We start from the raw sequence: 41,647 nt of genomic DNA, 5'->3' as shown, positions 1-41,647 counted from the left end.
GCCAATGGAACATCCTTGGAGAAATGATGACTTTCTTGGCTTTCTAGCAAGACAAAAGCATCGTACAAACGGTGCTAATGTTTAACTTTTTTTAGGACATTTTCAAAATTGCTTGACAGTTTTATTCATCAATAAATTTAACTTCCACCTGATATGAATCACCTACTAAATTAAGAACTTCTTTAATGACATTTGAAGCATCACTTTGTGTTGCATCCTTTTTCAAAATTGTTATTTTGACAGTCTGATTATCAATTTCTACATAACTTTCCTGATAACCAAGTTCCCCTAATTGTGTGACAATTGATTTTTCTTTTTCAGTCACATTTTTTGTTTCACTTATAGTTTCTAGTGCTTCATTAATAGATTCAGAAGTGCTTGATTCTTTTGCAATAATTTCATTGTTTTTAGTAATAATATCTTCTCTTTTTTTATCAAGCTGATTCTGTAATTGTTCAATAGTAGAAATATCATTTTGAACAACTTCATTTTGTGAGGTTGGTGGTAACATGATGTAATAAATTGATAACACAAGAATAAGACTAAATAAAGTTAAAAATGTAAAAGCCTGTTTATTCATATTCATTCTCCTTTTTTCTATATACTATATGATAAAACAGACTTAATTATGAAAAAAAGAGCTTACGCTCTTCCTTGATATTTACCATCAACTGTATTAACAATAACAACTTCACCTTCATTAATAAATAAAGGAACTTTAATTTGATATCCAGTTTCGATAGTTGCATTTTTTGTTGCTCCAGTTGCTGTATCACCTTTTACAGCTGGTTCAGTTTCAGTAATTTTAAAAGCAACATTAATTGGTAATTGAATTCCTAAAACTTCACTTTCATAACTTGTTATTTCTACTTCGTCTGAAGGTTTTAAGAAATTCTTTTCCCATTCAAGACGACTAGCAGGAATTTCAATTTGTTCATAAGTTTCATTATCCATGAAAACAAAGCTATCTCCTGAATCATATAAATATTGCATTTTTCTTTTTTCAATCATTGCTAAATCAACTTTTGCAGTAGGATTATAAGAAACTTCAGTAATAGCACTTGTTCTCATATTTTTTCTTTTTACCATATATTTTCCTGATAATCTACCTTGTTTATTTTGATCATTAGAAATACATAAAAAAAGATCATTATTTTCTGTATATGCATTTCCTGGTTTTAATTCTTTAATGTTGACTGCCATAAAAAATATCTCTCCTTTGCTATATGTCTTCTAGATTATAGCAAATTTCAATAATATTGTAAAATAAAAAAGTGCATTGTACTATTGCTTTAGAAAAAAAGAATAAAGATAAAATCTATTGCAAGTAAAATATAGGTCATAACTTTTAGATTGCGTTTCTTTTTTTCATCTATCATTGCCTTATTACAATAACATGTTAATAAAAAACAAATAATCAAAATACCAAAAACAATATAATAAATCATAAAATAGAACCTCCTATACATATTCAAATTTTAAAATGGCTCCTGTATCCACTTCTACCCACACTAAAAAAGAATACTGCATCTGTTTTGTTTGAACAAATGTTGTGACTTCATAATAATTCCCTAAATCATCTACGGTTGATATCACTTCATTATCATTAAAACTGTAATCATCACTTAGTAAAATATCATTTTGAACAGTATCGCTATAATATTTTACCAAGAAAATTTCTAAATTTTTTTGTTTCAATAACAAAGAAATAGAATGGAGCTGGCTGGCAGATTGAAGAATATAAAAACTCGTTATAGATAATGCTAATGTTAAAAGCATAAAAACAATTAATACTATTTGAAGAATAGATCCCCTTCTATTCATTAGTAACGATTTCATCTTGTCCTTCCTCTTTTTCAGAAGTAAACGCATATGTCAATAGAAAAGAGTAACGTTGACGATCTCTTGTTAAATGGATATATATCAAATCATTTTCAATAGAAAAAGAAACATCATCAACATGAAATAATAATATTTCAAATCCTGGCGTTTTTACTAATCTATTGTTATCAAGAATAAGCGAGTTCTCTTCTCCATCAAAATCTAAATAGCGAAATACCTCTCCAACTTCTATGTATGATGTTCCAATGGTATATTGACTGCATTGTTTGGCTGCAATATAAATATCTTCATTATTTGCAGTATGATGAGTATAAGCGTATTGTATAAGATTAAATAAACCAGTTAAAGTGAAAATAATCATCAGTGTTATTGAAAGAGATAATAATACTTCAATTAAAGTAAAACCATCTCGATGATACTGACGTAATCTTGTGAATATGTGAAATCACCTTCTTCTTTTAACAATAATTGATAATCTTGATGTATCTTTACTTCCTTTTTGTATAATATTGAAAATAAACTTATAAAGAGAATAAAAACTGAAATAAAAATTTCAAAAGCAAACAAGCTTTCAATTAATGTAGTTCCTTTTCTATTGAACATAAAAACTACCACTTCCAATCTGATAAACAAGTGTATAAACTTGACTCCCACAATAATATGTGAGTGTCTTTGCTCCTTGAATATTTCCATTTTCATTAAATGTCAGCTGATGTGATTCAAATGAATCATTTGAATCAAGAGTAAAAGTTTGTGAGGATTCTTCCCATTCGTATTGAATAAAATCAGATGCAAAAGTCACTGTCACTTGCGTTTTTAGATTCATAGCTGTCAATTTCGCCTGATATAAAAAACGTGTTATTTCTTCAATCTTTGTATGATCGTTTTTGACTGGTAAATGTATGCGCCACGACAAACAAAATAACATACACATAATCATGAGAACAAATAATGTTTCAATCATAGTAAATCCTGATTTATCGTACATAGGCTTGCCCATTTTTGATAGATATTTTTTTTCCATTTGGACAGACACCTTGCTTTTCTGTTAAATATGGATCAGAGCCACTTGTTAAATCAGAAATCTTGGTTGGTAATTTACCATTTTCAATTTCATATAACAAAATTTGTGAATTGACAACCTCAATTTGAGCTTCACACCCTTTATTTTTAACAACAGTATTTTTAGATGTTACATTAGGAATAACAAGAAGTAGAATAACTAAAATAACACTAATACAGAAGATCATTTCAATTAAAGTAAACCCTTTTTTATTAAACATATTTACTTTCCTTTCTATTATATATTTGATATGGAATTCATCATAGGAATAATAATGGCTATATAAATTGTAATGACAAACAAAGCCACAAAGCCATAAATCATAGGAATCAGATATTTTAAAAAACGTTCTATACAATAATCTAAATATTCATATGTAACCTGAATATAATAAGATAATGAATGTCTTTGTTGTGGATTTTTCATATACATCTGAAAAAAAGATATAAATAAATCATCAAAATATTCAAAGTCTTCCAATATTTCTTCTAAGTTCTCACCTCCATACAATCGATTATTTATCTCATACAAAATAATTTTTAAATCACTATCCGTCATCTGTTCATTTAAAATGCTTATAACACTGGTACTGTCAATATCTTCACTTAATAATTCATGAAAGTATAATGCAAATTTGAGTGAAAAATATTTTTGCAAAATCAGCTTAAATATCGGCCATTTGAGATACATTTCAATAATTCTATATAATTTATGCTTTAACGCATAAATCAGCCTTAAAACAAGATATAACGCTATAAAAACAGCACCAATAATAAAACTTGGTATAAAATAAAAAAAGCCAAATAAAATCTCTATAAGAAATGATTTTTCGATTTGGAAAGAACTAAAAAGCTGATTGACATTCGGTAACAGCATAAACACAACAAATAGTGAAAAAAGAAATAAAAAAGTCACCAAGATAGAAGGGTATGTTAACTTTGATTTCAGTTTATTTTGATATTCTTCTTTCATTATGCAAATATCTAGGCTTTTCTTAATTGCTTCTGATAAACAATTTTTATTTTGAAAAAAACGAAAATATTCGCAGAACAAATGTGGTAAAGAAGAATTCAATAAAATGTTTTCTATTGATTCACCGTGATTTAACTGCTCCAACATTTCATCAATAACATGATAATGAATCATTTGCTGACATAAACGTAAAGCTTCTTCAATACTATAACCTGCTTCCAATAAACCATACAGATTTTTTAATAACAAATAATCTTTATTCATAGACAAGTTCCTCTTCAAATAATTCAGATGGGAATCCCATTTCAATGAATTGATGAGCTGCTTTATGAAAAGAAAGATAAGAAAACTCCTGATGATTTAGATATTTGTCTATATCCTCTTTTTTCATGAGTTCAGATATGACAAATGCCTTTTTATTTGCCACGTCATATTTCATACGCTGTGAAATAATGCCTACAACAACATCAAGTATATCGGTTTTGTGAATACCCAAATTCATAAAGCGTTTAATAGAAAGTGGTGCATTACTAGCATGGATAGTTGTTAAAACAAGATGTCCAGTTAAAGCACAAGTCAAAGCAATTCTTGCTGTTTCTTCATCTCTAATTTCACCAATCATAATAACATCTGGATCATGTCTAAGGATTTGTCTAAGCGTATCATAATATGTAATACCAATCTTTTCATTCAACTCAATCTGTAAACAACCATCCAAATGAATTTCAATAGGATCTTCTATTGTAATGATGTTTTTTTGAGAGTCATTAAGAATTTGTTTTAAAACAGTATATAAAGTTGTTGATTTTCCTGAACCTGTAGCTCCACTTATAAAAAAGAGTCCATGACTTTGTTTCGATAACCAATAAAGATAATCTTGTATTTCTTTTTGATATGTAAGTTCTTGAATCGAACGTAATTCATGATTGTTTAAAATTCTTATGACAATACTTTCAAATTCTAATGACGGTAAATAAGAAACTCTTAAGAAATATTTTTTCTGATTCATTTTTAAAGAAATATTTCCAGTTTGTGGCATCAAACGATAATTCGTATGAATCAATGATTTATATTTAATAAAATTCATTAATTTATACCCTTTTTCATTTTCTAAAACATCATACAGTTTTAACTCACCAAAAATACGAAATTGAATTCTCAAATCTTTTTTTAATAACATATGAATATCCGTAGCTTTTTGATTCAATGCACGATAAATCATTTTTTCAAATAGTTCATCCATAATAACCCTCCTATTATATATATACGCATTATTTTTTCATTTTTCTTTTTTTCAACAAAAAAAGATCATAAATTTTTATGATCTTAAAAATGGATTATGCTTTTGTTCATAATTTAATGAGCTTTCTTCTCCATGCCCAGGGAGTAAACGTGCATCAAACTGTAAAGATTTAATTTTTTCTAAACTTTCTTTAGTAGTAAGATGAGATGATGTGGGGAAATCATAACGACCAATCGAACCAGCAAACAGAACATCACCACTAAATAAAGCATTTTCTTGAGGAACATAAATCATACTGCTTCCATAACAGTGTCCTTCTAACAATAGCCACTGAACTGTCATCCCTATAATATTCATTGTAGAAGTTGCTTCCAAAAGAGGAGCTCTTAAAGTAAACGATTCTCCCATCATTGCAGATAGATTATATTGAGGATTTCTTATGATTTCAAATGATTCTTTTTGTGCATATACTGGACATTGAAATCTTTCATATAAATAATCAACAGCGCCAATATGATCAAAATGTCCATGTGTCAATAATATAGCTTTTAATTCTAACTCTTTTTCTTCTAAAAATTTAGCAACTTTTTGTCCTTGAGCACCTGGATCAATAATAAAACATTCATGATTATCATTATATATAACATAACAATTTGTTTGCATTGTTCCTAATATTAATTTTTTTATCATTATCTTCGTTCCTTTCAAAATAAAGAAAAAAAGCCAAAAAGGCTTATTTTTTTTCTTTATGAGTTGTTTTTTTATTACATCTAGGACAGTATTTTTTGACTTCCATTCTTTCTGGATGATTTCTTTTATTTTTTGTATTAATGTAGTTTTCTTCACCACATTCAGTACATTTTAAAATGATGTTTTCTCTCATTTTTACACCTCCATCACGACTTTGCCATACTATAATAGCATAAACAATTCAAAATTACCATAAATTTTTCACTTTTTATCCATATTTTTCAAAATACTTTTCAAATGCATATTTTGATAGAGTCGTACATGTCCCTCCACCAGCATCAGGTAATGCTTCAGCAATACAAGCAACAGCTATTTCTGGATTATCATAAGGAGCATATCCAATAAAGGCTCGATTGGCCCATACGTCACTTGTTCCTTCATAAACTTTCTGTCCAGTCCCAGTTTTTCCTGCTGCTTCATAATCTCCATTGACACCACTCGCTAGTCCTGACACACAACCCATTCTAAATCCAGTATGAATTGTATCAAAAGCTAATTTATAACTTGAGACATCATCGAGTACTTTTACCTGATGTTGTAAAAGTGATATCTTTGTACCATCGTCATCTTCTGTAAAAGATTCCATAAAAAGATGTGGTTGGACTCTTTTACCACCATTGGCAATTGAGGAAACATATTGTGCCATTTGAATTGGTGTATAAGTATCATATTGTCCAATTGCAAAGTCAAGAAAGTTACCAGCTTGTCGTTGTGTAACACGACCACGATAGCCTAAGGCTTCACTAGGTAAATCTATACCTGTCTTTACACCTAATCCTAATTCTCCTACATCAAGTCTCATCTGATCAAATGCTGAATCCCTAATAGACAAAGGCTCTCCATATTCATAAGTTCCTCCACCTAATAAGGTTGCAACATAAAACATATAAATATTCGAAGATTGTGACAATGCTTCTGCAGCATTTAAACGTCCTAATCCACCTGTATCCCATGAAAACTTGGTCGGTGTACCAGCTATTTTAAAACCACTACTTGTATCATCAAATTCCGTGTATTGATTAATCACACCATGTTTAATACCTGCATATATTGTTCCACCTTTAAATGCCGAACCTATTTCAAATGCGTTTTGAACAGCGCCACCAGCCAATTCATAAATATCTCCCTTTTCATCTCTTTGATAACCACACATTGCATAAATGGCTCCTGTATTAGGATCAATCATAACAAGATAAATGTTATTAGCATATCTATATATTGAACTCGTATGTGCCTTCATTTGTTTTTCAATTTCATCAGTAATCGCCGATTGTAAATCCCAATCAATAGTCAAACGAATATTATCACCTTTTGTCCCGCTTGATACAGTTTCTACAACAGGATTTCCATCACTATCATAAGCCAAGGAATAAGTTGCTGGAGTTCCAGCCAAAATATTTTCATATTGCATTTCTAAACCACTTTTTCCTACACGTGAATCATTGTTATAATCCTGAGCTAATAATATATCTTTTGTACTTGCAGGCAATCCTTCTTTTTTCGATGTTACTCTTCCTAAAACAGATTTAAATTCTGTACCGTATGTATTTTCTCTTGACCAGTCATTTGTTACTTTAACACCACGTAAAATATCAGAATTTTCACCAATGAGACTTGCTTCTTTAACTGTTAAACCTTCTAATAAAACAACTGATCCACTTGTACAGTTTTGAATTTTTGAATAAATCATATAATACTTAATATCATCATCAGATAAATTGTCTTTTAACATCTGACTTGTAATACGACTTAATTGTAATTGATAAATTTCATCACTTGAATATGTCGATCTTTCTTCGCTAGTGATTAAATCATTAATTAAATCATCTTTAGTATCCTTGCATTTTAAAATCAAATAATCTTTTTTATCTCTTTCAGTTACACTTTTAATATCAACATTTACATTTTTGACTAAAAAATTTGCAATGATTTTGATATCATCTTGCGTAATACTTTGTACGGCATAATAAGTCGCACAATTGATATTTTTATTGTAAGAAAGTCTTTTATAATTTCGATCATAAATATTACCACGGAATGTATCAGCAGTAAAAAGACTCGTATTATATTGTTTAAGTTTTGTTGAATAATATTCCTGTTGAGAAATTTGAGTAATAAACAAACGTATCAACAAGACAACACCAACAGCACCAATAACTCCCATTAAAATTTTAAATCTTCTTGAGATGACATTATCGGTTTGATTTTTAATTTGGGTTTCAATTTCTTTTTGCCCTTCAAATCGAATGGGATTTTTTTTGAATAAATTCAATTTTAATGCACCTCCTCGACTTATTATATTATATACAATCTAGAAAGTAAATCAACCCATAAGAAAAAGAGAATTTCACAAATTCTCTTAATCATCATCAACAGAAAGAATAGCCATAAAAGCTTCTTGAGGAATTTCTACACTTCCTACTGCTTTCATTCGTTTTTTACCTTCTTTTTGTTTTTCTAAAAGTTTTTTCTTACGTGAAATATCCCCACCATAACATTTTGCTAAAACGTTTTTACGCATAGCTTTGATATTTGTTCTCGCAATAACTTTACCCTGTATTGCAGCTTGAATAGGAACTTCAAACATCTGTTTTGGGATAATCTCTTTTAATTTCTCACAAATAATACGACCACGATTATAAGCAAAATCTTTATGAACAATTGTTGATAAAGCATCTACAACATCACCATTCAATAAAATATCCATACGTGTTAATCGACTTTCTTTATAACCATCTAATTCATAATCAAAAGAAGCGTATCCTTTTGTACATGATTTTAATTTATCAAAAAAGTCATAGACAATCTCACTTAATGGAATCAGGTAAACAACATTTCTTCTCAAGTCATCAATATATTCAATATCCTGATATTCACCACGTTTAGATTGGCATAGTTCCATAATTGGACCTACATATTCATTAGGTGTCATAATTGAAGCCTTAACAAATGGTTCTTCAATATGATCGATTCTTTGTGGTCCAGGCAATGCAGCAGGATTGTCAATTTCAATCATAGAACCATCTGTTAAATAACAATGATAAATAACGGATGGCGCCGTAGCTATTAATTCAAGATCAAATTCTCTTTCAAGACGTTCTTCAATAACATCCATATGTAAAAGGCCTAAAAATCCACAACGGAATCCAAATCCTAAAGCCTGTGACGTTTCCGGTTCAAAAACAAGTGATGAATCACTTAATTTCATTTTTTCTAATGCTTCTCTTAAATCTTTATATTTTGCATTATCAACAGGATACAAACCACAGTAAACCATTGGATTTAATTGACGATATCCTGGTAACTGAACATTTGAAGGTTGTTCTAAAGTTGTAATTGTATCACCGACATGAACGTCACTAATGGATTTAATCGAAGCAGCAATCCATCCAACTTCCCCTGTTACAAGTTCTTCTTTTTTAACCTCTTTTGGTGTTCTGACCCCTACTTCCAACACTTCATAAACAGCTCCAGTAGCCATAAAACGAATATGATCTCCAACTTTTATTTTTCCTTCTTTGACACAAACAAAAACAATAACACCTCGATAACTGTCATAATAAGAATCAAAAATCAAAGCCTGTGTAGGATGAGAAATATCACCACGTGGTGCAGGAACATTCAAAACAATATCTTCCAAAACATCTTCGATATTTAATCCAGTTTTGGCTGAAATCAAAGGTGCTTCATCAGCTGGTAAACCTATAATATCTTCAATTTCATGAATAACACGCTGTGGGTCTGCACTTGGTAAATCAATTTTATTAATAACAGGTAAAATTTCTAAATCATTATCTAATGCTAAAAAGACATTGGCTAATGTCTGCGCTTCAACACCTTGAGCAGCATCAACAACCAATACAGCTCCCTCGCATGCAGCTAAAGAGCGTGAAACTTCATATGTAAAGTCTACATGACCGGGTGTATCTATTAAATGCAAAAGATATGTTTCGCCATTTTTGGCTTTATAAGTCAATTGAACAGCATTTAATTTAATAGTAATACCTCTTTCTCTTTCCAAGTCCATACTATCAAGTAACTGTTCCTTCATATCACGATCACTCACTGCCCCAGTAAGTTGTAAAATTCTATCAGCAAGAGTCGATTTTCCATGATCAATATGGGCGATAATAGAAAAATTTCTAATATGTGACTGATCAATACTCATCTTTATCTCCCCTTTCTATTCTTATCTATTTTACACAATTCTATCTTAAAAGAAAACAAAAAAATAGTCAAATGACTATTTTTTCATAAAATACTTATCCAAAAATTCAACATGTTCAACTTTGACTTCCATGATCGTTGTAGATAAATGATCAGGCGATTCAAATGTTTTAGACTGAAGCCTTCCTTTAATTCCTAAAAAACTTCCTGCTTCGCAACAATCCATAACTTCTTGAGCTATGCCTTTCCAAAGAACACAACTAATATAATCATGATCTCTAATCCCTAAATTATTACGATAAGGTCTTTCTACATCTAAGATTAAAGTTGCTAATTTAACACCAGTCGGTGTTTCTTTGAATTTTGGATTTTCAGCAAGTCTCCCTATTAAAATAATTTCATTAAACATTTTTATATTTTACCTCCTCATCTATGAGTATATAGGAAAATATAAAAAGTACCAAAAATGGTTATTTTTATCCTTTTTATAACTTTTCTTTATATTTTGGAAGCTCAAAAAGCATAAAAATGATAAAAAAATGGAGAAATCATACAAAAATATGAGCCAATTTATTAAAATGAGTCATGCCTATAAAAGAAAAAAGTAAAGAAAATCTTTACTTTTCAAGCAAAACAAATGCAATTGCATATTTATTTTCATGTGAAATAGAAATATGAGCATGAGAATCATGTAAATAAGGCGCACCACTTTCATCATTTAAAATTTCAATATCATGAAAAGCCATTGCTCCAATACCAACATGACAAGCTTTCATATAAGCTTCTTTACCAGCAAAACGTCCTCCTAAAAATTCTAATTGTCTTTTAGGAGAATTCATTTTTGTAAATATCTGATACTCTTTTGGCGATAAAATATGTTTAACAAAATTGAGATTATGAATATCTAAACGTTCAAGATCAATAATATCAACACCTATTCCCTTCATTAATCTTTAAACTTTTTTTCATAAAGACTCATCAATTCATCTAAACTCATAGAATCATCAATTTCATCAATGAAAGAATCCTCATCTTTGTTTTGGAAATCTAGCTTAAATTCACCAGTTCTCTCTTCAATAATTTTTAATTGATCTTGTTCTTCTTCAACAATATTTGCTATATTTCTTAAATTCTGTTCAACACTTGGTTCTTCCACTTCAACCTTTTTTGGTTTTTTTGTCTTTTCTTCTTCCACATTTTCAAATGGACCGTAAAACGGACTAATAATGGGAATTAATTCATCTGATTCCTTTTTGACTTTCTTAACCTTAGGTTTTGCCACCTTTTTAACTTCTGGTTTTTTTGTCTCTTTTAAACCTGTCATTGGAGATATAATCTCACTCATACGATAAGTAGATTCTGCAGGCGCACTTTTTTTAACTTCTTTTTTCTTTGGCTCTTCTTTTTTGATATCTTTCTTTGTTTCAACCTCATCATTATAAATAAGAGGAGTACTAAATTTTTCTTTACGTCTTTGTTCTAAAACAGGATCAACTTTTTCAAATAATTCTTCTTCCTCTTCTTTTTTAAAAAACTTTTTAAACATTTTGCTTTCCTCCTTACAACATTATTTCTATTTCTCATTTTCTAATCAATCTGATCAATAAACTCCTGAATCTGCTGTTGTGTTTTTCTTAATTTATTGACATATCTTCCAACTTCTTTACCATCACGATAAGCGACGAAAGATGGAATACCCATAATCTCTAAATCAATACACAAATCAACCATTTCATCACGATCTATATAATAGAAAGTCCACTCTGGATTTTGTGCTACTAAATCATCAATAAATGTTTTTAAAAAATGACAATCTGGACACCATGTTGTTGAAAATACTAACATAGCATTTCCTTTAATTGCATTTTCAAATGCTTGTAAATCACTAATCTTTATTAAATTATCCATTTTTATTAACTCCTTTAAATGTTGTTTTGACTTGATATATTGGACCAAATGGAGAAAACTTTCTCTCATATTCTGTTTGAATATTATCCTCATATCCTTCACTATGATGCAAGTCTAAGCATACATCTTCAAAATGTAATCCATAGTTTTGAAATGACACCAAAGAATATTCAAACAATAAACGGTTATCTGTTTTTAAAATCAATTCACCATTATCAATAAGAATATTTTGATATACATCTAAAAATGCAGGTGATGTTAAACGTCTTTTTGTATGTCTTTTCTTAGGCCAAGGATCACTAAAATTTAAATGTATACGATTCACTTCATGTTTACCAAAAACTTCTGTTAAAAGAATGGCATCTTCTTTTAATAATTTTAAATTTGATGGTATTTTTTCTAATTGATCTATTTTTTTTATAGCTCCGACCATAACACTTGGAAATTTTTCAATTCCAATATAGTTGATATTTGGATAACGTAAAGCATTTTCAATAATAAAATCACCCTTACCCATTCCAATTTCAATATATATAGGATTTGAATTTCCAAATAACTCATTCCATTTTCCACGATATTGTTTACCATCTAAAATCACAATATCATCATGTGCAGCTAAAATATCATTAGCTTTAGGATTATTTCTTAAACGCATATAAGCCTCCTATATTTTTTTATTGTAACACAGTTTCACTCTTTAATCTATCTAATTCTTCATCAGTTAAAGGACGATAAGCTCCTAATTCAAGATTTTCATCTAAGTTTAAATTTTTCATACGTATTCTTTTTAAATAAAGAACTTCTTTACCAACAGCATGAAACATTTTCTTAACCTGATGGAATTTTCCTTCATAGATTTCTACTTCAATCTCACTATGATTTTGTGTTGTTGATAAAATTTTTAAATGTGCACTTTGACATTGATATTCATTATCAATAACAACACCAGATAAAAAGGTTTGAACATCATCATCTGTTACAACACCTTGAATTTTTGCATAATACACTTTAGGGCAATGTTTTTTAGGTGATAACAGCTGATGAGCAAGAACACCATCATTTGTAATCAATAATAAGCCTTCGGTATCAACATCTAATCTTCCAACAGGAAATAAATCTTGGCGATAATTTTCTTCAATTAAATCAATAACAGTTGGATAAACATTATCTTCAGTGGCACTCACATAGCCAGCAGGTTTATTTAACATATAATAAACATATTCCTGATAATGAATACGTTCATCATCAACATAGACCTTATCTCCTACAGGATCAACATGATGTTTATCTTTTTTAATAACTTCACCATTGACTTTCACATAACCATTTTTGATTAATTGTTTGACTTCTTTACGTGTCCCAAAACCACAATGGGCTAATAATTTATCTAATCTCATGATTGTACCTCAATATATTTTTCTACTTTTTGTGTTTTTTCTTTATCCAAATAATAACAAACATATATTTTTACATCTTGTATCTTTTCAGTTTCTCCAGAAAGCTGAACTCCTTTATAAAAATGTTGACTTTTATCAATATAATCAACTTTCATGTGGCTGATAGAGTCATCAACAATTCCTAAAACCGGACACATCTTTTGATCATCTTCATGAGCATATGCCATAGCCTCGATATAATACATATCAACCTGTGGCTGGTCGATAATAACATCATAACGATAACTATCTTCTAAATCATAAAAAACAACTTGAACATGAAATGGATAATCTGTATCAAATTCCTGATGTGATATTAACTGTTCTTTAATTTGATAATATTCCTGAAATTGTTCATCAGAAGATGATGATTGACATGCCACACAGAACAAAGAAATCAATAAACATAATAATATTTTTTTCATATCATCACCGCTTCTATTATAACAAATTTATAATCAGATAGCTATATGAAATCATCATGCTCATAATGAAAAAAGGTATCATTATGACTAGCATAACAATACCTTATTTTCAATACAACATTGAAAATTTATTTTCCACGACATTCAAATGTATCACAAGCAGTTTCTGCATTTTTCTTTGCTTCAACGCAGTGACAATTACCGACATGAATACAGTTTGCTTCACAACATCCATCACAATAATATTTACAACTATCTACGCTACATTTAACATCCTTAGCCATAGTTTCACCTCCATATATTATTATGGCTTGATGGACTATGAATATACAATCAAACAACTAAAACTGTATTCAAGATTTCCATGACATGATGTTAAAGCAACCTGATATTGCATATCCTGAATTTGCGGATTTTCTTTTTGAATAAATTCATTAAGTGCATCTTCTAAATCCAATTCATGTGTTTTTTCTATGATTTTAATTTTCATATATCTATTATAACATCATGACTATATTCAATTTGTCAACTATTGACGTATTTCAATAGCAAATTGGCAACTGAATTCTTGTTGTGGTTCTAATGAAATGATACCTTCTTTATCTTTAAATTCGCCATCAAAGTCGATATAATCTCCATGTCCATTCCATGGTTCTATAGCTAATAATCCACCGACATGTTTACTTGCCCAAATTCCAAGATGTGGATAATTTTTCATATGGAAATAAATAGCTTTTTGATGATTAATTGATTTTAATGCAACATAACTTGATTGAAAATCTTTAAATACAATAGCATCATTATCCAATAATGCCTGTCTTACAAAGAAACGTTTTTCATGATCAAAAAATGGTTTTGTTGTACGTGACATAGCACGATGAGCAACATCAATGACTTTCTGATCAAGAGTTTCTTCTTTTTCAAATTCAACATAGTAATCATTGCTTGATTCATTTTCCATAAACGGACATGCAAATGCTGGATGTCCACCAATCTGGAAATAAATTGTTTTTTGATCAGTATTTTTGACAACACATTGACATTCCAATGTATTCCCTTTTAAAGTATAAATGACTTTCAAATTAAATAAATATGGATATTGTTTTAAAATATCTTCATTTGGAGTTAATTCAAACTCAACGCAAGTATCAGATAATTGATGTGTCATATATTCATTATGTCTAGAAAAACCATGTTGTGTCATATGATATGTTTGTCCATCTATACGACATTCATCATTATGCAAAGCACCTACAATTGGGAAAAGTATTGGTGCACTACTTGCCCATAATGATGGATCTCTACGCCACATATAGTTTATTTGATCATGCTGTCCGATAATTTTAATAATTTCAGCACCTTTTGCATTTAATTCAACTTCTAATTCACTATTTTTTAAAATCACCATATTCTATACCTACCTATTTCAATTGTCCCTTAATCATTGTTTGTTGAATTTGAATGTTGTCATCAAAGAAAATAATATCTGCATAATTTCCCACTTTAATTTCTCCTAATAATGGTTCATTTAAACTCTGAGCAGGATTATAACTTGCTAAATTGACAGCTTCATTTAATGTTAATTCAAGATGTTCATAAGCATTTTTAACAGCCACATTCATTGAAACAATACTTCCTGCTAATGTTCCATCAATCAATCTTGCTTCTCCGTCTTTTACATAAACATCTTGATTTCCTAAAAGATATTTTCCGTTTTCCAAACCTGCTGCTTCAAGAGAATCTGTAATTAAAATCAATTTATCTTTACCTTTAGTACGTAATAATGCTTTAGCAGCTGCATAATTGACATGTACGCCATCTAAAATCAATTCTGCATAAACACTATCATTGATCATAACAGCTCCAACAACACCTGGTGCTCTATGTGTTAATGGTGTCATAGCATTATAAGTATGTGTTCCTGAAGTTGCCCCCGCATCAATAGCCGCTTGAGCTTGTTCATAAGTTGCATTTGTATGTCCTAAAGAAACAACTGTATTCTTATCTTTTAAATAAGATATGAGTTCTAATGAGTGTTCTAATTCAGGAGCAATAGAAATTTTTCTGATGATATCCTGATGATCTTGAACAAAAGATAAATAATTATCAACTGTTGGCAAAATCATACATTCTTCTGGTTGTGCTCCTTTATATTTTTTATTAAAGAAAGGTCCTTCTAAGTGTGTACCTAAAACTTGAGCCCCTTCAACTTTATCTTTATTGACAGCAATATTTTCAATAGCTTTAGCAATATCATCAACAGGCATAGTCATTGTTGTTGGTAAAAATGATGTTACTCCTGTTTTTAAAGTTGCTTTAGAGATTGTGTTTAAATCATCAAATGTAGCATACATCGTATCACTACCACCACGACCATGCGTATGTACATCAATGAAACCTGGGCTTACATAAGCACCTTTTGCATCAATAATATCTTCATCTTCTGGTTGACGATCACTAATTTCTGTAATCTTATCATCTTCAATAAATACATTTTTGTTTACAATTTCATCATGTAAAATGATTTTCCCGTTTATAATACATTTTTTCATTTTTTATGTCCTCCTTCTTTTATTATATGCTTATTAACCTTAATCTTCAAACAATATATAAAAAAAGATTTCTAATCATTAGAAATCTTTTTTTGTTGATTTAATTCTTCAATAATACTTTCAATTTTATTACCATATTCAATTGATGTATCTATAACAAACTGTAGCTCAGGACATTTACGAACTGTTAAACGTTTTGCTAAAAGAGTACGAATAAATCCTTTAGAGTGTTGTAAAGCTTCCATTCTTTTTTGAGGATTTTTATTTAAAAAAGAAACATAAACTTTAGCAATTGATAAATCATTTGTTACTTCTACACCAGTAATCGTACAAAAACCTATGGCTGGATCTTTAACTTCCATTTGAATAATATCAGATAATTCTCTTTGAATAATATTATTTAATTTTTCTTTTTTTAATACCATAAAAGATCAGCTCCTATTTTCTTTCGACTTCTTCCATGATGAATCCTTCAATGATATCTCCTTCTTTAATATCATTATAGTTTTCAATTGTCATACCACATTCATACCCAGCCGATACTTCTTTTGCATCGTCTTTAAATCGTTTTAAAGATGCTAATTTTCCTTCATAAATAACAACACCATCACGGATTAAACGAATACCACAATCTCTACGTATATATCCATCTGTTACATATGAACCAGCAATATTTCCAATTTTAGAAACCTTGATAACTTGTCTAATTTCAGCTTGACCAGTTACAACTTCTTCTAATTCAGGAGCAAGCATACCACGCATAGCCGCTTCAATTTCTTCAACCATTTTATAAATAATATTATGAAGTCTGATTTCTACTCCTTCTTCCTCTGCTTTACGTCTTACATTAGCATCAGGACGAACATTAAATCCATAAATAATAGCTTTAGAAGCACTAGCCAATAAAACATCAGATTCACTGATTGCACCAACAGTCGAACGAATAACATTGACACGTACACCATCAATATCAATCTTTTCTAATGAACCCTTAACAGCCTCAGCTGTACCATTGACATCAGCTTTGACAATAATATTTAGATGAGCAACCTGTCCTTCTTTAATTTGGTTGAACAAATCATCTAAGCTCATTGCTGAGCTAACACCACGATCTTGTTCCTGTTTAGCCTTTTGTCTTTCTTCTCCAACATGACGAGCCATCTTTTCAGTTTCAAATGCCATAAACTTATCACCAGCTACAGGCACATCATTCAATCCTGTAATTTCTACTGGAGTTGAAGGACCAGCTTCTTTTAATTCTTTTCCATGATCACCAAGCATTTGACGAACACGTCCAAAGGCAGTTCCTACAACAATTGGATCTCCAGCTCTTAATGTTCCATTTTGTACAAGTAAAGTTGCAACAGGTCCTCTTCCTTTATCCAAACGACCTTCAACAACACTACCATAAGCATAACGTTTTGGATTTGCTTTTAAATCAGCAAGTTCTGCAACAACTGTCAATGTTTCTAATAATTCCTGAATTCCAATTCCTTTTTTTGCAGAAATATTACAGTAAACTGTATCTCCACCCCATTCTTCAGGCATTAAACCTAATTCACTCATTTCACCTTTGATACGTTCAGGATCAGCACCTTCTTTATCAATTTTATTAATAGCGACAACAATAGGTACACCAGCAGCTAAGGCATGGTCAACTGCTTCTTTTGTTTGTGGCATAACGCCATCATCAGCAGCAACAACAATAATAACAATGTCTGTTAATTGCGCTCCACGGGCACGCATTGCAGTAAATGCTTCATGTCCAGGCGTATCCAAGAACGTGATTTTCTTTCCATTCACTTCAACCTGATAAGCACCAATATGTTGAGTAATACCACCAAATTCGCCTTCTGCCACTCTTGATTTTCTAATATAATCAAGTAAAGTTGTCTTACCATGATCAACATGTCCCATAATTGTAACAACTGGTGGACGACCAACTAAATCAGCTTCATCATCAATGATTTCAATATCTTCAAAGTTAATTTCACTGACAATAACCTTTTTCTTTACTTCATAACCATACTCAAGACAAATTAACTCAACTTGTTCATCATTTAATGATGAATTGATTGTTACCATTGTTCCAAGCATAAATAAAACTTTAATAACATTAGCTGGTGTCTGTCCAATCATCTCAGCTAATTCACCAACTGTAATACCATCTTCATATTCAATAATTCCATCTCCCAATTTCTTTTCTTCCTTTTTTTGTGGAATATTAGAAATGAGTTTCTTTTTATGATGGTTTCCCTTTTTCTTTGTTGATGTATTCTTTTTTGCCATAATATCAACCTCCTCATTTTGATTTGATTTTATTTGCAAAACCTTTATCCAATATACCTAACGCAACACGATTGTTTTTCCCAATAGCTTGAGAAAGTTCTTCACTTTGTCCCATAACACAATAATCAATATGATAATAGGTACATTTATCAATATATTTCTTTTTGGTATTATCACTTGCATCTTCTGCAATGATAACAAAATCAACCTTTTTTTGTCGAATTGACTTTAATAACACATCTCCTGTAGCAATTTTTCTAGCACGCATTGCTAATCCCAACAATGAAATCGTACTTTTATCCAACATATTTTTTTAATTCTTCAAAAATCTCATCAGGTATATCTACTTCAAGAGATTTTTTTAAAACTCCTTTTTTTTGAGCTATTTCAATTGCTTCAAGGCTTCTTTTTAAATAAGCACCTCTTCCATTCATCTTTCCTGTTGGATCAACAAATACTTCACCTTCTTTATTTCTCACCACACGAATCAATTCTTTTTTAGGCAATTGTTCTTGTGTTGCTACACACTTTCTTAAAGGTATCTTTCGCACTCAAAATCACCCCTATTTTTCATCATAATATTTGTCAAATTCATCATAATCAATGTCTTCATCATATTTTGGATCATAATCATAATCATCATACTCATCATAGTCATCATAATCATCGAATTCTTCTGATTCTTCTGATTTCTCTGATTCATCATGATCTTCTTGATACATATCACTATCTTCTTCTATTATATCATTTTCTTCGAAATTATCTTGTAATTCTTCATCTGTTTCAGATAATTTATCTTCAAATGATTCTTCAATAACAGGTTCGTCTTCTTTTATCATTTCTGCTTCAAATGATTTTTCAAATTCAGCATCCTCACCATATATAATACCTTCATTTGCAGCTTCACTAACTGACTTGATATCTATTTTCCATCCAGTTAATCGTACTGCTAAACGTGCATTTTGACCTCTTTTTCCAATAGCAAGTGATAACTGATTATCAGGAACTATAACTAAAGCACTGTGTTTTTCTTCATCAATATCGACATGTACAACATCTGATGGTGATAAGGCGTGTGAAATATACACAACTGGATCTTCACTCCATTCAACAATATCAATCATTTCTCCATTTAATTCATTCACAACATTGCGTACACGGCTTCCTTTTGGACCAACACATGCTCCAATAGGATCAATATTTTCATGACTTGTATAAACTGCAATCTTGCTACGATCTCCAGCTTCACGAGATACAGATTTGATTTCAACAGTTCCATCATAAATTTCAGGAACTTCCATTTCAAATAATCTTTTTACTAATCCAGGTTCTGTTCTTGAAACACCAATATGTGTTCCTTTTGTATTACGTTCAACATCACTCACATAAACTTTAATACGTTGCCCTTCATATATCTTTTCACCTGGAATTTGTTGATTTAATGGTAATAAAGCACCTGTTCTACCAATATTAATAATCGCAAAACGTTCTTCCACGCGATCAACAGTTCCATTAATAATATCATCTTTTTTATCAATATATTCGTTATATAATGTTTCTTTTTCAGCTTCACGAATTTTTTGTTTCAACAACTGTTTTGTCTGAATAGCTGCCAAACGTCCAAAAACTTCTGGATCAACTTCAGTGACAACATCATCACCTATTTGATACTTAGGATTAATCATTTGAGCTTCTTCTAAAGACAGTTCATAATCTTCATCATTGACATCATCAACAACATGTTTAATCTCATATAAACGAATCTTTCCATTGATTTCATTAATTTCAACACGAATAATTGACTCAGGACCACCATAGTTCTTTTTATATGATTTTTCTAATGCTTCTTTTAAAGCATCAAGCACAATTTCTTTTTTGATACCTTTTTCACTTTCTAATAAATCAAGTGCCTGAATAAATTTTTTACTAGCCATTTTACATTATCCTCCTTAAAATTTAACAGCTAACCTTATAAAAGCAATATCATTATAATCAATATTGCATTTTTTCTTAATGTTTTTTACCATATACTGTAACTCAATTTGAGTACCTTCAACATTCAGTATTGTCCCATAAACCTCATTCATGCCTTGAGTTGGATTCTTAAACTGGATATATACATACTCTCCAATAGATTGTTGAACTTTTTCAAGTGTTTTTAATGGTTTTTCAGCACCAGGTGAAGATACTTCTAAATAATACTCATCTTCAATCAAATCTTCCTGATCTAACATATCGCTAATAGCTTCACTCACTGCAACACATGTATCCATATCAAGATGACCATTATTTTTCTCAATAAAAATTCTTAAATACCATTCATTTTTTTCTTTGACATATTCAATGTCATCTAAATAAACATCATGATCATTTAATATAGGTTGAATAAGTTGTTTGATTTTTTCTAGCATATAATCCTCCGTTTACAAATATAAACGAGAGGGTTTCCCCTCTCGTAAATCACTGATTACTTTTATAATATAACATAATCAATCACAAAAAACAATGCTTTCATCACCATTTTTATGAGAAATCAAATAATGATAATTGATTCTCTTCAGACATATTTTCAAATGCCCCCAGTTTTGTTAGAAAATCAATTTGATTATTTGTTAATTTTGTACGTTTCATGACATCTTCTTTTGATAAGAATTTATTTTTCTGTCGTGCTTCAACAACACTATCACCAACGGATGTTCCTAAACCGTCAATAGAAACAAATGGTGGTAATAATGCCGAGTCATCATCTGGATCTATAATAAAGTTCTGCGAATCAGATTTTTCCAAAGAAATATTACTAAAATGCATTCCTCTTTCAAACATTTCTAAGGCGATTTCAAAAACAGAAATCAAAGCTTCTTCTTTATTTGAAATTTTGACTCCGTTTTGCTTATCATTTAAAATGCTCTGATATTTCGCATAGACAGCTTCCTTTCCTTGAATCATCGTTTCAATATCATAGGCATCACAACGTGTCGTGAAATAGACAGCATAATATTCTCTAGGATAATATAATTTCCACCAAGCAACACGTACGGCACTTAAAACATACGCAGCAGCATGAGCTTTAGGGAACATGTATTTGATTTTTTTACATGATTCAATATACCATGTTGGTACATCATGCTGACGCATTAGCTCTTCATATTTTTTCTCTGGAAAAACAACCGGTGATTTTCCTTTACGAACGCATTCCATAATATCAAAAGCATCTTTATTAGGTAGACCTTTTTCAATCAAATAAACCATAATATCATCACGACACCCAATAACTTCTTTTAGCGTACATGTTCCTGAACTAATCAGTGTTTCAGCGTTTCCAAGGTAAACATCTGTTCCATGAGATAGCCCTGATAAAATAACCAAATCACTAAATGAAGTTGGATGCGTCTGTTCAAGCATCCCACGTACAAACTTAGTACCAAACTCAGGCAATCCAAGTGCTCCCGTTTTACAATTTAAATAACTCAAATCAATGCCTAATGCTTCTGTCGAATTAAATAAACTCATGACTTTTGGATCATTGGTTGGAATATCCTTAGGATTAACGCCAGTTAAATCTTGCAGCATTCTAATAACGGTTGGATCAACATGTCCTAAAATATCAAATTTTAATACATTATCATGAATGGCATGGAAGTCAAAGTGCGTTGTTTTCCATTCCGCAGATAAATCATCAGCAGGATATTGATATGGTGTAAAATCAAAGACATCCATATTTTCAGGAATAACAATGATTCCTCCTGGATGCTGACCAGTTGTACGTTTTACACCCGTACATCCTTTAGCAATTCTTTCCAGTTCAGCCTGACGCATAGTATTTTCTTTTCCCATTAACTCTGCATAACCTTTTGCATAACCATAAGCTGTTTTTTCAGCTACAGTTGAGATTGTACCGGCACGATAGACATGACTTTCACCAAAAATTTCTTTTGTATAAGCATGAGCCGTTGGCTGATAATCACCTGAGAAGTTCAAATCAATATCCGGTACTTTATCAGCATTAAATCCCAAGAATGTTTCAAATGGAATGTTATGTCCATCACCTTTTAAAGGATGTCCACATTTTGGACATTTTTTATCAGGAAGATCATAACCATTAGCAATATACCCTTCGGGTAAAAACTCATTATATTGACAATGTGGGCAATAATAATGCGGAGGTAAAGGATTAACTTCTGAAATATTAGCCATTGTTGCAACAAATGACGACCCTACTGATCCTCGACTTCCTACAAGATAGCCTGCTTCATTAGATTTTTTAACAAGCTTATGTGCAATATAATAGATAACTCCAAACCCATGTTTAATGATATTATCTAATTCCTTTGTTAAACGCTTTTCAACAATATCAGGTAGGACTTCTCCATATTGTTTATGCGCATTATCAAAACATAATTGACGTAAATTTTCATCAGCATTATCAATATGAGGTGTAAATAATTTATCATGAACAACATGGAAGGAACCATCAATCATATCTGCAATCTTATTTGTATTTTCAATAACATATTCATACTTTTCATCTTCACTTAAATAAGAAAGACTATCCATCATTTCCTGAGTTGTACGTAAATACTCATCAGGTACCCAGGCTGTAGGATTATTACGATCTGTCAATGGATGCAAAGCTCCACCTAATCCAATCTTAGGATTGCATGTAAAAACATCTCGGAAAATTTTATCTTTTTGATCTAAATAATGAACATCACCAGTCGCAACAATCAATTTTCCCATTTCTTTTGCAGTATCTACAATACGACGCAAAATACGAGTGAGATCTTCCATCGTATCAACACGGCCTCTTTCAACAAAATATTGGCATATATCTAATGGAAGAATTTCAATATAATCATAAAAAGACATCGCTTTTTTTAATTCATCAAGACTTCTTGTCATTGCAAGATCAAAAATTTCTGAGTTATAGCACCCACTACCAAATAATAAACCTTCACGATAAAACTCTAAACGTTCTCGTGGAATACGTGATGTTTTTTCAAAATAAGTTGTATTCGCTTCAGAAACAAGTTTAAACATATTTTTTAAACCTGTTTTATCTTTAGCAAGAACACACATGTGTTTAGGACGAACAATCTTATATGCCTGTGGACATTCCATTTTATTCATATCCAATACATTATAATAACCTTGTTGCATCAAATCATGTAACATCATATTAAAAACACCAGCTAAAACTTCAGCATCATAATCAGCACGATGGGCATCATCACCATCATAAGGAATACGATAATGTCTGGCAACATTACCTAAACGATATCCTTTCAAATCTGGTAAAAGCTTCCACGCTAAAGTTAATGAGTCAATAGCTGGATTCTTTAATTTCTGATATCCATATCGTGTTAAGATTTCATTTAAAAATCCAACATCAAAAGTTGCATTATGAGCCACAATAACATCATCACCAAAGAAGTCTAAAATTTTCGGTATAAATTCTTCAATTGAAGGTGCATTTTTAACATCTTCATTTGTAATATGTGTTAAATTGGTAATCTTCTGTGAGATACGTTTATGAGGTTTAATAAGGCTTTGAATACGATCAATTTCCTGTCCATTTTTTATTTTAACTGCACCAAATTCAGTAATATCATCATCCACAACAGATAATCCAGTTGTTTCAAGGTCAAAAGATACAAATGTTAAATCTTTTAATGTTTTGTCTGTTTCATTATAAACAACTGTAAATTCTGGATCAATCATATACATTTCGACCCCATAAATCATTTTGATCTTATGTTTCTGACTTGCTGTTTGTGCCTCTGGAAATGATTGAACATTTCCATGATCAGTAACAGCTATAGCCTGATGTCCCCAATAAGCAGCTCTTTCGATATACTCAGAAATACTGCCTATTCCATCCATTGATGACATCTTTGAATGCACATGTAATTCAACACGTTTTTTTTCAGACTGATCTTGACGTATTTTAGGTGAAGGAATGACTTCTACTTCTCGAGCCACAATAACAGTATCTTTCATATATGTATCATATTCGACATTTCCTTTTACACGTACCCAAACATTACCTTTTTTGACTTTATTCATCTCTTCAACACTGTTGCCACCTTTATTTTCAAAACGTTTAACAACAATACTGTTGGTATAATCAGTCACATATAATGATTGAATTGTTTTTCCTGATTTGACTTTCTTAGATTCTTCTTTAAAAACATAGCCTTGAATCATCACTTCTTTGACCGTGTCATCAATTTCATCAATTGTTAATGAAAAATAATCTTTTTTATATCCTTGATACTTTGGTTTATTTTCTTTTTTTGGAGCTTCACTAACCTGATCAAATGTTTTCATATCAACTTGAACTTCATTTAAAGCATCCATTTCCTCTTGGATGGATTGATATGTTTGATTATTTTGATCAATAAAAGCATGAAAACCAATTTGCATTCCAAATTTATTAAAATACTTATCAAAAATTTTATATAATTTCTCTAGCTGATTGAGTTGAATATCATTAATAACCTCAATTTCAAGAGTATTATTTTCAAAAGATAATAAATCTTCTTTAATAAAATCAATTTGTGGAAAACGATGTTTTAATCCATCAAAAATAAATAGAGCATATTCTTTAACGTCTTGAGAAGTATATGAAGATGCCCAATCAAAAAGAAATTCACATGGATAAGGAAATTCTTTTTTAGCTGCGAATAATAATCTGATTTCTGTTAATGGCACAATATGTGATGCACCAATATAAAATGTATAAGAGTTATCTTTATGTACAATCACACGCTCAATATAAGCATGTTTCAAAGCAGAAACTTCGTTTTCAAGATGAAGCTGCTGTAATAATATAAGCATTTTATCCATCCAATAAACCTCCTATAGCAAAAAGGGATAAAAATCCCTTTTATTGAAATATTCTTAAAACATCTTGATATGTGACAAAAATCATTAATAACATAACCAATCCTAATCCACAAAGCTGCAAAGCAATCTTGATTTTTTCAGGCAATTCTCTTCCAATAACCTTTTCAATTAATGCAAAAATAACCTGACATCCATCCAAACCAGGAATTGGCAATAAGTTAAAGATACCTACATTGACTGAAAGCAAAGCCAATAAATTTAAAATGTAAGTAATCTGCCCAGTTTGTGTGACCTGCGAAGTGACCTGATAAATCCCAACAGGCCCAGAAAGCTGTGTAACTGTTTCACTAAAACGAGTAATCAATTGACCAAGAGCCACAAAAATCGCAACACTCATTTCACCAATAGAAATAAACGTATATTGAATCGCTTCAGCTATATTCATAGAACGTGTTGCCTGATAAATTCCTAATTTATAAGCTTGTGATGACTGATCATATTTTAAAGTTGCCTGTAAATTTTTTGTCTGCCCATCACGATCCACTTTAATTTGAACATGGATTGTAGATGCGGTTGTTTGAAGATTTTTTTGAGTCAGTTGAATATCCCCAAAATTTGATACTAAAATAACTTGTCCTGTTTCATTAATCGTTAATTCTTGAATAGTATCTCCCGTTTCTAATCCTGCCTGTTGAGCAGGAGAATTTTCTATAATTTGACCAACTTGAGCTGTTTGAACAGGTAACTGACCACTCAATGCATTAACACCAAATGTGACAACAACTGCCAATACAAAATTCATAAAGACTCCAGCCAAAAAGATAATCACTTTCTGATATGTTTTAATTCCTTTTAAAGTTCTTTCAAGAGGAATATCTTTGAGTTCTTCTTCATCACTCTGTTCTTCACCAGCCATAGAAACAAAGCCCCCAAAAGGCAAAGCACGAATTTCATATTCCGTTTCCTTACCTTTTTTAGACCATAATTTAGGACCAAATCCTATTGAAAAGTGTGAACAATAGACACCAAAAATTTTAGCAGCAATGAAATGTCCAAATTCATGAATAATAATGATTGAACCTAATATCAATAAAAATACTATGATAGTAATGATTGTCTGCATCTATATTTCTCCTACTCTTTCTTTTACAAAATTTCTTGCCCATTGATCAATTTCAATGAGTTGTTCTAAAGTTGGATGATCAATCCAATGATGCGCACGCATAGCTTCTTCAACATATTTTTCAATATCTAAAAATTCAATTTTTTTCTTTAAAAATAAAGTATTTGCCTGTTCATTTGCACCATTTAAAACACATGGCATTGAACCTCCTCTTCGCCCTGCTTCATAAGCCAAAGCTAATGCATGAAAACGATGAAAATCAGGTTTTTCAAAATGCAAAGTTCCCACTTCACTTAATGATAAACGTTTGCCACCCATTAATGGGAAACGATGCGGATAAGTTAAAGCATATTGAATAGGTAAACGCATGTCCGGTGTTCCAAGCTGTGCAATAACAGCAGTATCCTTATATTCAACCATGGAATGTATAATACTTTCTGGATGAATAAGAACTTCTATATCGTCATAATCAACATCAAAAAGCCATTTGGCTTCCATGACTTCAAGACCTTTATTAAATAAAGTCGCACTATCAATGGTAATCTTTGCACCCATAGACCAGTTTGGATGCTTAAGTGCATCTTCAACACTGACATGTGAAAGTTCAGATCTTGTTTTATCACGAAAACTTCCACCACTTGCTGTTAAAATAATTTTATTAATTTCTCCATGATATTCACCATTGATACATTGAAAAATAGCAGAGTGTTCACTATCTACAGGTAATAACTGTACCCCATATTCTTTTATCAGAGGAATAATCAAATGTCCAGCAACAACAAGTGTTTCTTTATTAGCCAAAGCAATATCTTTATGAGCTTTAATAGCATTCATCGTAGGAAGCAAGCCAGCAAAACCAACAATTGCATTTAAAACAATATCAATTTCACTTAAAGTCGCAATACTTACCAAACCTTCCTGACCACAATAAAAATGAACATCTTTGTATTTTCTTTGAAGATAAAGCATATCTTCTTCATTTTGAACACAAATATACTTAGCATGAATAACTGTCATTGTCTGTTCTAATAAATCAATATTTCGACCAGCACTCATGGCTACAATTTCAAACTCATCACGATGATGTTTCACAACATCAACAGTTTGTTGTCCAATTGAACCGGTTACTCCTAAAACACAAATTTTCTTCATATTAAGCCACCACCATTGTTATAAAATGAATCAAAATACCAAAAACCATTGCATTAAAAAGAATTGAATCAAAACGATCTAAAATCCCACCATGACCAGGTAAAATCTGAGAAAAATCTTTGACTTCAAAAGTTCTTTTCATACTACTAAAAGTTAAATCACCAATTTGACTTGTCATTGTTAATATGAAACACATAATAATCAACCAGATTATGGGCATATCTATTTGAATATATGCACCGTATCCAGCAGAAAGAACAGTTCCTAAAAAGATTCCACCAATCGAACCTTCAATCGTTTTTTTAGGTGAAAGACGAGGATTTAATTTATGCTTTCCAAAACACATCCCTGTAAAATAAGCTCCTGTATCTGTACCAAAAGTAGCCAAAGCAAGAATCAAAATATATTCTAATCCATATGTTAAACGTAGTTGATAAAGCATATGTAATCCCATAGCAATTAAAACACCTGATGTAAAATAATAACACAATCTTAAAAAGTTCATACCTTCATCAAACATACTACATGCCATTAAAATAATCATATATAAAATAATAATTTCACTTGAAATCAGTAATGATTTTTCAAAATATAAAGAATAAAATACAAAGATAGCTACGATTGGATATAAATAAATATGAGCTTTAGGACGATTGCAGATAGAAAGCATTTCAAAAACAGCAATTCCTGCAACAATACCTATTAATGCCTTAAATGGTAAACCTCCCCATATCACACATGGCAAAATAACAATAAGAAGAACGATAGCTGTGATAATACGTGTTTTCATTTTAAAACACCTCCAAATCTTCTTTCTCTACCTTGATATATCGCAATAGCATGATGCAATCTCTCTTCATCAAAATCAGGCCATAATGTCTCATCAAAAACAAATTCAGCATAAGCTAATTGCCAAAGTAAAAAATTTGATAAACGACATTCGCCACTACTTCTCACCATTAAATCAACAGGTGGAAGATCTTTTGTCATAAGATGTCTTTCAAAATAGTCTTCTGTAATATCTTCTAAAGTAATATGACCATTTTTATATTGTTCGCAAATATCTTTTGTTGCTTCAATAATTTCATCACGGCCACCATAAATAAAAGCAAATGTCAAAATCAACCCATGATTTTGTGCTGTTTGTGCAATTGCATCTTTAATGATTTTCTGTGTTTCTATTGGAGCCATTTCTAAATGACCAATATAACGAATTTGAACATCATTATCCATTAATTCCTTCAAATAAAGATTAAAAAATTCTTTAGGTAATTTAAAAATATATTCGACTTCACTGGCATCTCTTTTAAAATTTTCAGTAGAAAAAGCATAAACAGTCATAGCCTTTACACCAAGACGGTTTGCTTCTAAGGCTAAAGTACGAATTGTTTTTGTACCTTCATGATGTCCATATGTACGTGGCATTTTTCTTTTTTTTGCCCAGCGACCATTACCATCCATAATAAAAGCAATATGTTTAGGAATATTGGTCATATCTAAATCATAATCTATTTTTCTTTTTTTCTTAAAAAACATATCGTCACCTCATAATCTTTTTGTATTATAACATAAAAGGATTCAACATGCGAACTCTTATCTTAAAATATTCTACAAAAAAACTCCTACTTTTAAGCAGGAGTCTAAAAAACTAAACTGTCATTAAATCATTTTCTTTTTCTTTTGTTAATTGATCAATCATTTTAACATATTGATCAGTTAATTTTTGAACTTTCTCTTTACCTGATTTAACTTCATCTTCAGATAAATCAGCTTTTTCAACATCATCATTAGCATTTCTACGAATGTTACGTAAAGCCACTTTTGCATCTTCAGCATATTTTTTCGCTTGTTTTACGTATTCTCTTCTTGTTTCTTCAGTTAATGCTGGGACATTGATACGAATAATTTCACCATCATTTTGTGGTGTTAATCCTAAATTAGCTTCATAAATAGCATGTTCAATATCTTTTAAAATATTTTTATCATATGGTTTAACAACAAGTTGACGTCCTTCTACAACTGAAATACCAGCAGTTTGATTTAAAGGTGTCATCTCACCCCAGTAATTCACTTTTACTCTATCAAGCATAGTTGGATTGGCACGACCAGTTCTTACTGATGAAAGTTCGTGTTTAAAAGCTTCAATAGATTTCTCCATTTTTTCTTTAGTTTCTTCTAAAATTAAATCTAGCATGTTTCTTTCCCTCCTTTTGAAATAATTGTACCAATTGATTCACCATTACATGCACGTGCAATATTACCATCTTCTTGCATATTAAATACACAAAGATCGATACCATTGTCTTTACATAATGTAATTGCTGTTTGGTCCATAATATGTAAATCTTCATTTAATACATCTAAATATGTTATATGATCATATTTTTTAGCTTGTGGGTCGATTTTAGGATCAGCTGAATAAACACCATCAACACCATTTTTAGCCATTAAAATAACATCAGCATTCATTTCAGCAGCACGCAAAGCAGCAGTTGTATCAGTTGTAAAGAATGGACTACCAGTTCCTGCTCCAAAAATAACAATACGATTTTTTTCTAAATGACGTACCGCTCTTCTTCTAATATAAGGTTCTGCCACTTCTTTCATATCAATAGCTGATAATAAACGTGTATCCAAACCAATAGCTTCTAATGCATTTTGTAAAGCCATACCATTCATCACAGTTGCTAACATTCCCATATAGTCAGCAGCGGCTCTTTCCATACCCATATCACTACCAGTTTTACCACGCCAAATGTTTCCACCACCACAAACAATAGCAATTTCTACACCTAAATCTTTAGCATCTTTAATTTGTCTTGCAACATCTGCAACAACAACTGGATTAATTCCAAATCCCTGTTCACCAGCTAACGCTTCACCACTTAGCTTTAATAAAACTCTTTTGTACTTCATATGATCTCTCCTCCATTTTACAAGAAAAGGGCACAAAAAGTGTGTCCTTTCTATTTATATAATTATCCTCTCATTTGAGCAGCAACTTCTTCAGCAAAGTTTTCTTCACGTTTTTCCATTCCTTCACCAACTTCAAAACGTACCATTTCTAAAACTTTACCATTACCTAAGTATTGAGCTACTGTTTGATCAGAATCTTTAATGAATGCTTGATCAACTAAGCACATTTCTTTTAAGTTTTTGTTTAAACGTCCTTCAATCATTTTTTCAATAATATTTTCTGGTTTTGGTTTTGCACTCTTAGCATTTTCTTCCATAGCTTGAGCTTTTAAAACAGTTCTTTCATGTTCTAAAATTTCAGCTGGAATAGCTGTTCTATCAATATATTGTGGAGCAATTGCAGCAACTTGCATCGCAACATCTTTAGCTTTCACTTCATCAATACCAGAAGCTTTAACTAAAGCACACATTTTTCCACCCATATGAGAATATGCACCGAAGATTTCATCATCATTTTTAGTCATTACAGTAAATCTTCTTAAACTTAATTTTTCACCAATTTTACCACTTTTTTCAGCAATAACAGTTCCTAAATCTTTACCTTCAACATCTAATTGTAAAGCAGCTTCTACATCTTGAGGTTTTGCATTTACAATTGTTTTTGCTGTTAAAGCTACTAATTCCTGGAATTCAGCATTTTTAGCAACGAAGTCTGTTTCAGAGTTAACTTCAACGATTGCTGCAGCATTTCCATCAACAACAAAAGCAGTTAAACCTTCAGCAGCAATACGATCTGCTTTTTTTGCAGCTTTAGCAATTCCTTTTTCTCTTAACCAGTCAAAAGAAGCTTCTAAATCACCATTACAAGCTTCAAGTGCTTTTTTACAATCCATCATTCCAGCACCAGTTTTTTCACGTAATTCTTTTACTAATTTTGCACTAATAGCCATTTTTTTCTCCTCCATCTTTTTTATAAAAAAAGGAAAGCATAAGCTTCCCCTCTTATTAACTATGCTTCAGTTTTTTCTTCTTTAACTTCAGCTGGTTTGCTTACTTCAGCAGGTTTGTTATTTTTAGGACGTCCAGCATTTTTGTATCTAGGTCCTTTTTGTTTGTTTTCTTCTACAGAAGCAACAGCATCATTCATTGATACTTCTTTATCATCTTCATCTTTTACATAGGCAACTGTTACTGGTTCACCTTTTGCTTCACATACTGCATCTGCCATAGCAGCTACAATTAATTTAACAGCTCTAATAGCATCATCATTAGCAGGGATTACATAATCCACTTCATCAGGATCACAGTTTGTATCAACGATACCAAATACAGGGATACCTAAGATTCTTGCTTCTGCAACTGCGTTATGTTCAACTTTAGGATCTACTACAAATAAAGCATTTGGTAATCTTCTCATTTCTTTAATACCACCTAAGTTCTTTTCTAACTTAGCTTTTTCTTTCATAAGAAGAACTGCTTCTTTTTTAGTGAATAATTCTAAAGTTCCATCTTCTTCCATTTTTTCTAATTCTTTTAATCTTCTAATTCTCTTTTGGATAGTTTTGAAGTTAGTTAATGTTCCACCTAACCAACGAGAATTCACATAGAAACTTCCAGATCTTTCAGCTTCAGTTTGAACAGCTTCTTGAGCTTGTTTTTTAGTTCCTACAAATAAAACTTTTCCACCTTTAGCAACGATATCCATTAAAGCTGCATAAGCTTCATCAATTTTATCAGATGATTTCTTTAAATCAATGATATAAATACCGTTTCTAGCTGTGAAAATGTATGGAGCCATTTTTGGATTCCATCTTTTTGTTTGATGTCCAAAATGAACACCAACTTCTAATAATTTTTTCATTGAAATTACTGCCATTGTAACTTCCTCCCTTTCGTTTTTTTCCTCCATTGTTTCTAACATAAACCACCATGAACAGGCACTCGATTTATGAATTCACAATGTGTGTATTTTCAATACCCGTTGTATAATACCATAACACGTCCAAAAAAACAAGATAATTTCCTATATTTTTCTTTTTTTTATACTTTTTAAAAGCTCTGGTATCATTTCTTTTTCATCTCTCATTTTTTGATCAATAACATAATAATTATGATAACCTCTTCGATATATTATACGATCATGAACAAGAGGTGGTCGTTGATTAGAAAAAGACGGTATCCTTCCATAATATGTCCTTAAATAAATAAAAATAAACCTATAAAAACAACATAGCTGATAAAAAAGATAGCATAAAATGACAACAGTATTCATTTGCAAATAAAACAAGAAAAGCAAACAATATACAAAAATAGATATTTTTAAAGTCAAAAATAAAGACTTTTTTAGATCCATAATACTTTGTAAAAGTAAGCTTAGAAATCTACCACCATCCAAAGGATAGATAGGTAAAAGATTAAAACACAAAACAAACATATTCATTGTTAATAAAAAGTCCTGATAAACACCATGACTTAACATTTGAATTCCTGCATAAATAAACAAATGACTACATGGTCCAGCTAAAACAACACACATTTCTTTCCAGATAGATTGAAAATAAAAATCTTTTAAATACAAATAAGCTCCAAATGGAAGCAATTCTATCTTTTTAATTTGAAAATGAAAATAATATGCCATCAAGAGATGGCATATTTCATGTAAACAAACAATCAATAAAGTTGAAAGATACCATTTCAAATATCCTCCCAGCCATGAAAAAAGAAAATAAACAAGCGTAATTGGGTGGATAGAAAGTTTATGATATAAGCTCTTCAAATGTTGAATAATCAATTTCCTGTTCACCTTGAGTAAAAACAATCATAACCTGATCTTCATATGTTCCCAATATAGTTGATTCTTCAACCTGGTCATACATACTTACAAAAACATCCTGCATATTTCCAAATGTCACTTCTATGTTATTTTCTAAAAGAATCGTTACATATTTTCCTAATAAATTCTGTTCTCCCACATAGATGACACGTCCCTTGCCAAAATTCAATACTTCGTTAGATTGATTCGTATAATAATTATCTTTGATATGTGTATAATTCATCTTTGATGAAACAGTTGCAGTTTCCTCTTGTCCTTGAAAAGACAAAAAATGCTGGTTAATCCATGATGTGACTTTTGAAAACTGCAAATCATTTAATACGTAATCTTTAATATAATCTCCATTAGGACTAACCTTAACATATGCACAAATAGCAATTCCCACAAGTAAAGCAACCATTGCTTTAATCATACCATTATAAATTTTAGAAAAATGACGATCGGTTAAGACAGGATGACGATGCGCCCTTCTCTTCTCCATTCTCCTTCTAATTTCATCAATATCATTCACAAGTTTTCACCTCATTTTAACTTATGAAAGAAAACAAAAAAATATTATCTAAAAAGACGTTCCAGTAGAGGTTTTCTTTTATTTTTTTGAAAAGGAATCTCCTGCCCCTCTAATCGTTTGACAATACGATCAAAACATCGATAAATATTTTCTTTTTTATTCATATAAATAGGCATGCCTTTATTGTTAGCCTCAATCATATCATGTTCTTCATAAACAATTCCAATCAATGGGATTGATAAAATATCGTAGGCTTCTTTAAGTGAAGGACAACGCCCTTTCAAAACATCTGATTCATTATATTTATTAACAAGCATATGTAATTGATCAACACCCTGTTTCAACAATAAGCCTACAACACGATCAGCATCACGTAAAGAAACAGTATCTAGATTGACAACGATAATAGCTTCTTTTGACAAACTACTGGCATATTGAAACCCTTTTTCAATACCAGCAGGACTATCAATCAATATATAATCAAATTCCTGTTTTAACTGTTCTACCATATTGATCATATAATCTAAATTTAAATTTTCAAAAGAAAGTGATTTGCACGCAGGCAATAAATATAAAGATTGCATACGTTTATCTTTAACTAAAATCTGTTGTAAAGAACATTTATTTGAAATAACATCTTTCAAATCAAAAATCACTCTATTTTCTAATCCTAACATGACATCTAAGTTTTTCAAACCAAAATCCGCATCTATTAAACATACTTTTTTATTCATATTAGCTAATGCATAACCCAAATTAATGGTCATACTACTTTTTCCAACACCACCTTTACCCGACGTAATGACTATAGTTCGACACATAATTTTCCTCCTTCGTCAAAATAATCTGGTTATCTTTATAATAAACGCTTGTGAGTGCAGAAGTTGTCAAATCATGTAATGTCTGTTGATTAATTATAATTTGAGCATTTTGAAAATCATGTCCAAATATACGTACATCTTCATTCATTGCGACAATAGTTCCTTTGACTGTATTAAGAAAATAAACATTTTGATAACAATAAACATAACTTCCTGGATTGACGATTCCTAAAAATAATGTTTCATGATCAATGATAATTTCTTCACCATTGTGAAGTTGTTCTTTTCTGATATGGACCTGATGAGGTTGTTGATGATATGTCATACCATCAAATAAAACCTTTTCTTTTTGCATCAGTAAATCCATCAAAGAATGAACTTCATCAATTGCTAAAACTCGACAGCCAAAATCAAAAAAAGCTCTTGGATAGTACCCCTCCTGTTGAAATAGGGGTTGCTCCAAAAGCTGATTCAAATCATCTAAAAACTGCTGAAATGTACAATTCTCATTGACTTTCATAACCAGTATTCCATTAATTCCTTTGACTTCAATATTCATTATTTCACCTCAATTTTCACTTTATTGTAGATCCAATAAATGATAACTGATAAAACAGCATTCAAAAGTAGTGTTGGTAATAATTGCATAACTACAAATGAAACCATTGGATATCTTGTCATATTGGTAATCCACATCAACCAATATACAATACATTCCTGGGCGAATATTGTCAAAACACAAAAAATTGTAGATTCAACAATATTTAATGTGTCTAATTTAAACAAATATGAACGAACAAAGGCGATTAAACAATAAATAAGAATATATATGGCTAAAGAATTTGCATAGACAACAGAATAATAAAGACCACATATGGTTGCAAAGAAATAACGTTCTGCACCGTCTATTGTCCTCACTAATAAAGCAAACATCATTAAACCTAAGTAAGGTGTGATGGTTATTCCGGTTTTAGTGAAATTATAGGGCAAGAAATAATGAATTGTACTATCGACTACAAAACATAAAAAAACGACTAAAAAACATTTGACTAGATAGCTATCTTGGACACGTTTTCTCATTCTTCATTCACCCTTTGAACAACAGCAACATCATTAAGAGCGTCAAAATCCACACTAGGTGTGACATCACAAACAGACTCAGTTGCATCATCACCAGTTGCATAATTTTCTACTGTTCCAACTAAAATACCTTTTGGACTCTTTCCTTTTCCACCTAGACCACTTGTTACAACCTTAGCATCTTTTTCAATTGTTTCAACATCACTTAGCAAAGTAATAGAATATTTATGTGTATTAATATTATAACGATTTAATAATCCATAGTATTCCTCATCACCACTTAAAATCATAACTGGCAATTGTGACTTGGATGTTTCACTTGATAATAAAGTGACTGTTGAAGAAATTTCACTAACACTTGTAATTGTCCCAATCATTCCCTGAGCATTGACTACTGCCATACCTTCCTGTACACCAGAAATTTTCCCTAAATTAATAGTGACCTGATTATTCCAGTTTTGAGCATCTCTAGCAATCACATTTGTATATTTTACCTGATATTCAGTAGGTAGATGATCAATATCCATAATTTCTTTTAAATCATTTAATTCATTTGTTAAAACTTCATTCATTGCACTCTCACGAGCCAAATTGTCTAATTGTTCCTTGAGCTTTGCATTTTCTTCATAAACATCTTTTAAATCATTATATTCTTCAAATAATCCTGTTACATATTGAATAGGCGCTTTAATAATATAATATTCTAAATTTGCAATTGTATCTTTAAAAATAATTTCTATACTTGAAGCAGAACGACTGGTTACAAGTGTTAATACTGAAAATGAAACCAGTACAACTGTTATAATAACGATTCTTCTTTTTTGTTTTGTCCATTTATTACCTTTTCTATACAAAGATACCACCTCTTATCATTCATACATTATAATATCTCAATATAAAAAAAGCAATTCGTAAAAAACAATTTATCAAATTCCTATATTTTCACATCTTTATTCATAAAAAAACAATTGTTTTGCCATAATACTATAAAATTGATTCCATCCAATCACAATATGATCTATGACTTCAATTGACATCATTTGTCCTAATTTTTGAAACTGTTCTGTCATAAGCAAGTCTTCTTCACTAGGCAATGCATCTCCACTTGGATGGTTGTGTATTAAAACAATTTTTGCACTGCTTATAGCGATAGCTTCTTTAAAGACTTCTCTAGGCGTGACAACACTCATATTTAATGAGCCAATAAAAATGGTTTTTTCTTTGATGACTTTATTTTTATTATCTAAACAGAGCAACAGGAAATGTTCTTGCTTTAAAAACATCAACTGGTTATGTACTCTTCCAAAAATATCATAAGGATTGAGTAATGGCTTCTCTATTGATGAAACATCTTTTAATCTTTTAGCAATTTCTATAATACTCAATATTTCAATTGCTTTTGCTTGCTTAATTCCCTTCAAAGCAATCAAATCTGCATAAGTAACCGTCGATAGATTTGCAAAACCTCCAATTTCCGTTAATAGACGTTGTGACAATTGAATCACCGATTCATTTTTATGCCCAGTTCTTAATATCAGTGCCAACAATTCTACATTATTCAATGTTTCAATACCATATGTTAATGCTTTTTCACGTGGATTTTCTTCTAATGGTAATGTCTTAATCATAGATCATCACCTTTCGATAAAGAAACCAATAACATTTCATTTGTGGTAGATGTTGGCACAATATAAGTTTTCATGATTCCTTTTACCTGTGTAGCATGTTTTTCTATATCTTCTTTTTTTTCACTAATCATTGATAATACATAATATTGGTCATTTTTTGTATAGGTATATCCTTCGATTCCCATTTCTTTCAATTCAGCTAATTTTTCATCTTTATTACTTGCTTCCTTATAAATACCAACCTGATATGCATAAAGTGTCTTTTGTCCTAGAGAGCATCCATATGTAAAAATAAACATAAAAGCCAAAGAGCAAACAATTGCAAAAATAACAACTTTCCATTCAAACTTCATTTTAATCACCCTTTCTAATCTATGCTATAACATATAAAAATATGAAAGGCAAATTGCCTTTCATATTACTAATCTCTCCATTCAATACTGATGAGTCTTGGAATTGAAATTCTTCCCTTCTTCGATTTAATAATTTTATACGCTGCAGCACCTAATATCAAATAGAGTAATGCAGTCGCAATTAAACCTCCACCTTGAATTTCACATTGCTGTTGTACGGTTAATTCTTTCATGCTGACCCTTCCTTTCATCAGTAGCCCCTAATTATTATATATACATTTTTTTCAATTTTTTCTTCTTAAAAACGAAAAAAAGTGAAATTTTTCAATTTCACTTTACATCATATTCAATTTATCTTTCATCGCATTATATTTTGATTGGTAATCAGCTAATTTCTTTCTTTCCTGTTCAACTTTTTGAGCAGGTGCTTTTTGAACAAAGTTTGGATTAGAAAGCATAGATTCACAACGTTTAATTTCGTTTTCTAGCTTTTTGATTTCATCTTCCATCTTTTTCTTTTCTGCTTCCAAATCAATATAATCACCTAGTTCAATAATCAAAGCATTACCACCTTTGATCATTTCTGTTGCTACATTTGAAGATGTTTCAACATTATAACCAAAGCAACGCGCATGACAAAGTTTATAAATATATGGTGAAAGATTTTCAAGTAAGCTTTCAAGCTGAGTATCCTGTGTTTGAATAGAATATGCAATTTCAATAGCATTTTTAATGACATATTGAGCTCTTAAATTTCTAATACCTTTAATGATATCAATTAAGTAAACAAATTGATCCTGAATTTGTTCATTATTGAATCTATCATTAATAGTAGGCCATTTCGCAATACAAATAGATTCTTCTATATGTGGAATAGATTGATAAATTTCTTCTGTCACAAAAGGCATAAATGGATGTAATAATCTTACAATTGCATTCAATACATAAACCAATGTATTTTGTGTTGCTTTCTTTTCAATGTCATTATCACTATTTAAATGAACCTTAGACAATTCAATATACCATGAACAGAAATCATCCCAAATAAAATTATAAAGTTCACTACCTACATTAACAAATTCAAATTTATCCATATTTTCATCAACAGAAGCAATCACTTCATTTAAACGATTGAGAATCCATTGATCAGCTAAATTTAAATGATCAAATGATAAATCCTGATATGACATATTTTCATCAATATTCATTAAAACAAATCTAGCAGAATTCCATATTTTATTAATAAAATTCCATGCAGCATCTAATTTTTCAGGAATATATCTTAAATCCATACCAGGTGCAGAATTTGTTGTTAAAAAGAATCTTAATGTATCAGCACCATATTGGTCAATAACATCCATAGGATCAACACCATTACCTAAAGATTTAGACATCTTTCTTCCTTGCTCATCACGAATCAAACCATGAATCAGAACATTTTTAAATGGTCTTTGGCCAGTAAATTCTAATGATTGGAAAATCATACGAGATACCCAGAAAAAGATAATGTCATAACCTGTGACTAATGTGTCAGTTGGGAAATAACGTTGATAGAGTTCACTCTCTTTATTTGGCCAACCCATTGTTGAAAATGGCCATAAAGCACTTGAAAACCATGTATCAAGAACATCTTCATCCTGTTTCCAGTTTTCAATATCTGCAGGTGGATTTTTACCCACATAGATTTCTCCTGTTTCTTTATGATACCATGCAGGAATCTGATGTCCCCACCATAATTGACGTGAAATACACCAATCTTCAATATTTTCCATCCATTGTTTAAATGTTTTTTCAAAACGAGGTGGCACAAAAGAAACCTTAGAATCTTTTAATTGATTCTCTAATGCCGCATTAGCAAGTGGTTTCATCTTGACAAACCATTGTTTTGATAAGTATGGCTCAACAATAGCATGACTACGTTCAGAATGTCCAACCTGATGCATATGTTTTTCAATATGATCAACAACACCTCTTGCTTCAAAATCTTTGACTAAAGCTTCACGGCATTCAAAACGATCCATTCCTTGATATTGACCACATAATTCATTCATTGTACCATCATCATTCATACATTTTGGCATCGCTAAATGATATTTTTTTGCTAAAGCAAAGTCATTAGGATCATGAGCTGGTGTACATTTCATAACAGCTGTTCCAAAACTCATGTCAATGTAGCTGTCTGCCATAATTGGTAAAGATTCACCATTCGCAGGATTAATTGCATGTTTGCCAACCAAATGCTGATATCTTTCATCATCTGGATGAACAAAAATCGCTTGATCGGCAAACATTGTTTCAGGACGTGTTGTCGCAATAATCAATTTTTCACCTGTTTCAACAACTTCATAATTGAAATAATACATATGTCCTTCAATTTCTTTATGGATAACTTCAATATTTGATAAAGCTGTACGTTGAACTGGATCCCAGTTAATAATACGTTCTCCCTGATAAATATAACCTTTTTCATATAGCGTTACAAAAACAGTTTTAACCGCTTCGCTTAATCCTTCATCCAAAGTAAAACGTTCTTTTGTATAATCTAATGATAATCCTAATTTTTCCCATTGGCTACGAATAATAGAAGCATATTCTTCTTTCCATGACCAAGCTTTTTCTAAGAATTTTTCTCTGCCCAAATCATAACGAGAAACACCTTCTTCTCTTAAACGTGCTTCTACTTTTGCTTGTGTTGCAATACCCGCATGATCCATACCAGGCAACCATAATGCATCATAACCTTGCATTCTTTTATAACGAATAATCATATCTTGTAAAGTTGTATCCCAAGCATGACCTAAATGAAGTTTCCCCGTTACATTAGGTGGTGGAATAACAATACTATATGGTTTCTTAGAAGTATCTCCCGCTTCAAAATAGTGATGATCTAACCACGTTTTGTATTTTCCTTCTTCTACACTTTTATGATTATATTTCGTCGCTAATTCTTTTTTCATCGATTTCATCTCCCTCTTTATCTTCGTCAGGAATATCTGTATCATAAAAATCTTCTTTATGATCTAAAACATATTGTGTTAACTTTTCTCCTAGGTTTGTGGTACTGACAAGTGTCACAAATTCATTTGTAAAATCTGAAAAATTATATCTTGAATAATCTCCCATTTCTGGATCATCTTCATCATCTTCTTCATCATTCTCAATAATTTCTGCAAAACGTCTTGCTGCTTTCATTAAATCAGCAATTTCATGTGCACCAACTCTTTCAAAAATATCAACTACCATTGGTACATATGGTTGACTCGCTGGACTTAAAAAGAAACTATGTAAAGATGCATTACGACCTTCTAAAGAAGATGTAATCATATAAATACCATAAACAGTTCTCTCACTTTCATTCATTTTTTCAAAATAATGATCAAAATCATCATTTTCTTTTCTCATACAATGAAACAATGCTGCCGCAGTCACATCTTCTCTTGGACATGTTTCTAAGACTCCAGGTCTTAAATATGAATATCTCTCTTTTTTAGCTTCATATTCCATCGCAGCTTTTTGACGATGTGCCCTATTTTCATTAACTCTTTTTTTAAAGAAAAAACCTAAAAAGCAAAGTGCAAAAATAAATAATCCCCAGACAATATAATTAGCCATTTCTTCTCCTGGTATATTATAATTGACTCATTTATCAGTCATTAAAATATACCTTCTCCTTTCTATCAACTTTATTAATACGTAGTTGATGACGTTTAGGTTTATATGTAAAATTGAAATATGTG

At 30.8% G+C, this 41,647-nt stretch carries 50 protein-coding genes; all 50 read right to left on the bottom strand.

Going from position 1 to position 41,647, the window contains the following annotated elements; translation table 11 throughout:
• Positions 1-121: 121 nt before the first annotated feature.
• The 50 genes from B5G32_RS07365 to B5G32_RS07125 all read right to left on the bottom strand — a co-directional run bounded on the left by B5G32_RS07365 (position 122) and on the right by B5G32_RS07125 (position 41,522).
• A complete protein-coding gene (locus tag B5G32_RS07365) occupies positions 122-580 on the bottom strand; it encodes a SpoIIIAH-like family protein (RefSeq protein ID WP_087244035.1) in 459 nt (152 codons plus the stop codon).
• Positions 581-642: 62 nt separating this feature from the next.
• On the bottom strand, positions 643-1,203 hold the full coding sequence (gene efp / locus B5G32_RS07360; RefSeq protein ID WP_087244036.1) for an elongation factor P: 561 nt from the start codon (positions 1,201-1,203) through the stop codon (positions 643-645).
• 89 nt (positions 1,204-1,292) lie between these two features.
• Positions 1,293-1,448 (bottom strand): hypothetical protein, encoded by a 156-nt coding sequence (locus B5G32_RS13810; protein WP_158093990.1) that lies wholly within the window; start codon positions 1,446-1,448, stop codon positions 1,293-1,295.
• A gap of 13 nt (positions 1,449-1,461) precedes the next feature.
• Positions 1,462-1,839 (bottom strand): hypothetical protein, encoded by a 378-nt coding sequence (locus B5G32_RS07355; protein ID WP_087936287.1) that lies wholly within the window; start codon positions 1,837-1,839, stop codon positions 1,462-1,464.
• Complete coding sequence (locus B5G32_RS07350; protein ID WP_255374755.1) at positions 1,817-2,281, bottom strand: competence type IV pilus minor pilin ComGF; 465 nt, start codon at positions 2,279-2,281, stop codon at positions 1,817-1,819. The genes B5G32_RS07355 and B5G32_RS07350 overlap by 23 nt, the downstream gene beginning before the upstream one ends.
• Before the next feature lie 153 nt (positions 2,282-2,434).
• Positions 2,435-2,866, bottom strand: a complete 432-nt coding sequence (gene comGD / locus B5G32_RS07340) for a competence type IV pilus minor pilin ComGD (RefSeq protein WP_087936285.1) — start codon at positions 2,864-2,866, stop codon at positions 2,435-2,437.
• On the bottom strand, positions 2,820-3,125 hold the full coding sequence (gene comGC / locus B5G32_RS07335; protein WP_087244041.1) for a competence type IV pilus major pilin ComGC: 306 nt from the start codon (positions 3,123-3,125) through the stop codon (positions 2,820-2,822). The genes comGD and comGC overlap by 47 nt, the downstream gene beginning before the upstream one ends.
• A 17-nt stretch (positions 3,126-3,142) precedes the next feature.
• Complete coding sequence (locus tag B5G32_RS07330) at positions 3,143-4,141, bottom strand: type II secretion system F family protein (RefSeq protein ID WP_087936284.1); 999 nt, start codon at positions 4,139-4,141, stop codon at positions 3,143-3,145.
• Positions 4,134-5,120 (bottom strand): ATPase, T2SS/T4P/T4SS family, encoded by a 987-nt coding sequence (locus B5G32_RS07325; protein ID WP_087296590.1) that lies wholly within the window; start codon positions 5,118-5,120, stop codon positions 4,134-4,136. The genes B5G32_RS07330 and B5G32_RS07325 overlap by 8 nt, the downstream gene beginning before the upstream one ends.
• Positions 5,121-5,195: 75 nt before the next feature.
• A complete protein-coding gene (locus tag B5G32_RS07320) occupies positions 5,196-5,810 on the bottom strand; it encodes an MBL fold metallo-hydrolase (protein WP_087936283.1) in 615 nt (204 codons plus the stop codon).
• Positions 5,811-5,853: 43 nt separating this feature from the next.
• A complete protein-coding gene (rpmG, locus tag B5G32_RS07315) occupies positions 5,854-6,003 on the bottom strand; it encodes a 50S ribosomal protein L33 (RefSeq protein ID WP_066443283.1) in 150 nt (49 codons plus the stop codon).
• A gap of 75 nt (positions 6,004-6,078) precedes the next feature.
• The gene (locus B5G32_RS07310) at positions 6,079-8,142 is read right to left on the bottom strand and encodes a peptidoglycan D,D-transpeptidase FtsI family protein (protein ID WP_087936282.1); all 2,064 of its coding nucleotides are present in this window, start codon (positions 8,140-8,142) and stop codon (positions 6,079-6,081) included.
• A gap of 87 nt (positions 8,143-8,229) precedes the next feature.
• The gene (lepA, locus tag B5G32_RS07305; RefSeq protein ID WP_087936281.1) at positions 8,230-10,038 is read right to left on the bottom strand and encodes a translation elongation factor 4; all 1,809 of its coding nucleotides are present in this window, start codon (positions 10,036-10,038) and stop codon (positions 8,230-8,232) included.
• A gap of 75 nt (positions 10,039-10,113) precedes the next feature.
• Positions 10,114-10,446: a single-stranded DNA-binding protein gene (locus tag B5G32_RS07300; RefSeq protein ID WP_087244047.1), complete on the bottom strand. Its 333-nt coding sequence runs from the start codon at positions 10,444-10,446 to the stop codon at positions 10,114-10,116.
• Between the two features lie 208 nt (positions 10,447-10,654).
• On the bottom strand, positions 10,655-10,984 hold the full coding sequence (acpS, locus tag B5G32_RS07295) for a holo-ACP synthase (RefSeq protein ID WP_087296593.1): 330 nt from the start codon (positions 10,982-10,984) through the stop codon (positions 10,655-10,657).
• Positions 10,984-11,583 carry a hypothetical protein gene (locus tag B5G32_RS07290; RefSeq protein ID WP_087936280.1) on the bottom strand — a complete coding sequence of 200 codons (600 nt, stop codon included), beginning with the start codon at positions 11,581-11,583 and terminating at the stop codon, positions 10,984-10,986. Before B5G32_RS07290 ends, acpS begins: the two co-directional genes overlap by 1 nt.
• Positions 11,584-11,624: 41 nt before the next feature.
• A complete protein-coding gene (locus tag B5G32_RS07285) occupies positions 11,625-11,945 on the bottom strand; it encodes a thioredoxin family protein (RefSeq protein WP_224762514.1) in 321 nt (106 codons plus the stop codon).
• A complete protein-coding gene (trmB, locus tag B5G32_RS07280; protein ID WP_087244051.1) occupies positions 11,938-12,600 on the bottom strand; it encodes a tRNA (guanosine(46)-N7)-methyltransferase TrmB in 663 nt (220 codons plus the stop codon). Before trmB ends, B5G32_RS07285 begins: the two co-directional genes overlap by 8 nt.
• 19 nt (positions 12,601-12,619) lie before the next feature.
• Positions 12,620-13,342, bottom strand: a complete 723-nt coding sequence (locus tag B5G32_RS07275) for a pseudouridine synthase (protein ID WP_087296595.1) — start codon at positions 13,340-13,342, stop codon at positions 12,620-12,622.
• Positions 13,339-13,806, bottom strand: coding sequence for a hypothetical protein (locus B5G32_RS07270; RefSeq protein ID WP_087244053.1), 468 nt, complete (start codon positions 13,804-13,806; stop codon positions 13,339-13,341). The genes B5G32_RS07275 and B5G32_RS07270 overlap by 4 nt, the downstream gene beginning before the upstream one ends.
• Positions 13,807-13,934: 128 nt before the next feature.
• Positions 13,935-14,090 (bottom strand): DUF1540 domain-containing protein, encoded by a 156-nt coding sequence (locus B5G32_RS07265; RefSeq protein ID WP_087244054.1) that lies wholly within the window; start codon positions 14,088-14,090, stop codon positions 13,935-13,937.
• A 35-nt stretch (positions 14,091-14,125) separates the two neighbouring features.
• The gene (locus B5G32_RS07260) at positions 14,126-14,296 is read right to left on the bottom strand and encodes a sporulation protein Cse60 (RefSeq protein ID WP_087244055.1); all 171 of its coding nucleotides are present in this window, start codon (positions 14,294-14,296) and stop codon (positions 14,126-14,128) included.
• Positions 14,297-14,335: 39 nt separating this feature from the next.
• Positions 14,336-15,214, bottom strand: coding sequence for an aldose 1-epimerase family protein (locus B5G32_RS07255; protein ID WP_087936279.1), 879 nt, complete (start codon positions 15,212-15,214; stop codon positions 14,336-14,338).
• Between the two features lie 13 nt (positions 15,215-15,227).
• The gene (gene nagA, locus B5G32_RS07250) at positions 15,228-16,358 is read right to left on the bottom strand and encodes an N-acetylglucosamine-6-phosphate deacetylase (RefSeq protein WP_087936278.1); all 1,131 of its coding nucleotides are present in this window, start codon (positions 16,356-16,358) and stop codon (positions 15,228-15,230) included.
• A gap of 71 nt (positions 16,359-16,429) precedes the next feature.
• A complete protein-coding gene (gene rbfA, locus B5G32_RS07245) occupies positions 16,430-16,783 on the bottom strand; it encodes a 30S ribosome-binding factor RbfA (protein ID WP_087244058.1) in 354 nt (117 codons plus the stop codon).
• A 13-nt stretch (positions 16,784-16,796) separates the two neighbouring features.
• On the bottom strand, positions 16,797-18,647 hold the full coding sequence (infB, locus tag B5G32_RS07240) for a translation initiation factor IF-2 (protein WP_087244059.1): 1,851 nt from the start codon (positions 18,645-18,647) through the stop codon (positions 16,797-16,799).
• Between the two features lie 13 nt (positions 18,648-18,660).
• Positions 18,661-18,954 (bottom strand): L7Ae/L30e/S12e/Gadd45 family ribosomal protein, encoded by a 294-nt coding sequence (locus B5G32_RS07235; RefSeq protein WP_087244060.1) that lies wholly within the window; start codon positions 18,952-18,954, stop codon positions 18,661-18,663.
• The gene (gene rnpM / locus B5G32_RS07230) at positions 18,944-19,198 is read right to left on the bottom strand and encodes an RNase P modulator RnpM (RefSeq protein ID WP_087244061.1); all 255 of its coding nucleotides are present in this window, start codon (positions 19,196-19,198) and stop codon (positions 18,944-18,946) included. Before rnpM ends, B5G32_RS07235 begins: the two co-directional genes overlap by 11 nt.
• Before the next feature lie 12 nt (positions 19,199-19,210).
• Positions 19,211-20,581: a transcription termination factor NusA gene (gene nusA / locus B5G32_RS07225; RefSeq protein WP_087936277.1), complete on the bottom strand. Its 1,371-nt coding sequence runs from the start codon at positions 20,579-20,581 to the stop codon at positions 19,211-19,213.
• A 15-nt stretch (positions 20,582-20,596) separates the two neighbouring features.
• Positions 20,597-21,058, bottom strand: coding sequence for a ribosome maturation factor RimP (locus B5G32_RS07220; protein ID WP_087244063.1), 462 nt, complete (start codon positions 21,056-21,058; stop codon positions 20,597-20,599).
• Between the two features lie 112 nt (positions 21,059-21,170).
• Positions 21,171-25,493, bottom strand: a complete 4,323-nt coding sequence (locus tag B5G32_RS07215) for a PolC-type DNA polymerase III (protein WP_087936276.1) — start codon at positions 25,491-25,493, stop codon at positions 21,171-21,173.
• Positions 25,494-25,533: 40 nt separating this feature from the next.
• A complete protein-coding gene (locus tag B5G32_RS07210) occupies positions 25,534-26,616 on the bottom strand; it encodes a M50 family metallopeptidase (RefSeq protein ID WP_087936275.1) in 1,083 nt (360 codons plus the stop codon).
• Positions 26,617-27,768: a 1-deoxy-D-xylulose-5-phosphate reductoisomerase gene (locus B5G32_RS07205; RefSeq protein ID WP_087936274.1), complete on the bottom strand. Its 1,152-nt coding sequence runs from the start codon at positions 27,766-27,768 to the stop codon at positions 26,617-26,619. It lies immediately after the preceding gene.
• A 1-nt stretch (position 27,769) separates the two neighbouring features.
• Positions 27,770-28,558: a phosphatidate cytidylyltransferase gene (locus tag B5G32_RS07200; protein ID WP_087296604.1), complete on the bottom strand. Its 789-nt coding sequence runs from the start codon at positions 28,556-28,558 to the stop codon at positions 27,770-27,772.
• Positions 28,555-29,304: an isoprenyl transferase gene (locus B5G32_RS07195; RefSeq protein WP_087296605.1), complete on the bottom strand. Its 750-nt coding sequence runs from the start codon at positions 29,302-29,304 to the stop codon at positions 28,555-28,557. The genes B5G32_RS07200 and B5G32_RS07195 overlap by 4 nt, the downstream gene beginning before the upstream one ends.
• A gap of 112 nt (positions 29,305-29,416) precedes the next feature.
• Positions 29,417-29,962 carry a ribosome recycling factor gene (frr, locus tag B5G32_RS07190; protein ID WP_087936273.1) on the bottom strand — a complete coding sequence of 182 codons (546 nt, stop codon included), beginning with the start codon at positions 29,960-29,962 and terminating at the stop codon, positions 29,417-29,419.
• Complete coding sequence (gene pyrH, locus B5G32_RS07185) at positions 29,956-30,684, bottom strand: UMP kinase (protein ID WP_087244070.1); 729 nt, start codon at positions 30,682-30,684, stop codon at positions 29,956-29,958. Before pyrH ends, frr begins: the two co-directional genes overlap by 7 nt.
• Before the next feature lie 62 nt (positions 30,685-30,746).
• Positions 30,747-31,634 (bottom strand): translation elongation factor Ts, encoded by an 888-nt coding sequence (gene tsf / locus B5G32_RS07180; protein WP_087244071.1) that lies wholly within the window; start codon positions 31,632-31,634, stop codon positions 30,747-30,749.
• Positions 31,635-31,693: 59 nt separating this feature from the next.
• Entirely contained in the window at positions 31,694-32,560 is an 867-nt protein-coding gene (gene rpsB, locus B5G32_RS07175; protein ID WP_087244093.1) for a 30S ribosomal protein S2, read from the bottom strand.
• Between the two features lie 147 nt (positions 32,561-32,707).
• Positions 32,708-33,382 (bottom strand): site-2 protease family protein, encoded by a 675-nt coding sequence (locus B5G32_RS07170; RefSeq protein ID WP_239386222.1) that lies wholly within the window; start codon positions 33,380-33,382, stop codon positions 32,708-32,710.
• A gap of 58 nt (positions 33,383-33,440) precedes the next feature.
• Positions 33,441-34,028 carry a M23 family metallopeptidase gene (locus B5G32_RS07165; RefSeq protein WP_087936271.1) on the bottom strand — a complete coding sequence of 196 codons (588 nt, stop codon included), beginning with the start codon at positions 34,026-34,028 and terminating at the stop codon, positions 33,441-33,443.
• A gap of 44 nt (positions 34,029-34,072) precedes the next feature.
• Complete coding sequence (minD, locus tag B5G32_RS07160) at positions 34,073-34,849, bottom strand: septum site-determining protein MinD (protein WP_087244074.1); 777 nt, start codon at positions 34,847-34,849, stop codon at positions 34,073-34,075.
• Entirely contained in the window at positions 34,818-35,408 is a 591-nt protein-coding gene (locus B5G32_RS07155) for a hypothetical protein (protein WP_087304209.1), read from the bottom strand. Before B5G32_RS07155 ends, minD begins: the two co-directional genes overlap by 32 nt.
• Positions 35,408-35,929, bottom strand: a complete 522-nt coding sequence (locus tag B5G32_RS07150) for a rod shape-determining protein MreD (RefSeq protein ID WP_087244076.1) — start codon at positions 35,927-35,929, stop codon at positions 35,408-35,410. Before B5G32_RS07150 ends, B5G32_RS07155 begins: the two co-directional genes overlap by 1 nt.
• Entirely contained in the window at positions 35,926-36,792 is an 867-nt protein-coding gene (gene mreC, locus B5G32_RS07145; protein ID WP_239386221.1) for a rod shape-determining protein MreC, read from the bottom strand. Before mreC ends, B5G32_RS07150 begins: the two co-directional genes overlap by 4 nt.
• Before the next feature lie 87 nt (positions 36,793-36,879).
• Positions 36,880-37,557, bottom strand: coding sequence for a RadC family protein (gene radC, locus B5G32_RS07140; RefSeq protein WP_087936270.1), 678 nt, complete (start codon positions 37,555-37,557; stop codon positions 36,880-36,882).
• Positions 37,554-37,910 carry a hypothetical protein gene (locus B5G32_RS07135; protein ID WP_087936269.1) on the bottom strand — a complete coding sequence of 119 codons (357 nt, stop codon included), beginning with the start codon at positions 37,908-37,910 and terminating at the stop codon, positions 37,554-37,556. The genes radC and B5G32_RS07135 overlap by 4 nt, the downstream gene beginning before the upstream one ends.
• A gap of 68 nt (positions 37,911-37,978) precedes the next feature.
• Positions 37,979-38,143: a hypothetical protein gene (locus B5G32_RS13940; RefSeq protein WP_164483487.1), complete on the bottom strand. Its 165-nt coding sequence runs from the start codon at positions 38,141-38,143 to the stop codon at positions 37,979-37,981.
• Between the two features lie 102 nt (positions 38,144-38,245).
• Positions 38,246-40,867 carry a valine--tRNA ligase gene (locus B5G32_RS07130; RefSeq protein ID WP_087296613.1) on the bottom strand — a complete coding sequence of 874 codons (2,622 nt, stop codon included), beginning with the start codon at positions 40,865-40,867 and terminating at the stop codon, positions 38,246-38,248.
• Entirely contained in the window at positions 40,839-41,522 is a 684-nt protein-coding gene (locus B5G32_RS07125; protein WP_087244081.1) for a DMP19 family protein, read from the bottom strand. The genes B5G32_RS07130 and B5G32_RS07125 overlap by 29 nt, the downstream gene beginning before the upstream one ends.
• Positions 41,523-41,647: the final 125 nt, after the last annotated feature.

Origin of the sequence: Massilimicrobiota sp. An80 (assembly GCF_002159255.1) — a bacterium.
Taxonomy (GTDB): domain Bacteria; phylum Bacillota_I; class Bacilli_A; order Erysipelotrichales; family Coprobacillaceae; genus Allocoprobacillus; species Allocoprobacillus merdigallinarum.
This window is presented reverse-complemented; position numbering and strand designations above follow the sequence as displayed.

Excerpts from the sequence above, each read along its gene's own strand:
- B5G32_RS07365 (WP_087244035.1), bottom strand. The coding sequence starts at position 580 with ATGAATAAACAGGCTTTTACATTTTTAACTTTATTTAGTCTTATTCTT.
- efp (WP_087244036.1), bottom strand. The coding sequence starts at position 1,203 with ATGGCAGTCAACATTAAAGAATTAAAACCAGGAAATGCATATACAGAA.
- B5G32_RS13810 (WP_158093990.1), bottom strand. The coding sequence starts at position 1,448 with ATGATTTATTATATTGTTTTTGGTATTTTGATTATTTGTTTTTTATTA.
- B5G32_RS07355 (WP_087936287.1), bottom strand. The coding sequence starts at position 1,839 with ATGAAATCGTTACTAATGAATAGAAGGGGATCTATTCTTCAAATAGTA.
- comGD (WP_087936285.1), bottom strand. The coding sequence starts at position 2,866 with ATGGAAAAAAAATATCTATCAAAAATGGGCAAGCCTATGTACGATAAA.
- comGC (WP_087244041.1), bottom strand. The coding sequence starts at position 3,125 with ATGTTTAATAAAAAAGGGTTTACTTTAATTGAAATGATCTTCTGTATT.
- B5G32_RS07330 (WP_087936284.1), bottom strand. The coding sequence starts at position 4,141 with ATGAATAAAGATTATTTGTTATTAAAAAATCTGTATGGTTTATTGGAA.
- B5G32_RS07325 (WP_087296590.1), bottom strand. The coding sequence starts at position 5,120 with ATGGATGAACTATTTGAAAAAATGATTTATCGTGCATTGAATCAAAAA.
- B5G32_RS07320 (WP_087936283.1), bottom strand. The coding sequence starts at position 5,810 with ATGATAAAAAAATTAATATTAGGAACAATGCAAACAAATTGTTATGTT.
- rpmG (WP_066443283.1), bottom strand. The coding sequence starts at position 6,003 with ATGAGAGAAAACATCATTTTAAAATGTACTGAATGTGGTGAAGAAAAC.
- lepA (WP_087936281.1), bottom strand. The coding sequence starts at position 10,038 with ATGAGTATTGATCAGTCACATATTAGAAATTTTTCTATTATCGCCCAT.
- B5G32_RS07300 (WP_087244047.1), bottom strand. The coding sequence starts at position 10,446 with ATGTTTAATGAAATTATTTTAATAGGGAGACTTGCTGAAAATCCAAAA.
- acpS (WP_087296593.1), bottom strand. The coding sequence starts at position 10,984 with ATGAAGGGAATAGGTGTTGATATTATTGATCTTGAACGTTTAGATATT.
- B5G32_RS07290 (WP_087936280.1), bottom strand. The coding sequence starts at position 11,583 with ATGTTTAAAAAGTTTTTTAAAAAAGAAGAGGAAGAAGAATTATTTGAA.
- B5G32_RS07285 (WP_224762514.1), bottom strand. The coding sequence starts at position 11,945 with ATGGATAATTTAATAAAGATTAGTGATTTACAAGCATTTGAAAATGCA.
- trmB (WP_087244051.1), bottom strand. The coding sequence starts at position 12,600 with ATGCGTTTAAGAAATAATCCTAAAGCTAATGATATTTTAGCTGCACAT.
- B5G32_RS07275 (WP_087296595.1), bottom strand. The coding sequence starts at position 13,342 with ATGAGATTAGATAAATTATTAGCCCATTGTGGTTTTGGGACACGTAAA.
- B5G32_RS07270 (WP_087244053.1), bottom strand. The coding sequence starts at position 13,806 with ATGAAAAAAATATTATTATGTTTATTGATTTCTTTGTTCTGTGTGGCA.
- B5G32_RS07265 (WP_087244054.1), bottom strand. The coding sequence starts at position 14,090 with ATGGCTAAGGATGTTAAATGTAGCGTAGATAGTTGTAAATATTATTGT.
- B5G32_RS07260 (WP_087244055.1), bottom strand. The coding sequence starts at position 14,296 with ATGAAAATTAAAATCATAGAAAAAACACATGAATTGGATTTAGAAGAT.
- B5G32_RS07255 (WP_087936279.1), bottom strand. The coding sequence starts at position 15,214 with ATGGTGATTTTAAAAAATAGTGAATTAGAAGTTGAATTAAATGCAAAA.
- nagA (WP_087936278.1), bottom strand. The coding sequence starts at position 16,358 with ATGAAAAAATGTATTATAAACGGGAAAATCATTTTACATGATGAAATT.
- rbfA (WP_087244058.1), bottom strand. The coding sequence starts at position 16,783 with ATGGTATTAAAAAAAGAAAAATTAAATAATATTATTCAAAGAGAATTA.
- infB (WP_087244059.1), bottom strand. The coding sequence starts at position 18,647 with ATGGCAAAAAAGAATACATCAACAAAGAAAAAGGGAAACCATCATAAA.
- B5G32_RS07235 (WP_087244060.1), bottom strand. The coding sequence starts at position 18,954 with ATGTTGGATAAAAGTACGATTTCATTGTTGGGATTAGCAATGCGTGCT.
- nusA (WP_087936277.1), bottom strand. The coding sequence starts at position 20,581 with ATGGCTAGTAAAAAATTTATTCAGGCACTTGATTTATTAGAAAGTGAA.
- B5G32_RS07220 (WP_087244063.1), bottom strand. The coding sequence starts at position 21,058 with ATGCTAGAAAAAATCAAACAACTTATTCAACCTATATTAAATGATCAT.
- B5G32_RS07215 (WP_087936276.1), bottom strand. The coding sequence starts at position 25,493 with ATGGATAAAATGCTTATATTATTACAGCAGCTTCATCTTGAAAACGAA.
- B5G32_RS07210 (WP_087936275.1), bottom strand. The coding sequence starts at position 26,616 with ATGCAGACAATCATTACTATCATAGTATTTTTATTGATATTAGGTTCA.
- B5G32_RS07205 (WP_087936274.1), bottom strand. The coding sequence starts at position 27,768 with ATGAAGAAAATTTGTGTTTTAGGAGTAACCGGTTCAATTGGACAACAA.
- B5G32_RS07200 (WP_087296604.1), bottom strand. The coding sequence starts at position 28,558 with ATGAAAACACGTATTATCACAGCTATCGTTCTTCTTATTGTTATTTTG.
- B5G32_RS07195 (WP_087296605.1), bottom strand. The coding sequence starts at position 29,304 with ATGTTTTTTAAGAAAAAAAGAAAAATAGATTATGATTTAGATATGACC.
- frr (WP_087936273.1), bottom strand. The coding sequence starts at position 29,962 with ATGCTAGATTTAATTTTAGAAGAAACTAAAGAAAAAATGGAGAAATCT.
- pyrH (WP_087244070.1), bottom strand. The coding sequence starts at position 30,684 with ATGAAGTACAAAAGAGTTTTATTAAAGCTAAGTGGTGAAGCGTTAGCT.
- tsf (WP_087244071.1), bottom strand. The coding sequence starts at position 31,634 with ATGGCTATTAGTGCAAAATTAGTAAAAGAATTACGTGAAAAAACTGGT.
- rpsB (WP_087244093.1), bottom strand. The coding sequence starts at position 32,560 with ATGGCAGTAATTTCAATGAAAAAATTATTAGAAGTTGGTGTTCATTTT.
- minD (WP_087244074.1), bottom strand. The coding sequence starts at position 34,849 with ATGTGTCGAACTATAGTCATTACGTCGGGTAAAGGTGGTGTTGGAAAA.
- B5G32_RS07155 (WP_087304209.1), bottom strand. The coding sequence starts at position 35,408 with ATGAATATTGAAGTCAAAGGAATTAATGGAATACTGGTTATGAAAGTC.
- B5G32_RS07150 (WP_087244076.1), bottom strand. The coding sequence starts at position 35,929 with ATGAGAAAACGTGTCCAAGATAGCTATCTAGTCAAATGTTTTTTAGTC.
- radC (WP_087936270.1), bottom strand. The coding sequence starts at position 37,557 with ATGATTAAGACATTACCATTAGAAGAAAATCCACGTGAAAAAGCATTA.
- B5G32_RS07135 (WP_087936269.1), bottom strand. The coding sequence starts at position 37,910 with ATGAAGTTTGAATGGAAAGTTGTTATTTTTGCAATTGTTTGCTCTTTG.
- B5G32_RS13940 (WP_164483487.1), bottom strand. The coding sequence starts at position 38,143 with ATGAAAGAATTAACCGTACAACAGCAATGTGAAATTCAAGGTGGAGGT.
- B5G32_RS07130 (WP_087296613.1), bottom strand. The coding sequence starts at position 40,867 with ATGAAAAAAGAATTAGCGACGAAATATAATCATAAAAGTGTAGAAGAA.
- B5G32_RS07125 (WP_087244081.1), bottom strand. The coding sequence starts at position 41,522 with ATGGCTAATTATATTGTCTGGGGATTATTTATTTTTGCACTTTGCTTT.